This window comes from Clostridium sp. AF29-8BH (assembly GCF_003478145.1).
In the GTDB taxonomy this organism is placed as follows: domain Bacteria; phylum Bacillota; class Clostridia; order Lachnospirales; family Lachnospiraceae; genus Otoolea; species Otoolea fessa.
Genome location: NZ_QUEL01000004.1, coordinates 113,991 through 171,661, shown reverse-complemented (window position 1 = coordinate 171,661; position 57,671 = coordinate 113,991). Strand labels below are relative to the sequence as shown.

Annotated in this window: 41 protein-coding genes and 5 pseudogenes (1 of these 46 only partly in view); 2 read left to right on the top strand and 44 right to left on the bottom strand. The window is 47.5% G+C overall.

Annotated elements, in window-relative coordinates; all coding sequences use genetic code 11:
* The 20 genes and pseudogenes from DWZ16_RS04885 to DWZ16_RS04800 all read right to left on the bottom strand — a co-directional run.
* Positions 1-3,533, bottom strand: partial view of a hypothetical protein gene (locus DWZ16_RS04885; protein ID WP_118522381.1) — the 5' portion only. It extends 673 nt beyond the left edge of the window; only the first 3,533 of its 4,206 coding nucleotides appear in the window; the start codon lies at positions 3,531-3,533; its stop codon lies off the left edge, out of view.
* 16 nt (positions 3,534-3,549) lie between these two features.
* Entirely contained in the window at positions 3,550-5,970 is a 2,421-nt protein-coding gene (locus DWZ16_RS04880; protein ID WP_118522380.1) for a phosphoadenosine phosphosulfate reductase family protein, read from the bottom strand.
* A gap of 27 nt (positions 5,971-5,997) precedes the next feature.
* A complete protein-coding gene (locus tag DWZ16_RS04875; protein WP_118522379.1) occupies positions 5,998-7,716 on the bottom strand; it encodes a hypothetical protein in 1,719 nt (572 codons plus the stop codon).
* Positions 7,717-7,735: 19 nt separating this feature from the next.
* Entirely contained in the window at positions 7,736-11,140 is a 3,405-nt protein-coding gene (locus tag DWZ16_RS04870; protein ID WP_118522378.1) for a hypothetical protein, read from the bottom strand.
* A 65-nt stretch (positions 11,141-11,205) separates the two neighbouring features.
* Positions 11,206-11,475: a hypothetical protein gene (locus DWZ16_RS04865; protein ID WP_118522377.1), complete on the bottom strand. Its 270-nt coding sequence runs from the start codon at positions 11,473-11,475 to the stop codon at positions 11,206-11,208.
* A gap of 69 nt (positions 11,476-11,544) precedes the next feature.
* Positions 11,545-11,748: a helix-turn-helix domain-containing protein gene (locus DWZ16_RS04860; protein WP_118522376.1), complete on the bottom strand. Its 204-nt coding sequence runs from the start codon at positions 11,746-11,748 to the stop codon at positions 11,545-11,547.
* Between the two features lie 129 nt (positions 11,749-11,877).
* Positions 11,878-12,122 (bottom strand): annotated as a pseudogene (locus DWZ16_RS04855) (IS5/IS1182 family transposase); the annotation flags it as partial.
* 83 nt (positions 12,123-12,205) lie between these two features.
* Positions 12,206-12,730 (bottom strand): O-acetyl-ADP-ribose deacetylase, encoded by a 525-nt coding sequence (locus DWZ16_RS04850; RefSeq protein ID WP_118522375.1) that lies wholly within the window; start codon positions 12,728-12,730, stop codon positions 12,206-12,208.
* A gap of 3 nt (positions 12,731-12,733) precedes the next feature.
* Complete coding sequence (locus DWZ16_RS04845; protein ID WP_118522374.1) at positions 12,734-12,952, bottom strand: aspartate dehydrogenase; 219 nt, start codon at positions 12,950-12,952, stop codon at positions 12,734-12,736.
* Positions 12,939-13,412: a YaiI/YqxD family protein gene (locus DWZ16_RS04840; RefSeq protein WP_118522373.1), complete on the bottom strand. Its 474-nt coding sequence runs from the start codon at positions 13,410-13,412 to the stop codon at positions 12,939-12,941. Before DWZ16_RS04840 ends, DWZ16_RS04845 begins: the two co-directional genes overlap by 14 nt.
* Positions 13,413-13,433: 21 nt before the next feature.
* Positions 13,434-13,805 (bottom strand): VOC family protein, encoded by a 372-nt coding sequence (locus DWZ16_RS04835; RefSeq protein ID WP_118522372.1) that lies wholly within the window; start codon positions 13,803-13,805, stop codon positions 13,434-13,436.
* On the bottom strand, positions 13,802-14,182 hold the full coding sequence (locus tag DWZ16_RS04830) for a DUF4186 domain-containing protein (protein ID WP_118522371.1): 381 nt from the start codon (positions 14,180-14,182) through the stop codon (positions 13,802-13,804). Before DWZ16_RS04830 ends, DWZ16_RS04835 begins: the two co-directional genes overlap by 4 nt.
* Positions 14,182-14,573: pseudogene (locus tag DWZ16_RS04825) on the bottom strand (pyridoxamine 5'-phosphate oxidase family protein). The gene DWZ16_RS04830 and the pseudogene DWZ16_RS04825 overlap by 1 nt, the downstream one beginning before the upstream one ends.
* A 103-nt stretch (positions 14,574-14,676) precedes the next feature.
* Positions 14,677-15,621 (bottom strand): hypothetical protein, encoded by a 945-nt coding sequence (locus DWZ16_RS15970; protein WP_243021928.1) that lies wholly within the window; start codon positions 15,619-15,621, stop codon positions 14,677-14,679.
* A gap of 25 nt (positions 15,622-15,646) precedes the next feature.
* The gene (locus DWZ16_RS15965; RefSeq protein ID WP_243021927.1) at positions 15,647-15,943 is read right to left on the bottom strand and encodes an AAA family ATPase; all 297 of its coding nucleotides are present in this window, start codon (positions 15,941-15,943) and stop codon (positions 15,647-15,649) included.
* 89 nt (positions 15,944-16,032) lie between these two features.
* Positions 16,033-16,251 carry a hypothetical protein gene (locus DWZ16_RS15960; RefSeq protein ID WP_243021926.1) on the bottom strand — a complete coding sequence of 73 codons (219 nt, stop codon included), beginning with the start codon at positions 16,249-16,251 and terminating at the stop codon, positions 16,033-16,035.
* A 60-nt stretch (positions 16,252-16,311) separates the two neighbouring features.
* Positions 16,312-17,514 (bottom strand): hypothetical protein, encoded by a 1,203-nt coding sequence (locus DWZ16_RS04815; RefSeq protein WP_118522370.1) that lies wholly within the window; start codon positions 17,512-17,514, stop codon positions 16,312-16,314.
* Positions 17,515-17,585: 71 nt separating this feature from the next.
* A pseudogene (recG, locus tag DWZ16_RS04810) lies at positions 17,586-19,641 on the bottom strand (ATP-dependent DNA helicase RecG).
* A gap of 278 nt (positions 19,642-19,919) precedes the next feature.
* A complete protein-coding gene (locus DWZ16_RS04805) occupies positions 19,920-21,614 on the bottom strand; it encodes a DAK2 domain-containing protein (protein WP_118481765.1) in 1,695 nt (564 codons plus the stop codon).
* 15 nt (positions 21,615-21,629) lie between these two features.
* Positions 21,630-21,986 carry an Asp23/Gls24 family envelope stress response protein gene (locus tag DWZ16_RS04800; protein WP_106999821.1) on the bottom strand — a complete coding sequence of 119 codons (357 nt, stop codon included), beginning with the start codon at positions 21,984-21,986 and terminating at the stop codon, positions 21,630-21,632.
* 500 nt (positions 21,987-22,486) lie between these two features.
* On the opposite strand from DWZ16_RS04800, the gene rpmB reads away from it, so the two are divergent.
* The gene (rpmB, locus tag DWZ16_RS04795; protein ID WP_003504147.1) at positions 22,487-22,672 is read left to right on the top strand and encodes a 50S ribosomal protein L28; all 186 of its coding nucleotides are present in this window, start codon (positions 22,487-22,489) and stop codon (positions 22,670-22,672) included.
* 136 nt (positions 22,673-22,808) lie between these two features.
* On the opposite strand, the gene DWZ16_RS04790 is transcribed toward rpmB, so the two are convergent.
* The 14 genes and pseudogenes from DWZ16_RS04790 to pyrH form a co-directional block, all read right to left on the bottom strand.
* The gene (locus DWZ16_RS04790; protein ID WP_118481764.1) at positions 22,809-24,260 is read right to left on the bottom strand and encodes an AAA family ATPase; all 1,452 of its coding nucleotides are present in this window, start codon (positions 24,258-24,260) and stop codon (positions 22,809-22,811) included.
* A 33-nt stretch (positions 24,261-24,293) separates the two neighbouring features.
* Entirely contained in the window at positions 24,294-24,818 is a 525-nt protein-coding gene (locus DWZ16_RS15955; protein ID WP_243021925.1) for a response regulator, read from the bottom strand.
* Positions 24,819-24,826: 8 nt separating this feature from the next.
* Positions 24,827-27,472, bottom strand: coding sequence for a diguanylate cyclase domain-containing protein (locus DWZ16_RS04785; RefSeq protein WP_243021924.1), 2,646 nt, complete (start codon positions 27,470-27,472; stop codon positions 24,827-24,829).
* A gap of 188 nt (positions 27,473-27,660) precedes the next feature.
* Entirely contained in the window at positions 27,661-28,221 is a 561-nt protein-coding gene (locus DWZ16_RS04780) for a DNA-3-methyladenine glycosylase I (protein WP_118481762.1), read from the bottom strand.
* A gap of 106 nt (positions 28,222-28,327) precedes the next feature.
* The gene (gene cls / locus DWZ16_RS04775; protein WP_118491338.1) at positions 28,328-29,890 is read right to left on the bottom strand and encodes a cardiolipin synthase; all 1,563 of its coding nucleotides are present in this window, start codon (positions 29,888-29,890) and stop codon (positions 28,328-28,330) included.
* A 242-nt stretch (positions 29,891-30,132) separates the two neighbouring features.
* Entirely contained in the window at positions 30,133-31,407 is a 1,275-nt protein-coding gene (locus DWZ16_RS04770; protein ID WP_106999780.1) for an O-acetylhomoserine aminocarboxypropyltransferase/cysteine synthase family protein, read from the bottom strand.
* A 72-nt stretch (positions 31,408-31,479) separates the two neighbouring features.
* Positions 31,480-36,005, bottom strand: a pseudogene (locus tag DWZ16_RS04765) (PolC-type DNA polymerase III).
* A gap of 4 nt (positions 36,006-36,009) precedes the next feature.
* A pseudogene (gene ispG / locus DWZ16_RS04760) lies at positions 36,010-37,085 on the bottom strand (flavodoxin-dependent (E)-4-hydroxy-3-methylbut-2-enyl-diphosphate synthase).
* 90 nt (positions 37,086-37,175) lie between these two features.
* On the bottom strand, positions 37,176-38,303 hold the full coding sequence (gene rseP, locus DWZ16_RS04755) for an RIP metalloprotease RseP (RefSeq protein WP_118522369.1): 1,128 nt from the start codon (positions 38,301-38,303) through the stop codon (positions 37,176-37,178).
* Position 38,304: 1 nt separating this feature from the next.
* Positions 38,305-39,447, bottom strand: coding sequence for a 1-deoxy-D-xylulose-5-phosphate reductoisomerase (locus tag DWZ16_RS04750; RefSeq protein ID WP_118467607.1), 1,143 nt, complete (start codon positions 39,445-39,447; stop codon positions 38,305-38,307).
* Between the two features lie 42 nt (positions 39,448-39,489).
* The gene (locus DWZ16_RS04745; RefSeq protein ID WP_106999776.1) at positions 39,490-40,290 is read right to left on the bottom strand and encodes a phosphatidate cytidylyltransferase; all 801 of its coding nucleotides are present in this window, start codon (positions 40,288-40,290) and stop codon (positions 39,490-39,492) included.
* Between the two features lie 12 nt (positions 40,291-40,302).
* On the bottom strand, positions 40,303-41,028 hold the full coding sequence (locus DWZ16_RS04740; RefSeq protein WP_106999775.1) for an isoprenyl transferase: 726 nt from the start codon (positions 41,026-41,028) through the stop codon (positions 40,303-40,305).
* Positions 41,029-41,153: 125 nt separating this feature from the next.
* Positions 41,154-41,708 carry a ribosome recycling factor gene (frr, locus tag DWZ16_RS04735; protein ID WP_022360460.1) on the bottom strand — a complete coding sequence of 185 codons (555 nt, stop codon included), beginning with the start codon at positions 41,706-41,708 and terminating at the stop codon, positions 41,154-41,156.
* A 13-nt stretch (positions 41,709-41,721) separates the two neighbouring features.
* A complete protein-coding gene (gene pyrH / locus DWZ16_RS04730; RefSeq protein ID WP_106999774.1) occupies positions 41,722-42,423 on the bottom strand; it encodes a UMP kinase in 702 nt (233 codons plus the stop codon).
* 529 nt (positions 42,424-42,952) lie between these two features.
* Between pyrH and DWZ16_RS04720 the strand changes: the two genes are divergently transcribed.
* Entirely contained in the window at positions 42,953-43,246 is a 294-nt protein-coding gene (locus DWZ16_RS04720; protein WP_022360458.1) for a helix-turn-helix domain-containing protein, read from the top strand.
* Between the two features lie 128 nt (positions 43,247-43,374).
* Here DWZ16_RS04720 and DWZ16_RS04715 read toward each other — a convergent pair whose 3' ends face one another.
* From DWZ16_RS04715 to DWZ16_RS04670, 10 genes are all read right to left on the bottom strand, one after another.
* Positions 43,375-44,628: a chloride channel protein gene (locus DWZ16_RS04715; RefSeq protein ID WP_118522367.1), complete on the bottom strand. Its 1,254-nt coding sequence runs from the start codon at positions 44,626-44,628 to the stop codon at positions 43,375-43,377.
* A gap of 48 nt (positions 44,629-44,676) precedes the next feature.
* On the bottom strand, positions 44,677-45,954 hold the full coding sequence (gene ilvA, locus DWZ16_RS04710) for a threonine ammonia-lyase (protein WP_022360456.1): 1,278 nt from the start codon (positions 45,952-45,954) through the stop codon (positions 44,677-44,679).
* Positions 45,955-46,120: 166 nt separating this feature from the next.
* The gene (gene smc / locus DWZ16_RS04705) at positions 46,121-50,692 is read right to left on the bottom strand and encodes a chromosome segregation protein SMC (RefSeq protein ID WP_118522366.1); all 4,572 of its coding nucleotides are present in this window, start codon (positions 50,690-50,692) and stop codon (positions 46,121-46,123) included.
* A gap of 2 nt (positions 50,693-50,694) precedes the next feature.
* The gene (gene rnc, locus DWZ16_RS04700) at positions 50,695-51,387 is read right to left on the bottom strand and encodes a ribonuclease III (protein WP_107000387.1); all 693 of its coding nucleotides are present in this window, start codon (positions 51,385-51,387) and stop codon (positions 50,695-50,697) included.
* Between the two features lie 185 nt (positions 51,388-51,572).
* Entirely contained in the window at positions 51,573-51,803 is a 231-nt protein-coding gene (acpP, locus tag DWZ16_RS04695) for an acyl carrier protein (protein WP_106999769.1), read from the bottom strand.
* Between the two features lie 101 nt (positions 51,804-51,904).
* Positions 51,905-52,894, bottom strand: coding sequence for a phosphate acyltransferase PlsX (plsX, locus tag DWZ16_RS04690; RefSeq protein WP_106999768.1), 990 nt, complete (start codon positions 52,892-52,894; stop codon positions 51,905-51,907).
* Positions 52,895-53,070: 176 nt separating this feature from the next.
* On the bottom strand, positions 53,071-53,937 hold the full coding sequence (locus DWZ16_RS04685; RefSeq protein ID WP_106999767.1) for a patatin family protein: 867 nt from the start codon (positions 53,935-53,937) through the stop codon (positions 53,071-53,073).
* A 327-nt stretch (positions 53,938-54,264) separates the two neighbouring features.
* Entirely contained in the window at positions 54,265-54,879 is a 615-nt protein-coding gene (locus tag DWZ16_RS04680; protein WP_118522365.1) for an AAA family ATPase, read from the bottom strand.
* Between the two features lie 12 nt (positions 54,880-54,891).
* Positions 54,892-56,244: an SLC13 family permease gene (locus DWZ16_RS04675; protein WP_118522364.1), complete on the bottom strand. Its 1,353-nt coding sequence runs from the start codon at positions 56,242-56,244 to the stop codon at positions 54,892-54,894.
* Between the two features lie 409 nt (positions 56,245-56,653).
* Positions 56,654-57,655, bottom strand: a complete 1,002-nt coding sequence (locus tag DWZ16_RS04670; protein WP_118522363.1) for a hypothetical protein — start codon at positions 57,653-57,655, stop codon at positions 56,654-56,656.
* Positions 57,656-57,671: the final 16 nt, after the last annotated feature.

The window sequence follows — 57,671 nt, the reverse complement described above, 5'->3', positions numbered from 1 at the left end:
GCAACGGTTCTAAAATACGGAATCTGATCGCCGTAGAATCTATCAAAAGCTTCTCTCTGAGACACCAAGAGAGAATAGAACTCCTCTTTATTCTGGTCAGACAAAGTGTTCGTCTGCTTCATGCGATGCAATTCTTCAAGGAAAGGAGTTAAATCACCAGCTGCTTTTTTCAGAGCGTCAAATGTAATTTTGATATTATTGGTGCGGTTATTCCAACCACTAACAACATCTCTGATACTACAACAAGCAGGGATGCTTTTGGCACTTTCTGCAATAATACGATAATCAAGAATAACATCATTGATTTTGTCATCAGCAGTCTCGGTGTTCCAAACCCAGTTTGCGGCATCTGCATTAAACTTCTGTTTTACCTGATCGAGATATGCACCACCATCACCAATCTGAGCTGCAAGGGTCTTCAAAGCACCGCCCTGATATGCGTCAATGTATGCCAGCATACCATTTCTGCACATATCGTTTGTGAGAAGCCGGGTAAGATCTTCAGCCAAAGAAGTGTTCTGAATAACCAAACGACCGATTGCATCTGCCAGATCACTTTCAGAAGCCGTGGAACTGTTGGCAGTATTAGCAATGCCACAGTAATCATCAATTACATTCGCAACTGTAGCCACAGGAGTATGCATCTCAACAGTTTCCAGAATGGACTTAACAGACCAAATCGGGAATGAGAGCTTCTTCATGCTGATACGCACTTGATCTCTTGCACTTTCGATAGACCCACACTGAGTCATAGGAATACGAAACGCTTCAGAAGTGCATTTTAAGAATGCTCTCTGCTCTGCGCTCATAGCAACAATATATTCTGGTTTGTATTTCTTATCAGGAGAAACCGTCTGTTTCATAGCATTGGCAATCGCCATTTTCATCTTATCAACAGACATACTTTCGCTGGTGGAGCCATTGCTCCAGAAATAGTCCGAAGTTGCGTATTCTTTCAGAACAAAGCCCATCACAAAAGCTGCAAGGTTAGTCGCTCTGAATCCATAAGGAGCCTGTTCCAGCTCGCTATAAATATCAGCCACGCAAACACGACCAGAAGGAGAGTTGAATCCCTTTTGAATCAGTTCTTCAACTTTCATTTTAATCTGAACGATGGACAAGCTACGCTTAGTAGGATCTTCCCAATAGTTTTCGATACCCCATGCACCTGCAAGCGCTGTTTCCAGTTTAGGCTCCTTAAATGTCTGTTTCAGAGTCTGAGTGGCACCACATTCCGCACCTTGGGCAAGCGCACTACCAACGAAAAGGTCACGCTTTACATCATAGCCCTCAAGCCCATAGAAGTATTTCTGATGGTTAATCAGGTTAAATTCTTCCTGCAAGGCCGTAATATTAGCCAATCGTTTTCCGCTCGGATGTTCTGCGCTATACAGCATGAAAGCACCACCGACAATCTTCTCTTTCCAATCGGTCAGGCACTTTGCAGCCTGCTTTTGGAACTCACCTGCACGATGCTTATCGTTCTGTGCGTAGTAACGGCTGTAAGCCATGCTCTCGATATACTGTTCAAACAGGTCTTTACCCATAGGAGAAAGACTTGCATCGACATAAATGAAATCGTGCTTTCCAGCCTTAATGCTGCTAACAACCTGATTCTTTACCTGAGCTGCTTCGTCGTCGTTCAAAGCGAAGGTCACCAATACGGAGAAACGATTCGAATGGGATGATGCAGCAAGTTTCGCCACAGCGGGGGTAAAGTTACCATAGGCAGCGCCATTGAGAATATATCTGCCATTGATAGCAGGAGGAAGTATAATCGCTCCAATCAAATCAGCGTTTGTAATCAGATCCTGAGTCTTAGTTTCTCTGATTACAGTATCTTTCAGCTTTTTAATTGTTGCAGCATCACCTGTGCTGTTTGCAATGGTGTACTCGGACTTACCACCACCAACAGTACGCTTAAAGAGCATACCATCACGAACAAGTTTCTCTGCGATAGAACGGGCTTTGCCCTTAGACCAACCAGTGCCGGAGAAAGCAAGGTCAACATTCTGCTCGTTAGGTTTCAGCAGATCAACATCGCTGATACGCAAGGAAATCGCCTGCAAAAGGAGAACAGTTTTCAGCACTTGCTGCTCATCAGGTGTCATCTTGTCAGAACGAAGCAAGCTATAAGAGTCCAGGATGACACGAACATCATCGTTCAGACCATTCTGACCCTTTCCGTAAAAGAAATCCCACAGCATATCAATGGTCAACAAATTTGGCCTATCCAAAGGACCATAATTGTTGATGAACCACTTAAACGCCTTGGCATCGGTCATGTCATTACTGATAATGAAGTCGAACATACTTCTCTGGTTGGAACTGAAAGCAACAGAGAGATGCTTCAGCAACAGTGCTGCATAAGGATGAATAGGCACAATAGCCTGTAATTCCTGTTCAGACAAAACTGTTTTTTGTCCCAAAGTAGATGTGCTTTTCATGCTGGAGGTGATGTAGCTGCATACGCCAGCCAAATCGTCCGTCAGCTCACCCTTATATTCTTCCCATTCGCTCTTAAGCATGGTATCCTGAGTGGTTTTCATTGCCTGCGCCATCAGACGGAATGCCATATTTTCGGGCAATTCAATTTTTACAGGCGGAACAAAACGGTCAAGGATCTTCTTCGCCGTTTCCGCATTAAGGAACAAACTTCTACTCTCGTGAGACACGATCATAAAGTAGAAAGGATGGGAAAGGCTGATTTCCGCCAAAGTCTGAAAACCAGTCAGGGAGTTAGGGTTGTTCTGGAAGAACTCAGTAAACTCATCCCAGACAAACAGAATGGCTTTAATCTGATTTTCAGAGATAATATTCTTAATCCAGTCTGCCATGCCCTGAATATCCAGACGCAAAGCAGTAATACCGTTATCCTCTGCAACGGTAATGATGTCTCTCATTGTTTTGGCAATCTGCGCCGGAGTTCCATTTTGCAAACGGTCGATAACAGCATCAACATCGTTTCCGCCAAACGTCCACGCATACTGCTCCTCGGCAATAAGAGTGTTGAAATAGTCACGGTTTGCTTTCTTCTCCAACCATTTCAAAGCGGCATCACGCAGGGACACTTCACCACGATTAGTGATTCCATGCTTTTCAAGTGCAGACATGATACTGTCCTGAACAGCAAGAATCAGATCCTGATCAGAACGAATGGAGCCAGAACCAATTCTGTGAATGGTAATGAGCAAACCATCATTTTTGTCAGCAATAATCTTCTGACAGAGATCCTTACTCAAACCATAGTCATCAAAGTAACCTTTTACTTCCTCGTCGGTAGCATCCAGCAATGACTTTACTGTAAGTGCTGCATGGGACTTACCTGTGCCATACGCACCTTCAACCCACAGAGAGCGAGGATCTTTACCCGACAATACAGTATGTGTTTTTTCGAGCAGCTTCACAAATGTCTCGTGTGGATAAAAGCTTTTCCAGCTTACCATACCGCTTTCAATTAAATCTGCGGTTACTGCTGCATAATATTTAGGATCTATATTAAAGTAATCCTTATAAAGTTTCTTGCCAGCCATGGTCATATCCTCCTTATTAGAACAGCTTCAATACATCTTCAGAAGTCAGCTCAGAGCCAGTGGGACGGAGCGTGATAGTATCCAAATCAAGCGTAAACGATGCCGAAATAAACTCAGGATAGTTTACAGCCAAACCATTCAGAACACGAACCATAGTTTCTCTATCCAGTCCGAAAATACGGGTAGGGCTTACACCATCACGCTCGATGGAATCATCAAGCAGGATCTCCAGAGTAAACTGATAATAATCACCGCAGGCTTCAGCAAACTTGTACAGGCTGTACAGGATAACCTTCGCATCAGGAGCATTCCATTCACATCGCACCAAGGAGTTGAGGGTGATGGTTTCCTTGCCGGATGCACTGACTTTTTCGTCAGCATCACACTCAGCAAAAATACGAGAAGTGCCCAAAGGAGTTTTCGTCATAACAATCTTAAAAGCGTCAACGACGTTTCTCTTGCCCAAACCCTTTAAGTCGTTTTCCATGACATCAGAGAGCATCATCTTAATAGAGTCAGGCGTATAGGAAACACCCTGCTTCAAATTATTAACAAACCAGTTGTAGGCAGGAGTATAAACAAGATTACACAGGATCAATGCCCATGCAGTTTCTTCACTTGCGCCGATTCTGCATACTGCTTCTGCTACTGCGGTAGGAATGCACTTGGTATACTTGTCACCTTCAGCTTTTTTGTCGAACACAACAAGTCCTGCATCCTGAACAAAGTTCTTGAATGCGTCTTTCTTCTTGTTTGCTACCAAACCATCACCATCGGACATCCAGAACTCTGCACCACAGTCATATCTACAGAAAATATCCATCCATTCAGCACGAGCGCCGAAACTAAAGTACCTGTCCAATCCAGTCATTTTTCTCCCCTCCGAAATCTTATTTCTAATTGAATTGTATCTTAAACAATGTTCATGTATATCATGGCATTTATGACAGTGCGTACAGTTGTCACCGACTTTTATGCCGTTCGTCATATCAATGCAATGGCTTTTGCATTCCGCTTGACATACACCGCAGCCAATGCAATAGAGCGTTTTAACGATAACGCTTCTGAAAAGGGAGAAGAACCTAACATCATCTTTGCTCTTAGTGCAATTTAAGAGTAAGAACGAAATACTTGTATCGGTTCTTTCAAGTTTGATTTGATACAGCTTATCAAGATACTTGATAATGTACAAATCCGGTTCTGCCTGGTAAAACTCGCCAACCGTTTTCGCCCACATCTCCCAATGGAGCTGTGTTTTATATACCGTGATAATAGGCGGAGTTGAATCAGACTTAACCTCAAAACAGTCATGGCCAAAATTAAGCTCTCTGCCGGATTTTCTGGTTCTCCAATATCCGGAGTCAATGAACATCTTCATTTCTTCTGGACTGTAGTTGGTCTTTCCGCTTGTAGAAGCGATCATTTCCAAGTAGTTGTCAATTTCTGTCGGATAACACGTTCGCTTAATATATTCGTGTCGTCCAGACGAGTTCGGGCATACCAGACAACCCGCACGAGAATTACCTTTTTTATATGCTTCGTTTACGACAAGTCCTCTTGCAAAGATGTAGAGGAACAGTTCTGCGGAGTTCCATTCCAGAATACCGTGGCAGCTTAACTGACCACTGTGTTTCTTGCCATCGTTTACGGAATCATACTCACTTCGAGTAAGACTTTCCTCTGCTCTAATTCCAGTAAATGCCATGCCGGTAAAGTCGTGCTTGCCTGTAATCTGTCTCAAAAGGTTAATCTGCGGAGAGGTCTTGTGAACGCTACAGCACCATCTTGTTGTAGTTGATGGAGGTCCGAAGATCTTCCAAGTCTGAGAAGGAATCAGTTTTGATTGCGCTCTGAAAAACTCAATTCCTTGTTCCTTGCAATACTGTTCGATTTGTTCCACAACCTTATAGGTGTCAGGAAACTCCATCCTTGTGTCACCAAACAGAACAAGGAAATCATCATGCGGCAACGATCTTTGAACTAAATCAAGTGCAACAACGCTATCTTTTCCACCGCTGAATGCTACATAGAATACATCGACATGATTCTTGTATTCACGATACACATTGTAGATTTTCTGAATGGTTTCCTGAGTTAGTGTTTCCAATAAATCTTGGTTCTTCTGAACCATGCCTTCAATGTCAACAAACTCCAACATTCCGTTGTCCGGTTCTGGATCATCCAAAATAACCAGTTCAGGTTGTGTATAAACCGATCCGCCCTTGGTTCTTGCCACGGTGCGACCTTTGTATATGTAGTTGTTTGCTTCAGCCCACATTAACGGTGCACTGTCATCCTTAGGATAATTCCAGAAACGGTTAAATCCCAGAATGTCCAGTTCTTTATAATAGACGGGACGGGGTTCCTTACTAAACTTTGATATTTCAGTTGTAAGTAGCAGTCCACCGGTCTCCGCATCCCAAATATATTGGTACATGATGGTGTCCTCTTTTCTCTTTCTTTGTTACACTTTTCTGTTTGCCTTTATCATGTTCCCATCAAGAGCAATCACATCACCAAATAGGTAAAGCAGGCTGTTTCGTAAACCACGCCAAGAGAGGAATGCAACCTCACTCAATAGGTTTGGACATTCTTGCAAAACAGTATTCAGCAGCTCTATTTCTGTTAGAGAGTCTTGAATGGCCAACACCGTTTTCAGATTCTCTCGAATCCTCGCTTTGTCAAACCTGCCAACGGGCAAATTAGGGGCGTAATAATAATATTCTTGCTGAACATTCACAATCGAATCCGTTGAAATCAGAACCTGATTGACTTTTTCCTTTGGAATGTACCAGAAGTTTGCAGCTACATCAGCTGCGGCTATCGGCGTACTGCTCTTTTGGAGAACAGTAATGATTTCGCCATCTGCATCTGGTTTTCTTCGCCCAAAACAAAGATAATTGCGTTTTACCGTATATGCCTTTGTCGCAGTAGAAATAATCAATTCTGCCAAAGCATCGGTGGTATATATCTTCAAATGCTCGTGTATTTGTATCTGATGTCTATCTAAAATGGACTGAAGATAAATACAGGTGGCGCCAGAAGAAAAGGTGTCGTCAATGTCTTGCAGGATAACCTCTATTAAATCATCCTGTTCTTCTGAACGGTCTGCATAAATTCGCCCATCCATAGGCTTATTGATTGAATGAAGAATGGCTATAATTTTTTCATCCGTAGGGAGTTCTTCTTTGTAAGCTTTTTGATAAGACTCTCTCAGCCTGTTCATATCAATGGAGCTTTTCAAACGAAAGCCATTTTCAAACTGTTTCCTCAAGATTGACTTGCATCTACGAGCCACTTTTCTATCAACATTTGCTCTACTGTAACTCTGAACGTTTTGTCCTGGACGCTGCTCCAGATATTCAGACTCACGCTGCTTATCATCAAAGTCAAATTTAATTACAATTTTACTCGGGTCAACCTTACATAAGGTGAGGAAGTGGTACATTCGATCTATGAGAATTGCCGGTGTACCAAAGGTCTCTAACACAAGACCACTTCCAATGTTTTGTGGTCTACGCATATTATGCTTCTTGGTGGCATCACAAATATCGAAAGAGCGACGACCACCTACAGAAATACCATGCTTAATTCTCTTAGGATATTCCGACATCAGATCGGTAATAAGCTGAACATAAATATCGTACCACGAACTAATTTGTTTCGTGTTTTTAGTCTTATATCTATAAGATACTGGGGACGATCCCGTGTATGTCGCTTGAACACTCCAGTCCAGAAGATATACTTTCGGCTTATTAGCCGCATCCATTCGCATTTGCTGATACTGAGCTTTACGCTCCTCATCTATCAGATATGTAATAGAGAGGTGGGTGTATGGCAAATTACATTCATCAAGAACACTTCTTATGCGACGAAGGAGTGTTTCGGTGTTTAAGTCTGTTTCAACGTAAACACCTCTGCGAATAGAAACTGGCTTCTTCATCTTTTTAGATTGCTTTAAGTCACCAATCTCATCTTGCGGAAGAATCGAAACACTATCTGTTAGAGAAAACTTTTCAGCAAAGGAACGAGCCAAATCGGAGAGAACTGCCGCATACAAATCTCGCCAATTTTCAACCTGCTTTTCTTGCTTTCGATAAAAGCGATACGCAAGAGGTGAGGTAAATGCCATGGACTGATTTTTCTCAAAATCAATCTGATATGTTTTGATTTCTTTATCCATGACATTCCCTCCGTTACTCTTATTTTTTAGGTATTTGCAGTTTTGCCTTTGCTTCTTGCATTACTTTTTCTATATCGCTGTAGCTTCTTCTTTGCTGATAGCCCAAATCAACCAACAGCTGAAGGGCATCTTTTTTATTTTTCCATCCAGTATTTTTCGCAAGAACATCCACAATCAGTGTTCTATAGTCGGAAATACCTGAGTCCTGTCTAACCATAGCTCCGCAACAGTCGGTAGCTGTAAAGCTCGCATGAAGCAGTCTAAACTTCTTACTGTAGTGTGCCACATAGCTTTCCAATACAAAATTATTCCAAGGAACATCAATCGCAGGAAAATGCAGGAATAGGTTGATTGTTTTAATTGGTATGTAAGCACTTTGGATAAGGTTTTCCAAAACAGAGTCTGTATGTTCCACATCAAAATGAATATGATCTTTGCGAACGAACTCGTTTTGATTGATACGAACCATCTCGCTATACACAGAATCCCAATAGATTACGGTGTTCAACTCACTTGCAAATTGTTTGAGTTCATCGACTGTAATGTGTTCGGAACGCTGGCAGAAATCCGTGAAAACCTCAGCCATGCTAATTTCTTCATCTTTGCCGCTGATGATTGCACCTCTAAATGAGAACTTATCACGCAGAAGATATGCAAGTGCGTTCCGGAGTCCCCACATAGGGTAATCTGGAGTGTTCATCAGTACAGACGGACAATGCTCCTCGATTAGTTGCATCAGTTCCACATCAGAAATGTAGTTTCGCTGCAACAAAGCGTGACTAATCAATTCCGCAATCTGCTGAATCTCATTTTCACTAACCGGAAGGTTCGGCGCATACAAATATGCTTCCGATGCAACATTCACAATGCCCGGTGTTGTGACTAAGGTGTGTTTGATTTTGTCCAGCGGAATGTACCAAAGACCATTTTCGATTTCTGAATAAGTTACTGGTAAATTGGATTTCTTCATATACTCAATAACATCCCTGTTAGGGGCGGGTTCTTTGTTATATCCGAGCAAATAGTTATATCTCTTGAAGTAATTGCGCTTTCCAGAGCTAAACAATACGCTTTCCAGCGAATCCTCATTGTAGATGTGCAACATTTCTGCAAGCTGTTCCTGGAATCGTGTGAACAAGCAATCTAAGTAAATACAAGATGCGCCATCCTTAAAGGTTTCTGTGATGGTGTCATTGATTTCTTCAAGAAGATCTTTTTGTTCTGTTTCATCTTTTACAAAGATACGCTCATCACGGAAAGTACCGATCTTCATCAAAGTGCGAACAAAGCTCTCATCATCTTCGGTCAATTCTTCTCCAAATATATCACCGTAATACATTCTAAAACGATTTCTGTCGATTGCTTTTGCCGGTCTGAATCCGTCCACAAAGTTTTCTGCCAAAATAGCCGTGTACCTTTCCTTAACCTGCGGATTAACAGAAGCTGTGGTGACGGAAACATTTGGCCTTTGAACTGGCTTCTCAATAGATGTAACAGGAACAGAAACGATAGGCTTTTGTTCTCCACCCGTTGCAGTAGCTCTGCGGAAAGCTATCAGTTTATTCATCGCAGAAACAGGGCGTTTCTGTCTTTCATTGTTGAGTTCTACAAATCTACGGTCTTTCCGCATTTCCAAGAAAACTCGTTCGAGGGTATTTGCATCCTGAATCAAAAGGATGTGTTTCTCTTTTATGTAATTATTCTCTTGTGCAAACTCGCTACATTTTTTTATATCCGACAGGTATACCAAGATTGCTGCATTTTGTATTTGCTGTGCTTGCGCCCATGCAATGAAATCAATGCGATTCTTCTTTATCTCATTCTCCTGTTCAGGTGCATTTCTAATTGGTACAGTTACGCCACCAAAAAGAGCCTTGCAATAATCCCAATACTTCGACAAAGCCGCACGATAGCGATTGTGCTGTCCATCGTTGAGCTGTGTGAATTCTGGATTTGCAAGTAACTTCATGCTAATCTGATAAACCTGCTCCGCATCCAGAATGTAGAACAGCTCATTTTCAGAAAAACCCCATTTTACGGAATACTGACCCGCAACATTGATTGCAGAGGAATAGCTCTTTGCAGAGCGTACCGCAAGACCGACACCAGTTATGAGCCAGTTTTCAAATGCTACTTTTCCTTCAGCTGCGGAAGTGATATTAAGCACATTCTCATACGGCTTTTCATTTTCCTTAATCGGCTGCTCTACAACATCATTGGCTTCAGACTCATTGTCAAAAACCATTACATCTTTTGTCCACCATGCAGGTTCGCCCTTAGTTGCACGACCACCATCTTCTTTATAATGGAAAACTACGCTATATTCATAGAAATCTTCAAAAACAGGACTTATTCTGCGGTCACCAATAATCCAAAGGCAACCATTGTTGTTTCTGTGATCTACATAAGGAATATTTAGTTTCTCAAGCACCTGAACAATGTAGTCCTGAACTCCTTCAGCTAAAGGCTCTTCTTCAGAAACAACAGTTTCAACTGTCTGGTAATTATCGGTTATAACAACATCACTCTCGGGTTCCTCGTAATATAGTTCAATGTTATCGTAGTCCATGTTACACTTATCCATCAGGACACGAACAATAGATACCATCTCATTAGGAGAGCAATCCGTTTCGAGGAAAAGACCATTATTCAATTCAATAGGTTTACCAAATTTGCTAATTCCGGCGATACCAGTCAATACAACTTTTCCGATACCAACAAGATGATAACCAACCATTCCACGAATAATGGACGGATAATCTTCCTGCATAGCACGGATAATCTTCACAAAGGCATCTGCCCAATCTTGAACATTTTCCTCCTCACCAAAATAGGTGATAGCTGTAGGGCTGGCATTGGAAAAATCTACATTGTCATTAGCAAAGTTCCAAACAAGAGTTTCGCTGTTGATATTCTCGGAAAGGACAACTTCATCTATTGCGACACCTTCTATAGAATCCTCATTACTTTCTGCGAGAGTTTTTTCTTCTTCATTAACTGAAACCGTTGCTTCAGTTTGTTCAGCCATCACAGGTTCCAGATCTGATGTGGCTGTGTTTTTCACTTCTATATAGTCCTTAGAATGAGCTACTATTTCGTTATTAGAGAGAGGAACATTTTCTGGCTCCTTGCTCTGATATAAAGGATTTTCTCGAAGGAAGGTCATATAGTAATCCATCACTTTACGCATTTTTCCAAAGTGACGAAAATACTTAAGCTGGAACAATCTATTTGATTTTATGGTGTCGATTACGCCTTGAATTATAACTGTGTTCGTTGTCTCAAATAATGGTTCGGTAAGGATATGTTTACTCACACAAAAGTATTCAATGTCCTTGCATACAATATAAAACTCCGAAAGCTGTGCCGAAGAAACCCTTGCCGCCAACCAAACAAAAAACTTCTCTTGTACATTTACTTGCATGAGACATTCTCCTTTTGCTTGAATTAGTATCTCGTGAAATACGTCTGGCTCGCTTTTATATAATCTCACCATTTCGTTGAACATTTTTGTGGCACTATGCAAACCTGAGGACGATTATCTAGCAGCCCGCCTATGATTTTCATTTGCATTGTAATTCCGTTTGTATTACGGAACACATCGTCTATTTCCATGCCAGATAGAATTGCTCGACGCCTGAGGAGTGTAGAAACTTCTTTTACTGCTTCCTGCTGAGACAGTTCTTTATTTTTCAAACGCAAGTACGCATCAATGAGCAATGCAGTTTCTTGCTTGTCCCACGGAATTCGCAACGCCATACTATCACCTCCAGCTATAATTGCTCATGGTAATTTCAAACAACAGTATGTTCTAAAAACGGGTTGCTATTATTTTGTTTCAGTTTCAGCAGACTCAGGAATACTCTCACATATAAAAGTATATTTGGGGCGCTGTGTTCCTTCCGGGATCAGCCAGTTTGTGCCGATTTTTAGAACACCTGTTATACGACCATTCTTACAATGATTTTGAACCTGTCTTACTGTGATGTTCCATTTCTCGGCAGCTTCTTTTGTTGTCATATAGCCGTTCATTAACTCTACCTCCTAAAACTGAATACAAAAAACATTTTAATAGCATCGCTATCATTATACTACAGTTCAAACGAAGCGTCAATTCGTCCAAACGAAATCCGCCTGTTTAACGAGAAAAAACATGAAAGCATAACCAGCATCAGCAACAATCTCTGTGTACTTGAATCTCAGGTTCTGTTCCATATCTTTCAAAAATGGGATTAGTGTTTTGGTATCTGTTGGATTTGGGTTTACTGTGAGCCAAGTAATATATTCCGAATCAACTTCATGCTGTAAATTATAAGCTGGTTTGAGCTGACCATTTAGCATGTGATCTTCCTTCATTCCCATAAAGTTGCATCTGGATCCGTTTTGGAATAACTGTTTCTCTCTCCACAGGCGTACAGCTTATTGCTCGACATTTCAATATCATCATAATCTGTTTTTTCAGCGTACATAAAAGCTCCCTTTCGTCATTTTATTTGTCGTATAACTTATCAACCTCAGCTTCGTACACTGATTCAGTGTGAGTATCAAATAGCACCCACTCCACCAGATCAAAGCAATCCGGATTTTCCTGCAAGAATCTGTCTGCTGTATGTACCGCAATCTTTGCCGCTAACTCAACCGGGAAACTATATACTCCTGTTGATATAGAAGGAAATGCAATAGACCTGATTCCATTATCCATTGCCAGCTTCATAGAATTAAAATAACAGTTAGCAAGAAGTTCCTCTTCTCTATCCCTACCACCATTCCATATCGGTCCTACAGTATGAATAACATAATCGCATGGCAAATTATATGCTTTTGTTATCTTTGCTTCTCCGGTCTCACATCCATGAAGTGTCCTGCATTCCGCCAGAAGTTCCGGTCCTGCCGCTCTATGAATCGCACCATCTACACCGCCTCCGCCAAGCAGTGAGTTGTTTGCTGCATTTACGATTGCCTGCACGTCTGTTACTTTTGTTATGTCACCCTTTATCGTCTTAATCAAATACATTGTTTAATATTCCTTCTCTATCTCGCCGTCTATTCCATACATTTTCTTGAATACATCAAGATCTGCTTGATTTTTAATCAGCATAACCTCTTCTATCTTACCTGTATGAATGTCCTTAAAGCCTGCAACCTGCTCTCCATTACAAATGCTCGCCTTGATTACTGGTTTCTTATTTCCCTTATCATATGTCTTTGTAACTGTCTTTTTCTTAAATAGTCCCACTCTGAGCACCTTCTTTTGACTTTGCCATCAATATAAGCTTTTCAAATGACTGTGCAAAGCATACATCATCTTCTTCTGTACGCTTTCTCGGTCCTTTCATATGATTCTTATGCGCGCTACGTCTTGCCTTTTTGTTAAGATGCCGCTCCATAAGCATCTGGTCAATATTCTCATTAGTATACCACTTACCGGATTGGTGAATAGCATATGCACCTTTCCCAAGTGCCATAGCAGCGACACCATAATCCTGCGATACTACTACATCCCCTTTATGACAAATGCTAATCAACTTATAATCTACAGCATCTGCTCCTGCACCTACTACAATCACCCTGCTATAATCAGAATACAAAATATGATTCGTATCACACAGCAATGTGGTGGAAATATTGTATTTCTCTGCTATTGCCTCAACAATGTCCACTACCGGACACGCATCCGCGTCTACAAATATCTGCATTTTTCCTCAAATCCGCTTTCTTCAGTTGTAATTAACAGGAGTTCGTACTTCTATAAGATTTCCTGATGGATCATAAAATCTTACAAGTTTCTGTCCACCATCAAGTTCCGTTAATTCCGTAGCATAACTTACAATATACTTGCCAGACTCCAGTTTTTTAATAATACCTTCTATATCATTATCTTCAAAATAAAGTTCCGTCATATTGTTATGTGGAGTTGTAGGTATTTTTGTGCTGTCATACCATACATCTACATCCTGCAGCGCAAGCCCCTCAGACATTATTACATTGCCTTCCAGCCTTGTAATAACACGCAATCCAAACAGTTCTTCATAAAAATCAATTGATTCGTCAATATTATCAACAACAATCAATACATTTTTTAAGCTCATATTTTATGCTCCTGCCTCTCCATTTCTTTTTGAATCCATGTCATAATTACATCTACAAGATAATCCTGCTGCACCTGACTTAGTTCCTTTCCAGGTTGCATTTTATGCCACTTTCGGATGCACTCCCTGCAACATGTTGCCGTTGCATGCTGGGCAATAAATACCGGATGACCACGCATTGGTGTCTGCTTGCCATCATTCGCCATATATGCCGGAGCTTCTCTCTTTGCAATAAAATCCTTTGCATGTTGCCGGATTGTGTCCAACCCTTTTCCGTTTATATAATCAATATCTTTCTGCTTCAGATGGAAACTGCTTCGGAACTTGGAATTATCCAGTCGCTCAAATAACTGCTTGTACCATTCATCCTTAGTCATTAAAACTTCACTACTTCCGGCTCATGTGTAAATGATGAAAATGTAGCAATGGCATTCTTAAAATAAAATACCTCTGTGTTGCCATCATCTACAGAATACATCTTCTGTAAAGATGGATAAGCATCAAGCATAGACTGTCTTGCTTCTCTCCTGTCATCTTCTACAAGTTCTCCGGCTACACGAAGCCACTTGCCATTTTTAAATGCACAGATTTCTACCTCGGGTTTGCGTGAATCTGCTTTGAAACATCCTTTACCTTTCCAGTCTGAATATACAGCTTCCCTTCAAAAATGTGTGCTGTTCCAAAAGGTCTAACTCTTGGCTGGTCGCCTTCCACTGTTGCCAAATAATATGTCTCTGCTTCTTTTAAAAATTTTACTACTCGTTCCATGATGTAATCCTCCTGTCGTCTTTTGTAACGTATTATTATCCATATCTAACCAGATACCCTCTTCGCATCCATCTCTTCTTTAAATATTAATATTCTTCAAATACTACTCAACATTCCAATACTGCACCCCATCCATCTCCCGATTCTCCCCACGATAAAGAACCGTTCTTCCCGTAATAGGTCCATATCTATGTTCCGTCTGAGCGCATTTCTCCCCATCTATCAGATGTCGGTATTGACCTCGAACCGCCTCCTCACTGTGCTTGATTTCAAAAATCTGGCACGAAGCTGCTACCGGATCAAATACTACCATGTCAAACTCGCCCACCGGAAATTGAAGCACAAATACTTGTTTTTTCAGATTTGCCATCTTCGTCTCGAGCAGAACGATATCTTCCAACATTCTCCCTTTGATCTCATTCAAAATCCACTTCTGGACAGCCATTCGCTCTGGCAGGGATAGTTCTCCAAATGTTTCATCCAATAGCAAACTGCCAATCAACGCATCCACCTGGGTATAGCGTAGCCCCGGCTGTGCAATCACTGTACGGCTTGACTTTTCTCCAACATTCGGTAGATGCATCACATCAATTTCCTGCGTCAAATCGAGCAAATCCAGATATTCCTTAATTTCCGCCACATGAATATCATCCAGTTTCACCTTACGTTCTTCTTTATTCCTGATTTCCAGCAAGTTCCGCAAACAAGCCGTTACCGCTGAGAGGTCAATTCGATCCAAAATATCGGTTGGATTTTTTCGGTCACGTCGAAGATTATTTGCAGAAATCCCCAAATCATGAGACTTAAAGTCCTGTGTCAAAACTTCCAATGTAAATCGATGATTAATATTTTCCACCACCCGGTTGATCGCGCTAGTCAATTCATTTTTCTCATACAAATCCCGCAGATGGCGAAAATGTCCCTCATATTGGTAGCCGCGCAATGAATGCTGAATATTTCTTGCAATCGCCACATCTACATATTCATCCGCACTTTCAGCATTCGCAAACGTAGAAGTTTCATTATAGTGAGCTCCACCAAGACTCATTGTTCCGCCATACCGGATGTACTCATCAATTAAGGAAATCCGTACCAGCCAGCACAATTTTCATTCCGCTGGCTGCAAACACATCCGAAAACAGCGCTGCTCCTTCAATGAAATCCTCCATCAATGTCACTTCATCTAAAAAAACATACCGAAATCCTTGTGCTTCCAATAATTTTAAATCCTGATTCACATTCGCCAGCGTATCCTTTGCTGTCACTTGAATAAACACGGCTTTTCCCAGGTTTTCACCACTCATCTCAGCAAAAATCTGACGGATCAGTGTCGTTTTCCCGGTTCGACGCAGTCCGTAGAGGATAAACACCCGGTTCTGTTCTTCCCCATAAATAAAATCATGAAGTAGTTGAAAGCATTCTCTCTTGCGCAGTTTTTTAGCTGGATCTGCGAATGCTCTTAACTGTTCCCCAATACCTTTCTCTGCTCTACCTGTGAACGAATCGCTTCTACTTGATTCATGGGGATATATTTTTCTCTTCTTTTTTTATTTTCCGTCCAGCGATGATAAAAATATTCTCTGCCATTAACTGTCTTCTTGGCAACAGAACCGGGCAATAGCGCCGCAACCTGCTGTTCCAGAGCTTTTATACGAAGTTCAATTTCTGATTGAGTCATAGGTTCACCTCCCATGGTGAAAATAGATTGTTATGTATAATTATAACAAATAATCCTATTCTACGTATTTTCTCTTTTCTCCCTCTCAATCTTCTCAAACAATCGCTCTATCCGACTCTTCTTCTCCATCCTCTTTACCGTTCCCTTATCATGGTACTTAATATACTGAACTACATCATAGAAATGATCGGATAGCAGTTTTTGTTGATGGTATCCTTCCGTAAGCTTTTTCTTCTGCATTTTAAAAAAAGCTGATGCACTTTGCCTATAATTTTCATGATAAAGTTTATGAACCTTTCCATCCCGCAGGTATACAATCCAGCTGGAAAATTCCGTTTTTATAAACACGACATCATTACTGATATTATATGTAACTCCAAATTGTTTACATATTTTTTCCATCTTTTCTTCCGTCAATGGAAGTTGACGCAAATACGCTATTTCTTTTTCTTTCTTTGAGAGTATTACCTTTTCATCCCATTTCAACTGATTCCATGTCAGTTTCGATGCACATGCCTGACACATTTTAAACCCTATAAATATTGCGCTCTGCGGTCTGATTGTCGCATGATCGATTTTCATCTTCCGGGCATAATGGCACTCACTTGCATGCATTCTTTTGGTCTTAACGTTGGTAATTCGATAATCATCCGATGTCATGGAAGAATATTGTTGATAGGTTTCTTTAAAAAGCTGATACAGATAATTGGCATCATGTTTTGAATAATTTAAATAATTTGGCTCATATTCTATATCTGCATACTCCAATGCCTGGCTAAAACCAATCCTTCTTTTTCCATCGCTGGCAACAATGCTTAATATATCCTGCAAAATAATCACTGTATGGCGCCTCATAGAAAAGCCGCACTGTTTCATCGTATATTTAAACAAACTGTATATTTCTCTGTTCCATGTAACAATATACTTATATGTAGGAAATGTGCGTACAACTCGCCCAAATATATCTTCTTTCGTATTTGCATTCATTATATTTTCCAACGTTGTACGATATAGCTTAAGCATGCCCTTATTTATATGAGTCGGATCGCTTAATCGAATTGCCTTGGAAAAAATCTTTTCTTTTTGTAAATCCTCATCTGCTGCCACAATGCCTATCTGGATCGGCTCTCTATATTTTATATCTTCCGTTTCAGAGATTTGATTCCATTTTAAATTTACAAATAGATACTCTGTTTCCACTATAAACATTCCCCCATAGATCATCCTTAGTGCACAATCCCATATTTCTTCGCCATCTATCATAATAGCTCATGCAAACTGTTCTCTTGTTTTATATAATACCATAGATGCCTGATTTCCGCGACCCCCAGCCATCACAAATTCACCTTCTCCCATCCTCTCTCTAAATATCCATTCATCTTCCGTTTCAGCTCCTGATTCTCCTCCGCCTCCAACAGCGGATCTTTATCCATTAATTTCTTCACTTCATCCGAAACTGCCTTCAATATATCTGCATCTGCAAATATATCCGCTAAATGGAATTCGAGATCGCCGCTCTGGCGGACGCCGAAGAGGTCGCCGGGGCCGCGCAGTTTTAAGTCTTCGGAGGCGATATAGAAGCCGTCGTTTGACTTGTTGAGAATACCCAACCGCTTTCCGGCGTCTTCTTCGCCGGAGGCGTTGACCATGATGCAGTAGGACTGGTCTTTTCCTCGACCGACGCGCCCGCGGAGCTGATGGAGCTGCGCCAGACCGAAACGCTCGGCATTTTCGATCATCATAACGGTGGCATTCGGGACATTGATTCCGACCTCGATGACCGTGGTGGATACCAGCACATGAATCTCATTTGCCGCAAATGCTTCCATGATCGCATTTTTTTCTTTTCCCTTCATCTTTCCGTGCAGATATTCCACCCGGATCGACGGGGACAGGGCGCGGCGCAGCTCTTCGGTATAATCGATGACGTTCTCTGCCTCCAGCATCTCGCTCGGCTCGACCATCGGGCAGATGACGTATGCCTGACGGCCGGCACGGACTTCATTTTCGATGAAACGGTAGGCATTCGGGCGAAATTCACGGTTCACGACACAGTTCTTGATCGGCTGCCGGTTTGCCGGAAGTTCATCAATGATGGAAATATCAAGATCCCCATATAAAATAATCGCCAGCGTCCGCGGGATCGGCGTCGCACTCATGACAAGCACATGCGGCTCGCCGCCTTTTTTGCTCAGCATTTCCCGCTGCGCCACTCCAAAACGGTGCTGTTCATCCGTGATTACCAATGCCAGATTGTCGTACACCACTTTTTCCTGAATCAGCGCGTGGGTTCCAATCACGATATCTGCCTCATGATTTTCAATCGACTCTCTGGCAAGCCGTTTTTCCTTTGCTGTCATCGAACCGGTCAGAAGCACCGGACGATATGTGATTCCCAGCGACGCAAACAATTCGGTCATCGACTCGTAATGCTGGCGCGCCAGTACCTCCGTCGGCACCATCAGCGCCCCCTGATATCCATTTGCCGCCGCCTGCAGCAACGCCAGAATCGCCACAATCGTCTTACCCGAACCAACGTCGCCCTGAATCAATCGGGTCATGATATGCCCGCCGGACAAATCGGCGTACACCTCCCGGATTACCTTTTTCTGTGCCCCGGTCAGAGCATATGGGAGGCGCTCTTCCACCGACGCCATTTCCCCAGAAATCGTAAATGGATATGCGCTCTTTTTATCTTCTTTTTTGTCTTTGAGCAGGCGCACTGACATCAGGAACATGAAAAATTCATCAAACACAAGACGTTTCCGGGAAAACATCAGTTCTTCCCGGTTTGCCGGAAAATGGATGTGCTCCAACGCATAGTTGATTTCCGCCAATCCGTACTTTTCCCGCAGACCAGCCGACAGATATTCCCGTTCCATCTGGTGCATCGTGAGGGCTTCCGTGACTGCCTTTGCGATCGTCTTATTGCCAAGTCCCTTCGTCTGTCCGTAAACCGGCTGCATAGACGACACGACTTTCGCATACTGTTCCGGGCGGTAGATCTCCGGCTGCTCCATCGTAAGTCTTCCCCTTTTTTTTACCACACGGCCACGGAAAATAAAGCGTTCCCCCGCCTTGAGCGTCCCGCGCAGATAGCATATTGTACCATGCCAGCGCCAGTGTGCCTCCGCTGTCCCGCAATCCAGCCGTCGTAACCTGCAGGCGCGCTCCATACCGCACCACATCCGCCGTTTTTGCCAGGATTCCGCCGACTGCCGCGATCGTATCTTCCTTCAGTTCCGCGATCGGCTGCGGTTCCTTAAACTCATCATAAGCACGCGGATAATAATGGAGCAGTTCTTCCACCGTTTCCACGCCTATTTTTTGAAATAGCTTTGCCGTCTTTTCACCGATGCCCTTGACAGCGGTTATATTCTGCTGTTCCATTTATCTCCTCCTGCTTTTCAGAATATTCTCCGGAAAATCAGCCACGCGGACAGTTACCGGACAAAAAATCCGGGAATACATTGGAATGAAAGAGAGGCAGGACGCAGGGATCTCTCCCCTGACCTGCCTCATTTCATACTTATGAATTATTTTGTTTTATACGTCAAATGTTTTATCTGCGCCATCACATAGAAAATTCATTTTCTCGTTATCTGCGTTTTCTCAGCCAATAGTGCAGATTCATTTAACGCATTTCAATCACTTTAAACGACCTAAATCTACTCTACCGAAATCATATAATAATAAATCGGCTGCCCGCCATTCTGGCATTCAAATTCGCAGGATATAAATTCTTTGCGGGCTTTCTCACAGAATGCCTCTGCGTCCTCTTCCGTGACATCCTCACCATAATAGATCGTCACAAGCTCAGACTCATCATCTACCATCTTACGAAGAGACTCCATCGCGGTCTCCTCGATATTCTTGCCAACTGACAGCATGCCGCTGTCGCCGATCCCCATGATATCGCCCTCTGCGATCTCCATACCATCGATCGATGTATTGCGGACTGCGTAGGTAATCTGAGCGGTCTTAACGTGGCTCATCTCCTCGGACATCTGTTCCATATTTTCTTCCGCCGTCAGATCCGGAGCAAAATTAATCAGCGCCGTGATACCCTGCGGAACCGTCTTGGACGGAACTACATATACCTTGGTATCTTCTGACAGGCTCTTTGCCTGCTCTGCCGCCAGAATAATATTTTTATTGTTCGGCAGAATGTAAACTGTCTCGGCATGGACTTTTTCGATTGCTTCCAGCATATCCTCCGTACTCGGATTCATCGTTTGTCCGCCCTCGATGATATAGTCAGCGCCGATACCCTTGAAAATCTCAGAAAGACCTTCTCCGACCGATACGGCGATAAATCCATATTTCTTGCGTGGTTCTTCCTTCTTCTCTTTGGCTTCCTCTTCTGCCTTCTGCTGTGCCGCCAGACGTTCGAAATCTTTGATCAGTTTCTCCTGATGTTCCTCACGCATATTGTCAATCTTGATGCGGGACAGGGAACCGTAGGTCAGTGCTTTCTGAATCGCCAGACCTGGATCGTTTGTATGAACGTGAATCTTGACAATATCATCATCTGCCACAACTACCAAGGAGTCGCCGATCGTGCTCAGATAATCTTTCAGTTCCTGCTCTGTCGTCTCATCCGCCGGTTTTTCTGCATTGATAATAAATTCCGTACAATAACCAAAACGGATATCCGCTGCCTGCGTGCTTCCGGCGCCTGTTGCTGTTTTTGCCGCTCCATTTCCCGATACAGACGGAGTAACTGCCGCGTCGATATCCACGACTTTTCCTTTTAAGCCCTCAATACAGCCCTTGATAACCTGAATCAGACCCTGTCCGCCAGAATCCACTACACCTGCCTCTTTCAGAACCGGAAGCATCTCCGGTGTCTGGCTTAAAACATATTCGCCGTACTCCAATACTTTCTCTGAAAATTCAAGTACGTCCTCGGTCTGCGGTGCCAGTTCTGCCGCTTTATCCGCCATTCCCTTGGCAACCGTCAGAATCGTACCTTCCTTCGGCTTCATAACTGCCTTATAAGCTGTCTCCGTCGCACGGTTAAATGCGTCTGAGAGAACACTCGTCGTAATGACATCTACCGTCTTAATCTCTTTCGTAAATCCGCGGAAGAGCTGTGAAAGGATAACGCCGGAATTGCCTCGTGCGCCACGCAGGGAACCGGAGGAAATCGCTCTCGCCAGCGCCTCCATCGTCGGATTTTCAACGGCTGCCACTTCTCTGGCGGCTGACAGAATCGTCATCGTCATGTTCGTACCGGTATCTCCATCTGGAACAGGAAATACGTTCAGCTCATTGATCCATTCCTTGTTGGCCTCCAGGCCCTTTGCTCCAGCCAGAAATGCATTCTTTAACATCCCGGCATCTATATAATTCATGCCCACAGGGTTTGTTCCTCCTTAATCTATCACTCTTACGCCTTCAACATAAATGCTGATTTTCTCAACCTTCATGCCAGTAAACTCTTCTACTTTATATTTTACACTCTCGATCAGGTTGTCCGCAACGGTAGAGATGCTGACTCCGTATGCCACGATTACGTGGAAATCGATGCTGAGTGCATTGTCCTTGATGGCTACGTTGATACCGTGTGTCAGGCTTTCTTTTTTAAGCAGTCTTACCAGACCATCTTTCATACTGACAGCCGCCATGCCAACGATACCGAAGCATTCTACTGCTGTCGTTCCGGCGTACATTGCAATTACTTCCGGATCGATCTGGATCGAACCCATTTTATTGTCGATGCGTCCTTTCATATTGACAGCCTCCGTTTCTTTACTTGTTTTTGTTTGATTCGAATTTTATGCCATGATTTTTCACGGGCTGGACATGCGGAGCCGGGGCGGCTCCTGTGTCGGCGCGTGGGATGAGTACTTCACGGGCTGGACATGCGGACCTGAACGGCTCCTGTGTCGGCGCGTGGGATGAAATATATGCGTCTCTCTACCCCGTCATGCAGCTCGATTCCGCTTCGCTCCATCTCGCTCACGGGCTTCGCCCTATGGATAAAAATGTCTGAAATACGGCTTATGTGCAAGCACAACACCGTTTTTCAGCCTTTTTTATCCGCATGACTCATGGCTTACGCGTATATTATACACCACCCACGTTAAAAAGGAAATAGAAAATAGACATCTGTCGAAAACTTTTTTTATTTTTTTTGGTTTTTCACTTGCATATTTTCCTATTTTCTGCTATTATACCTTTGTTATGGATTTTAATAGGAAGTCCAATGATCGGTTAAGGAGGTGCTACGATGGCTAAGTGTGCAATCTGCGAGAAAGCTGCTCATTTTGGTAATGCAGTGAGTCATTCACATAGAAGATCTAACAAAATGTGGAAAGCTAACGTTAAGTCTGTTAAGGTTAAAACTAATGGCGGAGCTCAGAAGATGTATGTATGTACTTCTTGCTTAAGATCCGGTTTAGTTGAAAGAGCCTAAATCGAGTTTAACTGGCCTCAGGTGTCTGCCTGAGGCTTTTTTCTTGTCCTTAGCATAATGAACGACAAAAAATGTTGGAAATATGCTTTTTGAACACATTCCAACATTTTATATAAAATTTTTCCTTCAAAACACCTTAAAACAAGTTCAGCAGCGTTCCATACAGCTTCTCATTTCCCATCACCACCAGCGCCAGTTCTTCTTTTGCCTCGCTGAGCTGATAAAAAAGATGTCTCACATCACGCTCCGTCGAGCGCAGATATCCCATTTCATCATAATAATAGCGCCCATCCAGCCGATGCACCATGCGATCGACTTCTCGCGTATGGCGAGATTGTATTTCTACGGCAGAATCGGATTGCTTTTCCAGTTTTTCCTGCCAATCGGATTCCTGGCACTCATATCCCTGACGGATGTAATCATTCAGCAAATTAGCTGCTTCTGACTCATCGTTGGCATAAACCACCGCGACATGGGGATAGTGCCGCATTCCGCGTCCGTGCGGCAGGTGCATCATATTTTGTATAAAATAGGAAAGTTCTTCATTCGCACGGATCCGATTCGTCAGGTGGAATGTCTGGATTCCCGGCTGCTCCCCCAAGAGCTTTATTGCACCCAGATCCAATTCTTCCGGCGAAATCATATCCTCACAGTTACTGGAAAAAATAACCGGACGCGTTTTGCCGATCTCCAGCAAAATTTCCAATGTATTGGGTGACAGAAGGTGTGCCTCATCTACTAAGATCGCGCTGTATGCTTCAAACCTGATTTCCGCTCCCGTTTGAACACTATCCTCCGCCAGGTACTCCACCCGCCGCAGCCGCTCATGCAGCACCTTCCACTCTTTTCCCGCTTCACCGCAGTGGATCATGCACACCCGCTGCCGCCCGGAGAGTTTCATCGCAATATCATATAAAAGCAGCGTTTTTCCCGTCCCCGGAAGCCCGGTAAACCAGAAATATCCCGTCCGGTCTGCCCGGATTTTCTTTAAAATCTGGCGTTCAATATCCCTCTGCTGGTATGTCAGGAAATATTCTTTCTTTAAGAACCGTCCCGGCTCTGTAAGCGGAGAAATCAAGTACAGCTCCGCCTGAAACAAGTCTTCGATATCGCCTGGATAATCAGCACTCTCCTGCTGCAAATCCCGGCAGAGCTGTTCCCAGTCCGCCTCCACAATACGGTCATGATTCGTCAGACGCACCAGGCGGTTCTGGCTGCTAATATAAGTGTACGAACGAATCGGCTTTCCCAGCGCCGCCAGATAATACCGGTTCTGTATGAGCTGCTTGCGGATCGCCTCATCCGACACCTGTCCGCTCTTTAATTCAAGGTTTAAAATCTGTTCTTCCTTGATCTGAAGCAGATCAAACTCTTTTCCCAGTCTCGGAATCTGAAAGGAATAGAAAAAACGCAGTGCGTACACCGCCTGTATATGTCTCTCCAACTCCGAAACCAGCGCTTTCATGCTGTCCAGCTCCCATTCCCGTATTTTCAGAAACACATCCCGCCCCGAAAGCTGTCGTTCCAGCTTTTGAAGGTATTCCGTATTCTGATTTCGGGTAATCGTGTAAATAGAGATTGCTTTCATACCACCTGCGTTCCTTTTCGCCCTTTCCAAACTTTATAGATCCCTCTTTTTGCCGCAGCACTCCATGAGCGCCGCTACCACCTTATCCATCTGCAGTGGTTTTGCCAGATGCACATTCATCCCAGCCGCCAGGCACTGCCTGGCATCCTCTTCAAAGGCATTTGCCGTCATGGCAAGAATCGGAATCTGCCTTGCATCCGCCCGCGGAATCGCCCGGATCGCGCGTGTCGCAGCCAGACCATCCATCACCGGCATCATCACATCCATGAGAATCGCATCGAACGTCCCCGGAGGTGCCGCCTCAAAGCAGTCTAATGCCTTCTTCCCGTTCTCCACAATCGTGACATGGGCACCCGCATCGGTCAGAAGTGTCTCCGCGATGTCTGCATTCAACTCATTGTCCTCCGCCAAAAGCAGCTTCAAACCGTGAATATCTCCTGACGGCGCTGCTTCCTTAACCGGAAGCTCCTCCGGCGGCGGTGCAATCTCAAATGGAATTTCCACCACAAACGTCGTTCCAATGCCGACCTCACTCGTCACTTCGATGGTTCCGTGCATCTGTTCAATCAGCCTTTGACGATCGTCATACCAAGCCCAGTTCCCTGATAAACACTGCGTGCATCATTTTTCTCCTGTACAAACGGATCAAAGATGTGGTCCAGAAATTCCTGGCTCATGCCAACTCCCGTGTCCGAGATCGTCCACCTATAGACGCACCAGCCGTCCCGTACATCCTGCGCCTCCACCCTGGTACTGATTTTTCCGCCCGGATGATTGTATTTGATGCAGTTTCCATAAATATTCAGGAAAATCTGGCGCAGATGGAGCTGGCTGCCATAAATATACGGATACGGAATCTCCGCTTTTCTTTTATCATACTCCCATTGAATGCCCGCATCTACCGCGCGCTCGATGATGATGCTCACGATATCGTGCGTCATCTCTGCCAATGAAATATAATCATGTGCCAGAATGATCTTTCCTTCTTCCAGCTTGCTCATCTGCAGCACATCATTGATGAGGGACAGCAGATGCCCCGCCGCCACCTGCATTTTCCGGTGATTTTCCATCAGCATCTCCTTATCATCAAAATGTGCCTCATCTATTTTCAAAAGCCCGATAATGCCATTGAGCGGTGTCCGGATATCGTGGCTCATGCGGCTTAAGAAATCTGTTTTCGCCCGGTTTGCCGTCCTCATTTCATCAAATGCCGCCTGCAGGCGCGCGTGCTCCTGTTCATCCCGCGCGTGCATCTGCGACGTATCCTGCAGAAGAATGATCGCATGAACCACCGGCATCTCACAAGAAAGCTCCGTATCAAACACGATCGTCTGCGTCATCAGAACTGTTTTCTGTACCCAGCAGATCGTGCCATCTTCCTCCTGGATACAGTATTCCACAGAAATATGTTTCTCCCCTGCCTCAAACCGCTTCAACAGCTTAGCCGGATCATCTGCCAGACGATAGCTTCCCAAGGTCTCCTGGGTGACCATCTTCATATATTCACTGCAATAATCACGGTAAGAACACGGCAGCGGATAGTCCATAAATAGCTCCCGGCATTCCTCGTCTTTTCCATTCAGGACAACACTCTTCTCCAGAATATCCTTTGTCAAATTAACTGTATATATCATATCCGACAGATCCAGGAGTGCATCCACATAGCTGTCATTTTCCAGAATCGACTGTTTGAGCTGTTCATAATAAAGCGTCAGCTGTTCCTTCGCATCTGCCCGCCCTTCTGAACTTTTCCGGATCGTCTCAAATGCCAGCAGGAAATGATGCAGCTTTCCTTCCTCATCCCAATCTACCGGGATCAGCGTCAGGCGGCTGTAGAGTCCCTGACCGTTCGTGTCATACTGCAATTCGAGTAGATCTCCCTCCGCCTGCAGCTTCCCGGAAAGCTCTGAAACCTGCAGGCTCTGGCGGATGTGGGCGCGGTCAGCACGAGCCACCCGTTCCGCTGCTATCTGCTCCGCCGCACCGGAATAGCTTCCGTCTGACGCCAGAAAGAAATCAGCACTGGCACGGAGTGCCCGGTAAGTATCCATGTGCGCGTCGCAGTAGAGACAATCCGAAAAGTTTCTCCCGTACCGGTTTAAAAGCTTGAGCAGGTGGAAATCCAGCCGTTTTTCCGCTGCCGCTTCCTCGCGCTTTACATGGTTTTTGTTGATATACATATTTTTATCGGCAAAACTGAAAAGCTCCCGCATCGTGCTGCCCGGAAAATCACTGGCAAGTGCATACCCGGCCGCATAGCTGAGCGGCATATCCGGATATCCCTTTGACTCCTCTGTCATCGCCTCCCGCACATGGGTGAGGCATTCCCGCATGGCCTCCTCATCCAGACCATGCGTAACGGCAATAAATTCATCGCCGCCGTCCCGCCCTACGAACTGTTCCGCAGGCATGGACGCGCGCAGACAGACGGCGAACCGCCTGATGTAGGCATCCCCCGCCTCATGCCCCATGCTGTTGTTGATTCGGCGGAGATTATTCAGGTCAAAACTGCATACTCCCACATTCTCTGCCGCCGGTTCCGGATCATCCAGCAATTCTTCGCATTTATTCTTATTGGGGAGTCCGGTCGCCTTGTCCAAATACACCTTTTTCTGCAGCGCACGGTTCATCGCCGCAAAGCGCACCGCCTTGATAAATTCATATCCAATCAGAAGCATCAGAACAATAATATCAATCGTGATATATTTTTCAATTACCGTCAGCGAGGATGCCTTCCTCTGGGAATACGCCTCCGCCAGTCCCGTCGCCTCATCACAGATTTCAAAGAACCGCTCGCTCTTATCAATGATCTCTGTATTCTCATAGCCGACTTCTCGGACACGCAGGATTTCATAGTGAAGCGCGGCAAAGTACTCCTCCAACTCCTGCATCTTACTCTGAAACGCCCCGTCATCAAGGCGCACCAGCCCCAGTTCGCCATTGCCATTCCGCAGACCGTCGACGAAGGCCTCAATATCCTGAATCATACCATCCTCCGGCTGATCGGAAATTTCCAATTTAATGATACGCTGTGTCTTTCCGCGCACCAGTCCCGCATAATTGACCACACGCGCCGTTCCCTGAATACTGGAGACAATTCCCATCATCACGATAATCAGTGCCGCCAGCACAACCGCCAGCACGCCGATGCAGATCTGTATTATGTTTGAAGTCTTTTTCTTCTTACTCTTATTCGCATTCTCGGAATCCATCGCTCCGTCCTCCCGTGAAAAAGAATGTGCCTTGGCACATTCTCGCGCCAAGCGCGGTCGCTTGCAACATGTTTCTGCTTCGCGCGAGTGCGCATCCTCGCGGAGCGTTTTTTGTTTCATAGGACATAATTTCCCATGAAACAAAAACCCTGGCACGCTCTTTTCCCTGCACCTGCCATCTTGTTATTTTACATCTTATATTCCAGAAAGCATCCATCCTCATGCGACTCAATCCGCCCGACCGCCTGCAGATACGAATAAATAATCACCGTCCCGGCAAACTTCATCCCACGCTTTTTGAGATCTGCCGACACTGCATCTGAGAGCGGCGAGCTGACCTTGCCTGTCTCATGAATCACCGCATCTCCTGTCCAGTGAGTCAGATACGCGTCAAAACTCCCATATTCATTCTGAATTTCCCGGAATATCCGTGCATTCGTGACAGCGGCATGAATTTTCAGCCGGTTATGTACAATTCCCGGGGCGGTCCGGAGTGCTTCCTCCTTCGCCTCGTCGTAACCGCACACCTTGTCCAGGTCAAATTCATCGAACGCGGCGCGGAATGCCTCCCGCTTATTGAGAATGCACTCCCACGAAAGCCCTGCCTGAAAGCATTCAAGGATCAGCATCTCAAAGAGCTTCGCATCATCCCGAACCAGCTTTCCCCACTCCTCGTCGTGATAACGGATATACAATTCATTCTTTGGATTCGCCCAGCAGCAGCGGTGTCTTCCATCGTGCCATTCCATACGTTTATCTCTCCCTGTTCGTCATTTGCTCTCACATTTTTTGCTTATTTATCCTTGTTTTTCATTCAAGAAAACATAAATATGCCATATCTCTCGTTTTGAAGTTCTACATAAGCGGCGCCAGAATCCGCAGCGCCTTCCCCGCAAACCGCCGGATAAACGGATACTTCCGGCAGTTTTCCAGAGTGATCCGCTCGCTCTTTGCAAGTGTTTTCTGGAAATCTTCTTCCACATCCATCACAACCGCATTGCGGAAGAAATAGGACGCACACTCAAAATGCAGATACAGGCTTCTGAAATCAAGGTTGATCGTTCCGACCACCGCCTTCTCATCGTCGCTCGTAAACATCTTCGCATGGATAAAGCCCGGCGTGTATTCATAGATCTGGACACCAGCCCGCAGAAGCTCTGCATAATAGCTGCGAGCCAGCAGGTACGCATATAACTTATCCGGTATATGCGGCATGATAATAATGACCTCCACGCCGCGCTTTGCTGCAAACTTGAGCGCCGCCAGCGTCGTATCATCGAGAATCAGATACGGGGTCGTGATGTGCACATACCGGCGTGAACGCCCTAAAATATCGAGGTACACCGACTCGCCGACATTTTCCCCGTCGAGCGGGCTGTCCGCATACGGCATCACAAAGCCGCCGTATGCCATCCCCGCCGGCATATGAAATTCCGGCGGACATAAAAATCGGCGGTACTCCTCGCCATCCCGCTCCGTCACATCCCAGAGCTGCAGAAACATCATCGTAAAACTATCCACGGCTTTTCCTTTGATCAGGACTGCCGTGTCCTTCCAGTGTCCAAAGCGCACCCGCTGGTTGATATACTCATCCGCCAGGTTCACGCCTCCGGTAAACGCAGTATGACCATCAATCACGCAGATCTTCCGGTGATCGCGGTTATTCTGATAACTCGAGAGAGCCGGACGCACCGGCGCAAAAATCTTGCACTGAATCCCCTTCTCCTGCATCGCCTTCTCATAGCCGTGCGGCAGCGTGAAGAGATTTCCCATGCCGTCATACATAAATCGGACTTCCACGCCCTCGGCGGCCTTCGTCTCTAACACCTGTAAAATCGCATCCCACATCACTCCGTGTTCTACGATAAAATATTCCATAAATATAAAATGTTCCGCTTTTTTGAGTTCTTCCAATAATACTGGAAACATATCATCTCCCAGCGGGAAATAACGTGCCCCCGTATTTTCATACGCCGGGAAACGTCCGTACTGGTTCATATAGCGGACGAGATTGCCGCCGCTGGCGCTGATGCTCTCATAGTGTGCCAGCACCTCCGGATCCTGTAAAAGGTACGGACGCAGTTTTGTCCCAACTTCCTCGATCCGCCGGTTAATACGGTGCGTGCCAGGCTGCAGCGTCAAAAACAGATAAAACAGCGTTCCAAACACTGGAAATACCAGAATCGGCACAACCCAGGACAGCTTGATCGTGCTGTTTCCTTCATCGCTGATAATATAGATCAATATCAGGGCACTGAGTATCGCAGATCCGCCATACATATAAATCAGGTACTCTCTAAACCAGTCAAACCCGGCAAAGAGCACAAGAATCTGTATCAGCAGAAACAGCGTTCCCAGCGTGGTACGCCCGAAAATCAGACGCAGCAGTTTTTTCAATTTTTTAAGTATTTTTTCCATTTTCTACCAGTCCATTTCTCTATCTCGTTCATCGGGCATCTGTCATATCATTTAAAACTACAGTGCCATTTCTCATAGTATGACAGATTTTTGCAAATAAAACAAGAGGTCAGCCAGAGACTGACACAGATTTATGTGTCATCCCGACTGACCTGTCATTGCAAGCGCTCATTTTAACAACCGCATTGAAACATCTCACTGATATTCCGCATAAGGCTTATATAGCGCCATTTCCTGGAATTTTAGTCCTCCAGTGCCTGACGGATATCCTCGATGATATCATCCGCATTCTCAATTCCGACACTCAAACGGATCAGGCTCGGATCAACGCCCGCCTCCTTGAGTTGCTCGTCGGAGAGCTGACGGTGAGTATGACTTGCCGGATGCAGCACGCAGGTTCTCGCATCGGCAACATGGGTTACGATGGCTGCCAGTTTCAGCTTATCCATGAACTCGCCAGCTGCCTGACGACCGCCCTTTAAGCCGAAAGAAATAACGCCGCATGTACCGTTCGGCATATATTTCTGCGCCAGTGCATGGTATTTATCATTTTCAAGTCCCGGATAATTCACCCAGGCCACATCTTCACGGCTCTGTAAATACTCGGCGACCTTCTGTGCATTCTCACAGTGGCGCGGCACACGCAGATGCAGTGTCTCCAGACCGATATTCAATAAGAAGGAATTCTGCGGGGACGGGATGGAACCGAGATCACGCATTACCTGTGCGGTTGCCTTGGTGATATAAGCCGCCTTACCGAATTTCTTCGTGTAAATAATGCCGTGGTAAGACTCATCTGGCGTCGTCAGACCCGGGAATTTGTCTGCATGCGCCTCCCAGTCAAAGTTGCCACTGTCCACGATGCAGCCACCAACGGTCATCGCATGTCCATCCATATATTTTGTAGTAGAATGCGTTACAATATCTGCGCCCCACTCGAACGGACGGCAGTTGATCGGAGTTGCAAACGTATTATCTACAATAAATGGAATACCATTTCTGTGTGCAATCCGGGCAAATTTTTCCAGATCCAACACTACCAGAGCCGGGTTTGCGATCGACTCACCGAAGATACACTTTGTGTTCGGGCGGATCGCCTTCTCGATCTCCTCTTCTGGCGCATCCGGGTCAACTAACGTAACATCGACGCCCATTTTTTTCATCGTAACGACAAACAGGTTTGATGTGCCGCCGTATACGGTTGCCGAGCAGACCAGATGATCGCCCGCGCCGCAGATATTAAATACCGCATAAAAGTTTGCCGCCTGTCCGGAGGATGTCAGCATTGCTGCCGCGCCGCCCTCCAGCTCACGGATCTTATCTGCGACTGCATCATTGGTCGGGTTTGCCAGACGGGTATAAAAATATCCGTTTTCCTCCAGATCGAAGAGTCTTCCCATCTGCTCACTGGTTGAATACTTAAAGGTCGTGCTCTGGTAGATCGGCAGAATTCTCGGCTCGCCATTTTTCGGCTGCCATCCGCCCTGGATGCACGTTGTTTCCATTGAACGTTTCATTTTTCTTCTCCTTCATATGTTTATTTTTAAATAATTATATAGTAATTGAGCCCATTTTTTAGTACGGCTCTTTTACATCACCATATCAAACAGCGAAAGCTGATTGCTCTCCGGCAGCCCCGTCAGAATTCCCAGCTCTGCCATCAGATCGCACACCGTCTTCGTAACCTTGGTACGGTTGATAAAGTCCTCTTTCGACAAGAACTTTCCGTCCTCCGCCGCAAAAACAATCGCGTCTGCCGCTTTCTCGCCGAGTCCGTCGATACTGCTTAACGATGGCATCAGCTTTCCGTCTATGATCTGGAAATTGCGGGCTTTTGCCCGGTAAATATCGATGGGCATGAACTCAAATCCGCGCGCGTACATTTCCTGTACGATACGCATATCGCGCAGCGTGTCCTGCTCTTTCTTGGAAAGAGAATCCGACCGGCTCTTGTACTCCGCCAGATGGTACTCCAGCTTATCGCGCCCCTGGCACATCAGCTTGTAGGTAAATCCACTCGCACGGATGCTGAAATATGCCGCATAGTACGCCAGCGGGTAAAATACCTTACAGTACGCCACACGCCACGCCATCATAACGTAAGCCGCCGCGTGCGCTTTCGGGAACATATACTTGATTTTCAGGCAGGAATCGATATACCACTGCGGCACATCGTGAGCTTTCATCTCCTCGATCCACTCCGGTTTCAGTCCTTTTCCTTTTCGGACAGACTCCATGATAGTGAAGGAGAGTCCCTCTTCGAGTCCTTTCTGAATCAGATAAATCATAATATCGTCTCGACAACAGATCGCCGTCTGAATCGTCGCCTGTCCGCTCAGGATAAGGTCTTTCGCGTTTCCTAACCATACATCCGTACCGTGGGACAGACCGGAAATCCGCACCAAATCCGAAAAATATTTCGGTTTGGCATCGATCAACATCTGCATCGCGAAGTCTGTACCAAACTCCGGAATGCCAAGCGCCCCGAGCTTACAGCCGCCGAGATCCTCCGGCGTGACACCGAGCGCCTCCGTGTTCTGGAAGAGACTCATGACCTCCTTCGAATCCAGTGGAATATCCTTAACCGGGTCGAGTCCCGTCAAATCCTGCAGCATACGAATCATGGTCGGATCATCGTGTCCGAGAATATCGAGTTTCAACAAGTTGTGGTCGATGGAGTGGTAATCGAAATGCGTCGTGACGGTGCGTGTCGTCATATCGTCCGCCGGGTGCTGCACCGGTGTAAACGTGTCAATCTCCTCTCCGAGGGGCAGTACGATGATACCGCCCGGATGCTGTCCGGTGGTACGCCGCACGCCGACGCAGCCGGACACGATGCGCTCAATCTCGCACCGGCGCTTACGGATTCCTTTATCCTCATAATAATGCGCCACAAAACCATACGCTGTCTTATCCGCCAACGTACCGATCGTCCCCGCACGGAAGGTCTGTCCTTTTCCGAAGATGACCTCCGTATAGCTGTGCGCCCGGCTCTGGTACTCGCCGGAGAAGTTTAAGTCTATATCCGGCTCCTTATCGCCCTTGAATCCCAGGAACGTCTCAAACGGGATGTCGAACCCGTCTTTTTTCAACGGTTTTCCGCACTTTGGACATATCTTATCCGGCATATCGCAGCCCGCCATACCCGAAAACTTCTTTACGTCTTCGGAATCAAAATCGTAATAATGGCAGTTCGGGCAGTAATAATGCGGGCTCAGCGGATTTACCTCCGTGATACCAGACATCGTCGCCGCCAGCGAGGAACCAACGGATCCTCGCGAACCAACCAGATATCCATCCTCATTCGACTTCCAAACCAGCTTCTGCGCGATGATATACATAACGGCGAATCCATTGGAAATGATCGAGTGAAGTTCACGCTCCAACCGATCGACTACCACCTTCGGCAGCTTATCGCCGTACATATCATGCGCGTGGTTGTAGCAGATGGTACGCAGCGTATCATCCGAATTCGGAATAACTGGCGGACACTTGTCCGGGCGTACCGGGGAAATGCGCTCACACATCGCCGCGATCTTGCGCGTGTTTGTGATAACGATCTCCTCCGCCTTATCGCTGCCTAAATATTCAAATTCCCCCAGCATTTCCTCGGTGGTCCGCAGATACAGTGGTGCCTGATCGTCTGCATCCTTAAAGCCCTTGCTCGCCATGATGATACGGCGGTAGACCTCATCCTCCGGATCGAGAAAATGTACGTCGCAGGTCGCGCAGACCAGCTTGTTCCACTGTTCGCCAAGTTCAATCACTTTGCGGTTCAGATCCTGCAGATCCTCCCAGGTGTTGACCGAACTTTTCTCATCCCGCAGCATAAATGCGTTGTTTCCAAGCGGCTGCACTTCCAGATAATCGTAGAAATTCGCTATTTTTCCCAGTTCCTCCTCCGGAACCCCGCGCAGAATCGCCTGAAACAGCTCGCCCGCCTCGCACGCCGATCCAAGAATCAGCCCCTCGCGGTGGCTCGCCAGCAGACTCTTTGGAATCCGCGGACGTTTTGCAAAATACGTCAGGTTTGACTGGGAAATCAGCCGGTACAGGTTGATTCGCCCGACATCATTCTTCGCCAAAATAATAATATGGTAGGTCGGCATCTTCCGGATCATTTCCGGTGTCATTTTGCTGAGTTCGTTGAGCTGCGTCAGGTTTTCGATATCACGAGCCTTTAACATCTCGATGAACTTGACAAAAATCTCTGCCGTCGCCCCCGCATCATCGACCGCCCGGTGATGGTTTTCGAGGGAAATTTTAAGCTCTTTCGCTACCGTGTCGAGCTTGAAGCGGTTCAGGTTCGGCAGCAGGACACGCGCCAGCGAAACCGTATCGAGAACGGTCGGCTGGAATGTGAGTCCCTGCCGTCTCGCATTTTCTTTGATGAAACTGATATCAAACGACGCGTTGTGCGCGACCATGACCGCACCCTCGCAGAATGCCAGAAACTCCGGCAGAACCTCTTCGATCGTCGGCGCGCTGATTACCATGCCGTCGTTGATGCTTGTCAGCTGTTCAATGTCATAGGGGATTGGCACTTCCGGGTTGACAAATGTGCTGAATTTGTCCACAATCTTTCCATCCGTCACACGCACCGCGCCGATCTCGATGATGCGGTTCTTGATCGGGCTGAAACCGGTCGTCTCGATATCGAATACAACGCAGGTGTGGTCTAACGTCTGTCCTTTCTCATTCTCCGCCAGTTCCTTCATATCATCGACGAGATAGCCCTCAACACCATAGAGGATCTTGAAGTTTTCGCCCTTATCAACCGCATGGTTCGCATCCGGAAACGCCTGCACACAGCCGTGGTCGGTGACAGCGATCGCGTCCATGCCCCACTGTTTGGCACGTTTGATGATATCCTTGACCTCGGAAACACCGTCCATATCGCTCATCTTTGTGTGACAGTGAAGCTCCACGCGCTTGACCGAACTGTTGTCCATCCGCTTGCTGGTGAAATCTTCGCATTTCTTGATGCCGGAAACCGAACCGATCGTCAGCTCGCCATCAAATTTATCAATGTTGGCAACACCCTTGATGCGGACAAACTGTCCCGCCTTGGTCGCCGTCTTCAAATCATCCAGCGTATCCTCCCGTGCAAAGATCTTGACGCCGATTGTATCTGTAAAATCCGTTACCGAAAACATAAACAGTGTGTTGCCGCTGCGAAGCTCCCTTAGCTCGCAAGTCAGGATCTTTCCGCGGATGACAACCTGCCCAACCTCGCCTTCCAACTCCTCGATCGGGCTCGCCTCCTCATCGAAATCGCGCCCAAACAGCACATCCGGATTGTCGGATTTCTTCATATAGCCCGAACGGCGGTACTCGCCGCCCTTGCCAGATCCAGCATTTGCGCTGCCTGCCTGGTTTCTGCCTCCTGCCGGATTCCCCCCGGCTTTCAGCTTACCAACCGGTTTTAAAACAGTCTTTCCCTCGTCAAATGGCAGATCGACACCGCCAGAGGCAGGTTCTGCCCCCGATGGTTCCATATACGCCTCATTGGCACCTGCTGCTCCGGCAGCCGCGCCGCTTCCGCCTGCCGTGCCACTCTCGCCTGCCGCCTGCGGCTTCATGTAGATGATCTCCGGCTCAGTATTCTTCTTCTCAACCGGACGGTAGGAAGTCTTCACAACCACCGGCACATTGCAGCGCTCGGTGAAGATTTTCTCCAGAATCCGCACCAGCTCCGGTGCCTTATCGCGCACGATCATCGTGTCCTCCAGCGACAGCTCAGGTATCCTTCTTCTTCAAAATTCATCTCCGCCTTACGGAACATATTATAAAGAAGGATACTGTAATTTTTCAGCTCCATCAAAATGCTGTCCCGGTATACATTCATGAGTTTTTCCGGCGTGTACTGGCTGGACAGATGGTATTTCTCCAAAATCTTGATCGTCACCCGTTTGCCCGGAAACAACTGCTCCTTGATGCCTTTTTCCAGATCGTAGATACTCTGCTTGTGCATCAGGCGCGGGCTGTCGATGTATACGCGGATCACGCTCCGGTCACGGTTCGTCGAGATCTTCTCGATCCCGACCATTTCAAGCAGTCCCCGCACATTTTCCGCAATATGTAAATCTGGAAATACCTCCAGAAATGTTTTCATTCTATCATTCCTTTGCTTTTTTCTCTTCCACCATCCGGTCAAGCTCCGCTTTGAGCGCCGGTAAAAGTTCACTCTCCGGCAGTTTTTTCACAATCTCGCCCTTGCGTATCAGAAGTCCTTCGCCGATACCGCCGGCTACACCGAGATCGGCTTCCTTCGCCTCGCCCGGTCCGTTGACCACGCAGCCCATGACGGCAACCTTGATATCCAGCGGATATCCCTGTACCAGCGTCTCCACCTGGTTTGCCAGACCGATGAGGTCGATCTGCGTGCGTCCGCAGGTCGGACATGAAACAACTTCCACGCCTCCCCGACGAAGGCCCAGCGTCTTCAAAATCAGCTTTGCCGACTTGATCTCCTCCAGCGGGCTGCCTGTCAGGGACACGCGGATCGTATCACCGATTCCCTGACTCAAAATCAGTCCCAGACCGACCGCTGACTTGATATTGCCCGCAATCACAGTTCCCGCCTCTGTGATACCGACATGCAGCGGATAATGAGTCTTTTTTGCAATTAGTTCATGTGCTTTTACACACATCATAACATCCGAAGATTTGATGCTGATGACCAGATTATCATAACCCATCTGCTCAATCAGGCAACCTTATCCAGCGCACTCTCAACGAGTCCTTCCGCTGTCACGCCGCCATATTTCTCTACCAATGACTTTTCCAAAGAACCGCTGTTGACGCCGACACGAATCGGCACGCCATACTCTTTTGCCTTGTCAACCACCGCCTGGATCCGCTCTCTGGAACCGATATTTCCCGGATTGATACGGATTTTGTCCGCGCCGCACTCGATCGCCGCGATCGCGAGACGATAGTCAAAATGAATATCCGCCACCAATGGAATATGTATCTGGCGTTTAATCTCCGTCAGGGCAGCAGCCGCCTCCATTGTCGGCACTGCCACACGGATAATATCGCAGCCCGCGTGCTCCAGCGCCAGAATCTGCTCGACGGTCGCCTCCACATCCTCTGTTTTCGTATTACACATCGACTGGATCAGAATCGGATTGCCGCCGCCGATCTGTCGTTTTCCAATCTGCACCACTTTCGTCTCGTCCCGGTATCCCATATCGTTCCTCCCAAACCGTTCTTCTCCGACACAAAATTTCCGGCCTCTTTCGAGCAAATCTTTCATGCCTTTGAATCAAATGAATTATCATTACAATAAATTTCTAATATCATTAAACAATACAAATAACATCAGCGTCATCAACGCCGCCATGCCCACCATATGGACCATGCCCTCTTTTTCCGGATCAACCGGCTTGCCGCGCAGCATCTCCAGAATGATAAATACAAGCCGTCCGCCGTCCAGCGCCGGAATCGGAAGCAGATTCATGACACCCAGATTGGCGCTGAGTAGAATACACATATTGGCCAGATTGACAAGCACAATCATAAGTCCGTAGCTCTGGCTCTCCTTGACCGTCGTGCCGATCATCGACACAATCCGCACCGGACCCGCGATATCGTTCGAGCTGACCTGCCGCTTCAGAATCATGCCAAGGCTGCTGAACGTCACACGGATCCAATAGCGCACTTCATAGAAGCTATACTGCGCCGTCTGAATCACGGACGCCGGTTTCCGGTAAACGCCGCCGCTGATTCCAATAAGATAGCGTCCCGCCTCCTCGGAATAGCGCGGAACCATCTGCGTCGTGTAGGATTTCCCATCCCGCACATACTCCACCGTGACACTCTTTCCCGGATGAAACTGCAGATACGTCTGCACATCGCGGTACAGATAGGTGCGCGTACCATTTAAGCGCTCGATCGTATCGCCCGCCTGCAGCCCCGCCTCCTGTGCCGGATAGCCGTCCTCAACACTGACAACCGACGCCGGATCAAATCCCACACAGCTGATCACGAAAAAGGCGCAAAACCACGCCAGAATGAAGTTGAATACAGGTCCTGCCACCACGACTTTAAAACGTGTCCAGGCAGAAACCGCATTAAAATAAGTCCCCGTTGCGCCCGAAGGCAGCAGGAGCCGATCCGTTTTTCCATCTGTCAGACTCTGGTTCTGATCGCAGGAACTCCCTTTTTCCGTCTCACCCGGCGCATCATACCCTTCATCTTCCCCCAGCATCATACAAGAACCGCCAAACGGAAGCAGCTTCAGCGAGTACCGCGTCCCGCCTTTCACAAAACTGAAAAGTCTAGGACCCATGCCGAGCGAAAACTCAACGACGCAGATTCCGCCCCGTTTTGCCAATAAAAAATGTCCAAATTCGTGAAACAGCACGATCAGGCTGAATACAATCAGTGCCGCCAGCAAACTTACCAATCTACCACCTGCTCTCTATAAAATCATAGGTTTCCTGTTCTGCTGCCAGAATCTCTTCGACCGTCGGATTCTCTTTCACGGTGTGGTGTTCCATCGCCGCCTCAATCATATCAGTGATGGTCAGATATCCGATCTCGCGATCGAGGAATTTCTGGACTGCCCGCTCATTTGCCGCGTTGAACACGGTCGGAAGCGTGCCGCCGCGCCGTCCGGCTTTGTATGCCAGGGAAAGTCCGTGGAAATTCTCAAAATCCGGCGCTTCAAAGGTAATCTGTGCCAGCTTTGCAAAATCCAGCCGGTCGCCCGCTAGGAAGCGGCGTTCTGGATAATACAGCGCATACTGGATCGGAAGTTTCATATCCGGCGTGCCGAGCTGCGCTATTACCGCGCCGTCCTCGTACTCTACCATTGAATGAATCACACTCTGCGGCTGCACAACCACCTGCACCTGATCCATCTCCACGCCAAAGAGCCATCTCGCCTCCATAACTTCCAGACCTTTGTTTACCATCGTGGAACTGTCGATCGTGATCTTGCGCCCCATCGTCCAGTTCGGATGTTTCAGCGCATCTTCGACCTGCACACTCTTCATCTGCTCTCTCGTCCATCCGCGGAACGGTCCGCCGGACGCTGTCAGGAGAATCTTGTGGATCTTATTTCCCGTCTCACCGTTCAAACTCTGGAAAATCGCGCTGTGCTCGCTGTCCACCGGCAGAATACGGACATGCTTCTCCTTTGCCAGCGACATAATGATATGCCCGGCCGTTACCAGGGTCTCTTTGTTTGCAAGTGCAATATCTTTTCCAGCATTCATCGCTGCGATCGTCGGGCGGATACCGATCATTCCGACTACCGCTGTCACCACAATCTCCGCACCCAGCTCCGTTGCCACTGCGAGAAGTCCATCCATGCCGCTCTCGACACGGATATCCAGATCGCGCACACGGTCTTTCAGTTCTTTTGCTTTTTCCTCGTTCCAGACCGCCGCGATCTTCGGAGAAAACTCCCGGATCTGTTTCTCCAGAAGATCAATATTGCTTCCAGCCGCCAGAGCCGTTACTTCTATATCTTTATTCGCCCGGACCACTTCCAATGTCTGTGTTCCGATCGATCCGGTTGATCCAAGTATCGCAATTTTTTTCATTTCTTATTCTCCTGTTTCTGTATTTTCATACATGCTTTCGTTTTATCGTAAAAACGTCAGTGCAAAATAAATCGCCGGTGCCGTAAAAATCATGCTGTCGAACCGATCCAGCACGCCGCCGTGTCCCGGAATCAGGTTTCCGTAATCCTTGACATTGTGGTTCCGCTTGATCGCCGACGCCGCCAGATCCCCGATCTGGGAAATGACCGCCGCAATCGCACACGCCACCGCGCATGCCACCATCGGATTGCTGACCTCGTCCATCTTCGCACCGAAGAAATACGCATAAATGCAGCCTAACAGAGCCGATCCGACCACACCGCCGACGGCGCCCTCGATCGATTTTTTCGGGCTTAAAACCGGTGCCAGACGGTGTTTTCCAAGGAGCATTCCCGCGCAGTATGCGCAGGTGTCACAGCCCCAGGAGCTTAAAAAGATCAGCCAGACAAGGTATTTTCCGTCCGCCATTGCCCGCACCTGATACAGGTAGGAAAGCATAATTCCCAGATAAAAAATGCCGAAAAATGCTACTGTAATCTGCTCGGTCCCATATTTCGGAAACGTGAACACGTAAATGCTCATCAGCACCATCAGGGCTGCAATCGCAAGCAGCGTCACATAATGCTGCCCTTCAAACCACACCAGCCCATAATATCCCAGACACGCCAGATACCCGGCGATGCCCGGCGCTTTTTTCTCAATCCCCATAACCCGGTAAAGCTCAAACATACCGATCAGGGAGATCGCGGCGGTCACACAGTACAGAAGGACACCGCCCTTTGTAACCAGTAAAATCGCGAGTGCTACAAGCACAATCCCGCTTATCAGCCTCGTTCTGAACATGGCAACTCCTCCTTATGCCTTGACTCCGCCAAAGCGTCTGTCTCTTTGATTGAACTGCTCAATTGCCTTTATAAGCTCGTCGCGGTTGAAATCCGGCCACAGGCAGTCCGTGATATAAATCTCACTGTAGGCAAGCTGCCACAGCAGATAATTGGACAGGCGGATCTCGCCGCTGGTGCGGATCAGAAGATCCGGATCCGGGATACCCGCCGTATCTAAATAGGACGCAACGGTCTGCTCTGTCACGTCCTCCGGCACCAGCTTTCCGTCCTGACAGTCCATCATCATATGGCGCACCGCGCGCGTGATCTCATCTCTGCCGCCGTAGTTGACTGCGATCACAAAGGTCATGCCCGTGTTTGCCGCCGTCTCGTCTTCCAGGCGGTTGATGCCCTCGATGATATCGCTGTCAAAGCGCGTGCGGTCGCCGATCATTTTGACTCTTACATTATTTTTCTTGGCAATCTTTAAAAGCCGTTTCAGATAAAAACGGAAGAGCTGCATCAGCGCCCCTACTTCTTCAGCAGAACGCTTCCAGTTTTCCGTTGAAAAACCATATACCGTCAGATAACGAATTCCCAGTCTCGCTGCATCCTCAACCGTCTGTTCAACCGTCACACACCCCTGTTTATGACCTACGGTTCTCGGAAGACCTCTCTTCTTCGCCCATCTGCCGTTGCCATCCAGAATGAGGGCGACATGCTGCGGAATTACCATGTTTTCGATGTCCCTTTCCATCCAGTTTTCCTCCATAATATTCCCTTAATAGCCAGAAAACAGGACCAGCCGGCCATCCGCATCTGCAATGCCGGCCAGCCCTGCTTGAGGCAGCCTGATTTTTACATTTAAACTCTATTGTATTTTTATACAGTCATGATCTCAGCTGTTTTTTCTTCTACTGCTTTATCAACCTTTGCGATCATCTTGTCAGTCAGCTTCTGGATCTGATCCTCGCCATCTGCCAGCTCGTCCTCGGTGATCTCGCCGCCTTTTTCCAGCTTCTTTAACAGGTCGTTTGCATCACGGCGGATATTGCGGACTGCAACCTTCGCGCCCTCGCCCTTTTTCTTAACATCCTTTGCCAGATCTTTACGGCGTTCCTCAGTAAGCTCCGGGAAAATCAGGCGGACTGCACTTCCATCGTTGTTCGGGTTGATACCCAGATCGGAAGTCAGGATCGCTTTCTCGATGTCCTTAATGAGCTTCTTCTCCCACGGCTGGATCAGAATCATACGCGGCTCCGGCACAGAGATATTTGCCACCTGCTGTAACGGGGTCGGTGCGCCGTAGTAATCTACTTTGATTTTGTCCAGTACGTGCGGGTTCGCACGTCCAGCACGAATGGATGTATACTCATTCAGCAGTGCGTCATAGGACTTATTCATCTTCTCTTCGTAAACTTTTAATCTCTCCTGCATAAAATCCTCCTAGTTATGCGGTAACCACTGTACCGTTAATTTTTCCGCGCATTGCATTTACAATTCCGTCTTTTTCATTCAGGCTGAATACTGCCATCGGAACGTGATTTTCCATACACATGATGGAAGCTGTGAGGTCTACGACCGCCAGCTGCTTGTCGATCACCTCCTGAATCGTGATCGTATCATACTTCTTTGCATCCGGGTTGATCTTCGGATCGCTGTCATAGACGCCGTCGATCGCCTTAGCCAGAAGAATGCAGTCTGCATCCATCTCAATCGCACGCAGCGCTACACCGGTATCAGTTGAGAAATACGGATGACCTGTACCGCCTGCAAAAAATACAACCATACCCTTTGAGAAATATTTATTGGCTCTGTCCTTTGAAAACAGCTTCGTCATGGAGCCGCACTCAAATGGTGTCAGAATCTGTGTCATCATGCCTTCGCTCCGGAAGATCTCCGACACGTAAATACAGTTCATGACCGTTGCCAGCATTCCGATCTGATCCGCCTTGGTCCGATCGATTGCATTGCTCTGGCGGCCTCTCCAGAAGTTTCCGCCGCCGATCACGATACCTACTTCGATTCCGTCATCGACCGCCGTCTTAACCTGTCTGGCTACTTCCTTGACCGTCGCTTCATCAAACCCGGTTTTCTTGTCGCCTGCCAGCGCTTCTCCGCTCAGCTTCAGTAATACCCGCTTTAATTCCATAATTCGGTTCTCCCTGTCTATATGTACGTTCTGATGTACATTTTATCTGTGATGACCGTAAAAAGCCGCGTCACCTTATCAAAGATATTCTACCACAAAAAATCCGAATGTGCGATAGAATTTTCGTAAATCCTGTGCATCCTTTCATTCTTTTCCCAAAACGCCTTTCTGTATACGGATTCTTCGCCCTGTTTTTCATTTTTTTCTCAAATTTTAGTGCCCGTTTTACTTCTTTTTCTATTTCACCTTTTCCCGCCGCTCTCATTCTGCCCCCAGCTTCTCATTATTTATCTGCACTTATCCTCTGCAATCTTTTTCTGTGCATTATTTAACAGCCTTCCTGGGTGCAATCCATGTATGTGCATTATTTTATTGGATATGCATTTTATAACATTGCAAATTTGAATCATTATATTGTTTGATAAAAATCAATTTCCAGCTACAATAGTTATATCAGTTGTAATTATTTATTATCTCTGAAATAACAATAACGCATGATTCTTTCGGATCGGGGAGGCACTTGAAAAATATGACAGCAATCGATCAAAAACAAATTAACAAGCAGCAGACAAACCGTTATGAAAAATATTACCGTCAGATAGGTCTCAACATCGCTTATTACCGCAAACTCCGCGGCATGAGCCAGATGGCTTTAGCAGAGGCGACCGATTTAAGCCGGACTCATATATCCAACATCGAGGCACCGAACATGAAAACGAGTCTTTCCTTAGAGAGTCTCTTTGATATTGCAGGTGTTCTGCAGGTTGCACCGCGCGCCCTGCTCGATTTCCGTGATGAGAAACCGCAGGATTTTCATGAATAAATCATGATAGAGCACGTAGATTCATGAATTTCTTTAAAGCATGACATTTTAGGGTTCCAAAGATAAATTGGAACCCTTTTTGTGGTATTCAAAAGTAAAAAATCAAAATTATGGTGAGCATTTTCCACCTATTTATTCGTCTTCCGGTTAATAAACTCCGTCCTCGTCTTCGAGTAGATAAATTTCTGACTCGCATACAGGCTGTAATAACCAGAGAAACTAAAGCTGACTGCAATCACCAGCACGAAAAACGGCATCGCCTCATAGCCAAAAAGCTCAAAGCCCAGCAGAAGCGTTGAGATCGGGCAGTTTGTGACTCCCACGAAGAGTCCCAGCATACCGCAGGCGGTCATAAGACCGACCGGCTGTCCAAAGAGAAATGCAAAGAAACTGCCAAACGCCGCGCCGATCGTCAGGGTCGGCACAATCTCGCCTCCCTTGAAGCCTGCCTCCAGCGTAACCGTCGTAAAGAGAATTTTCATCAGGAAATCCCATGGAAGTCCCTCGCCCTCGAAACATTTTTCAATCAGGGAGACGCCGCTTCCGTTGTAGCGGGTCGAACCGGTCAGAAGCGTCAAAACAATCACAATCGCCGCGCCGGATAGAATCCGCCAGACCGGCGATGGAAGATATTTTTTGTAGAGATGTTCCGTTGTGTGAAGCGTGATGCAGAAAAGCTCCGACACCAGCGCGCAGCCAGCCGCCAGACCGACAGCCACGATCGCTGTTTCAATACTCCACGCCGGAACCGCACCAATCGCAAACCGCTCCGGCATCAGTCCCCAGAACCTCGCCAGCGCCGCCGCCGTAAATGCAGAAAAGACACACGGAACCAGCGCTGCATAGTACATAACGCCGATGCTGATAACCTCCATTGAAAAGATCGCCGCCGCCATCGGTGTGCCAAACAAGGCGGCAAATACACCGCTCATGCCGCACATGACCGCAATCTTCTTATCTTTCTCATCAAATTTCAGCCATTTTCCGATCTGGGTTCCGATGCTTCCTCCCATCTGCAGCGCCGCGCCCTCGCGTCCGGCAGAACCGCCGCCCAAATGCGTCAGAAGCGTTCCTGCAAAGACTGCCGGGGCAGTCGCAAAACTGATCTCTGTGTTCGAATAGATCGATTCAATCACCATATTTGTGCCCCGGTTATTATCCTCTCCCAGCACATGGTAAACGCCCAGAACCAAAAGACCGCTGAGCGGCAGCAGAAAGACCATCCACGGGTGGCTCTGAAAGAATGCCGACACCCATAGGACGCATTTTCCAAATGCCGTGCCGATGCAGCCGCTCACAATTCCAATCACAATCGCGCCTTCCGCCCATTTTATAAAATAGGAAATATTTTTTAACACCGGCTCATATTTCTCCCGCTTCATTTCAATTCTCCCCTGTCTGCTCTATCTACACTGCTTTTCATTTCCACCTTAGACATCATAGATATTTTTGGATTTTACCAGCTTCGGACGGTAGCCTGCTTCCTTGAGCGCTTCCACTATCTTATTCTTGTGATCCGTACCAAACGCCTCAACGGTGATCCGCAGCTCCACTGCTGCGTTGCGGTTGATGCTGACAAACTGGTTATGCTCCAATTTGATGACATTGCCCTGTTCTTCTGCCATCAGGGTTGCGACTTTTGCAAGTTCGCCTGGCTTATCCGGCAGCAGTACAGATACGGTAAATACGCGGTCTCTCTGGATCAGACCATGCTGTACGATGGATGCCATTGTGATCACGTCCATGTTGCCGCCACTCAGGATGGATACGACTTTTTTCTTCTTCACATTCAGGTGTTTCAGAGCAGCCACAGTCAGAAGACCGGAGTTCTCAACGATCATCTTGTGGTTTTCTACCATATCAAGGAATGCCACGATCAGCTCGGAATCCTCGATGGTGATAATATCATCCACATTGATCTGGATGTACGGGAACAGCAGATCGCCCGGGCGTTTAACGGCAGTACCATCCGCGATTGTGTTGACGCTCGGGAGAGTCACTACTTTTCCTTCTTTCAGGGATTCCTGCATACAGTTTGCGCCTGCCGGTTCTACACCGATCACTTTGATCTTCGGATTCAGCAGTTTTGCCAGCGTTGCAACACCGGTACAGAGTCCGCCGCCGCCAATCGGAACCAGAATATAATCAACGGTCGGAAGCTCTTTGATGATCTCCATCGCGATGGTTCCCTGACCGGTGGCTACGTCCAGATCGTTGAACGGATGGATAAAGGTATATCCGTGCTCCGCTGCCAGCTCATTTGCATATGCCAGTGCCTCATCGAATACATCGCCGTGAAGAACCACCTCTGCGCCATAGCTTCTGGTACGGTTTACCTTCATGAGCGGCGTGGTCGTCGGCATAACAACCGTTGCCTTGCAGCCAGCCAGTTTTGCCGCGTATGCAACGCCCTGTGCATGGTTTCCAGCCGATGCGGTGATCAGACCGCGCTGTTTCTCCTCATCGCTCAGGGTGCTGATCTTATAAAATGCACCTCTTACCTTGTAAGCACCTGTATACTGCATATTTTCCGGTTTTAAATATACTTTATTGCCGGTCAAATTCGAAAAATATTCACTGTAAACCAGTTTTGTCTCGGAAATAACCTTGCTGACAACCTCGGTTGCTTCTTCGAATTTCTCCAGCGTCAGTCCCTGCGGCTCAGCCTGTACTGCCTCTGCTGTCTCTTCCTTTATTGTCTCACTCATTGTCTTTCCTCCATTTATCCGTATTTCTCAGAATGCGCCCTGCTTTTGCCGGTTCTCTGACCAGACAATCTGCCGGGTGTGTCCTGTTTATCTGAATCTGCGGCTTAAGCAGATTTGTTCTCCGCCAAACCAGTTTCAGCCGTGGCATGCTCAGCTATTTTTAGCTTTATTCATTCTCTGTCAATGCTTCATTTCTCTTAAACAGTGCATTGACGAAATCATTCGCATCGAATTTCTGTAAATCGTCGATTTTTTCGCCGATTCCGACGTATTTAACCGGAATACCAAGCTCGGACTGGATCGCAACCGCGATACCGCCCTTTGCCGTGCCATCCAGCTTCGTCAGGATGATGCCGGTGATATCCGCCACCTCCATAAACTGTTTTGCCTGTGCAAGCGCGTTCTGACCGGTCGTTCCGTCAAGGACAACCAATGTCTCACGGTAGGCGTCCGGATATTCTTTGTCGATGATCCGGTTGATCTTCTTTAACTCTTCCATCAGGTTTTTCTTGTTGTGCAGACGACCTGCCGTGTCGCAGATCAGCACATCGGCATTTCTTGATTTTGCCGCCGCGATCGCATCGTAGATAACAGCTGCCGGATCAGAACCTTCCTGCTGGGCGATCAGCTCAACGCCCGCGCGTCCTGCCCACTCCGTCAGCTGCTCAATCGCTGCCGCACGGAATGTATCCGCCGCTGCCAGAATGACCTTCTTGCCCTGATCCTTTAACTGACCCGCCAGCTTGCCGACCGAGGTCGTCTTCCCGACGCCGTTGACGCCGATCACCAGCACAACCGACTTGCGGTTTTCAAATTCGTAGGCATTTTCGCCCAGATCCATCTGTTCCTTGATGCTGGCAATCAGAAGATCCTTGCACTCTGCCGGATCCTTGATGTGGTTTTCTTTTACCTTTTTCCGGAGATCCTCGACGATCGCCATCGTCGTCTGGATACCTAGATCGCCCATGATAAGCGTCTCTTCGATCTCCTCATAAAAATCATCATCGATCGCGGAAAAACCGCTGAATACGGAATCAATTCCGCCTACAATGGAATCTCTCGTCTTCGTCAGCCCTTCTACCAGACGGCTGAAAAAACCCTTTTTCTTATCTCCCATGGCTGCGCCTCCTTTTCTATTTCTGAACTCTTTTTTGCAATTATAATTCTGCTTTTCCTCTTCCCGCTCCATCTGCGCCTCGATCAGGCTGACCGATACCAGCGTGGACACACCTTTTTCCTGCATCGTGATACCGTACAGGCGGTCTGCCGACACCATCGTACCTCTTCGGTGGGTGATGACGATAAACTGCGTGTAGCGCGTCAGCTTATGCAGGTACCCGGCAAACCGGTCTACGTTGGAATCGTCGAGCGCCGCCTCAATCTCATCAAGCAGGCAGAATGGCGACGGTTTTAAGTTCTGAATTGCAAAAAGCAGTGCGATCGCCGTCAATGCTTTCTCCCCACCGGAGAGCTGCATCATATTCTGCAGTTTTTTGCCCGGCGGCTGTGAAATAATCTGGATGCCTGCCTCCAGAATATCTTCTTCCTGCGACAGCTCCAGCGTACCCGTTCCGCCTCCAAATAATTCCTTAAATACTTTATCAAACTCGCGGCGGATCTCACCAAATTTTTCCCGGAACTGACGCCGCATTCCTTCATCGAGCTCCTCGATAATTTTTTCCAGCGCCGCCTGTGCCGCTACCAGATCTTCATGCTGGTTTTTCATAAATTCGTATCGGCCGGATATCTCCTTGTAGTCCTCGATCGCGTTGACATTGACATTCCCAAGGGCGCGGATCTCCATCTTTTTCTCATTGATCGACCGCTTCATTTCTGGAATCGAGGTCAACTCTTCCTTCCGCAGCTCTTCCGCGCGCGAATACGTAAGCTCATACTCACTCCACATATAATCGACCTGCGACTCCAGGCGCTCATTCAGGCGTTCTCTCTGATTCTGGAGACGGAAGTTCTCGCGGTCTAAAAGCTGGAGACGTTCGTTCAGCTCTTCCTTTTTATCAAAGAAAGTTTTCTGCCGCCCCGCCTTTTCTTCCTTCTCACGCTGCTTGTTCTGGATTACCAGTTCCATCTGCGTCCGCTTGTCCCCGGACGCCTGTATCTCGGCTTCCAGCGCTGCAATCTCGCGCTCTCTGGCAGCGATCGTCTCGCTGCTGTCCGCGTGACCGCCGGAAAGTTTCTCTTTCTCGGCCCGGAGACGTTCCTGCTCCTGCAATACACGGCGCAGATTTTCCTCGATAAACGCGCCCTTCTGCTCCGCCTGGGAATGCCCAAGCTGTATCTCCGAAAGGGCTGCCGCCGCTTCCCCACGCTGCTTTTTCGCCGTCTCAAGACCTGTCTGCTGCTCTTCCACGTACTGGTTCTTCTCATTGCTTAGCGTTTCAAGCTTCATCTCTTCGGTCTGCAGCTCCCGCAGCGCCCCGCGCAGATCGCCTACCTGCAGTTCGAGTTCCTGATTTTCTGAAGACAGATCCTGCGAGGAATCTGCAATCTCCTGCCGTCTCGCCTCTAGCTGGCAGATCGTCAGTTCCAACGTATTCTGCTGGATCTGCATCTGCTGGCGCCTCTCCTGGACGGATGCCAGTGTTCTCTTCGCTTCCGTCAGCCTGCGCCCCGTCTCTGCCAGCTCCTTCTGTACCGCTTCCACCTGTTCCAATGCCTTTTTGCAGGCAGCTTCCAGTTCTTCGATCTCACGGCGTCGTCCCAGCAGATTGCTGCTGTTCTTGAATGCACCACCGGTCATCGAACCGCCAGGGCTTAAAAGCTCGCCGTCCAGCGTCACGATCCGGAGAGAATAGCGGTATTTCTTTGCCAGCGCAATCGCATGATCGATCTGATCCACCACGACCACGCGTCCCAGCAGATAGGACACCAGCCCGCTGTATTTCTCATCCGCAGAGACCAGTTCGCTTGCCAGTCCAAGAACCCCCATTTCTTTCAGCGCCCCCGGCTGTCCAAAACTCTGGCGGCGTTCCATGCTGGTCAGCGGCAGAAACGTTGCACGGCCATACCGGTTCTTTTTCAGATGTTCAATCAGGCGTTTCGCCGTCTCCTCGGAATCCGTCACAATGTTCTGGATGCTGCCGCCAAGTGCCGTCTCGATCGCCGTCTCATATTTCTTCGTCGTGCTGATCAAATCCGCCACAACGCCATGAATGCCCGGAACACGGTCCCTGACTTCCATCACGCGGCGGATACTACCGCCGTAGCCCTCGTAGCGCTCCGCCAGATTCCGCATCGATTCCAGCCTCGTCCGGTTCGTGTGGTAATCCTGCTGAAGGCTCGAAAGTTTCTGGTTCAGGCGGCGTTCCTGTTCTTCCTCCGTGCGCGTCTGCTCCTGCAGCTCTTTTTCCTGCGCCGAAAACGCTTCCAGACATTCCTGCACCTTCCCTAATTTGGCTTCTTCTTCTTTTTTCTGCTCTTCCTGAACCGACTCATCGCTCTTGAATTTCAAAAGCTTCTGCGTCACTTCCGCCCGGCGCACATCCGCCTGCTCCAGCATCGTCTCATAGCGCTGACGGCGGGCGGCAAGTTCCGCTTTCTGGTTCAGAGCGTCCATGATCTCGGCTTTTGCCGTCTCGATCAAGGTTTCCGTCCGGCTGACCGCCTCGTCCATCGAACGGACTGCTGCCTCCGCTTCCTGCTGTTTTGCTTCGATCGTCTGCACCGATGCATTTAGTGCCTGTTTTTCAGACTCATATTCCGCCTGTTCTTCCTCTTTCTGATGGATTTCGCCGTCGATCGACGCCATCCGGCTGCGGATATGTTCTTCGTTCATCTGCTCCGTCCGGATCTGCTCTCTGAGAACTCCGATCCGTCCGGTCTTCTCCTGGCGTTCCAGGTCTTCCCGGCTGCACGCCTCACGATCCGCGGCAATCGCCGCATCCAGCGCATCCAGCTCGGTTCCGAGCAATTCGTACTCCGATTTCAGTGTCTCCGATTCCGCCCGCACACTCTCCTGATCGCCGGTCAGAATCATCTCCTTCTGCTCCACTTCCCGGATCTGGCGCTTCAATTCCTCCGATTCTGCCAAAAACAGGTTGGCGTCCAGGCAGCGCAGCTCTTCCCGCAGACGCAGATACTCCTTCGCCTCCTCCGACTGCCGTTCCAACGGTCCTACCTGTTTTTCCAGCTCGGACAAAATATCCGTCACGCGGATCAGGTTCTGTTTTTCATCTTCCAGCTTCTTCTGTGCGATCGCCTTGCGCCGCTTGAATTTCACGATTCCAGCCGCCTCGTCAAACAGCTCGCGCCGTTCCTCCGGCCGCCCGCTTAAAATCTGATCAATCTGCCCCTGTCCGATGATGGAATATCCCTCTTTACCGATACCCGTATCGTAAAAGAGCTCGTTGATATCTTTTAGACGGCAGCTCGTTCCATTAATCTTATATTCACTCTCACCAGAACGGTAAAGACGTCTTGAAACCGTGACTTCGTCGTACTCAATCGGAAGTTTGTGATCGGCATTATCCAGTGTGATCGCCACGTAGGCAAATCCCTGCGGTTTTCGAAGCTCCGTACCAGCAAAAATAACGTCCTGCATCGTGCCGCCGCGCAGCTGCCTGCTTCTCTGCTCACCGAGCACCCAGCGCACTGCATCGGCGACATTGCTCTTGCCGCTGCCGTTTGGCCCGACGATGCCCGTGATTCCGTTGTGGAACTCAAACAGAATTTTATTGGCAAATGACTTAAAACCCTGTATTTCAATACTCTTTAAATACATACCTACTCCTGCGGTTTTCTGATAGTGAGGATCCCACGGTACGCCGCACGCTGTTCCGCTGATTTTTTCGTCCGTCCGATGCCGCGGCCGATCTCCTGACCGTCCAGCATCGCGGACACTTCGAAGCTCTTGTTGTGATCCGGTCCTTCTTCTTTCAGAAGAACGTATGTAAGTGTCTCGTCTGTGTGTCCCTGCACAATCTCCTGCAAGATAGTCTTGCTATCATAAAAGAGCTTTTTGTGTTCCATATCGTTGAGAATAAATCGATGAATAAACTCTTTTGCATTAGCAAAACCACCGTCCAGATAAATCGCACCGATCAGTGCCTCCATCGCATCCGACACCACCGAATCGCGCCCCCGTCCGCCGGTCGCATCCTCGCCTTTTCCAAGCAGCAAAAATCCACCCAGATCGATCTCCTGTGCGCAGAATGCAAGCGTCGGCTCGCAGACCAGACTCGCACGTGTCTTTGTCATATCGCCCTCCGGCATCTCCGGAAACGTGCGGAACAGGAAATCACTCGATACCACTTCCAGCACCGCGTCGCCTAAAAATTCAAGACGCTCGTTGCATCCCAGTTTTCCAAGATGGTGCTCATTGGCATACGAACTGTGTATCATCGCGTGTTCCAGAAGCTTCTTGTCCTGAAACGAATAGCCAATCCGTTTTTCCAATTTATTTAATGTATACTCCATATATTTCTCTCTTTCCAGCCTGTCCTGCTGCTGACTGATTCCGGCAATCATTGCTATTTGTGTCTGTGAGCCAGAGTCAAACATCCGTTCTTTTTGGAAAGGAGCTGTCGCGATCCTGCCCTTCGGCAGCCCGCCCAGCCCCTTTGCCTGACAGACTTCTCTATAACTTTTTAACAAACATTGAATTAGTTCAGTGCGTTCTTGATCTGCTCTACTGCGTCGCCCACAGATACAATCTTTTCTGCCTCCTCAGTCGGAATTTCGATATCAAACGCCTCCTCGATTCCCATGATAATCTGAAAAATATCCAGCGAATCTGCGCCCAGATCATCCACAAACGTCGTATTTAACGTAATTTCATCTGCTTCAACATTCAGTACCTCCGCGATAATGTTCTGTAATTTTTCAAATTCCATAATTTTCTTCCTTTCTATGAACTTATTTTAAAATATTTAGAATTCTAGATTGATTAAAAACATATCGTTTTTTCGCTACATTTTATAATTTCACGAAAGTTTCACAGACTTTCCTTGATCTTTTCATTAATCGCCTGCTCTTTAAAGGTCACACACTGAAGAATCGAATTGCACACCTCGATGCGCTTGGAATTTCCGTGCGTCTTGACAACCAGCCCCTTCAATCCCAGAAGCGGTGCGCCGCCGTACTGGCTCGCATCGAATGCTTTGAGCGTCGTCTTCAACGCCGGTTTTACAAGCAATGCGCCGATCTTTGAGCGCAGGCTCGTCATCATGCCCTGTTTTACCATGGAAATCAGGGTTGCACCGACACCTTCATAGAGTTTCAGGATGACATTTCCGACAAATGCCTCGGAAACGATGACATCCGCGCCGCCGTGCGGAATCTCGCGTGCCTCGATGCTGCCGATGAAATTGATGTCCTTACATTCTTTTAAGAGCGGGAATGTCTCTTTCACCAGCGCATTGCCCTTCTCTTCCTCCGCACCGATGTTGACGATCGCCACACGCGGATTCTTGATGCCAACCACGTGTTCCATGTAGATGGAGCCCATCTTTGCAAACTGTACCAGATGGGACGGTCTTGCATCGACATTGGCGCCGCAGTCGATCAGCAGGGACACGCCCTTTTCTGTCGGAATCAATGGAGCCAGTGGCGGACGTTCAACGCCCTTGATTCTGCCGACGATCACCTGTCCGCCGACCAGAATCGCGCCGGAGCTGCCCGCGGAACAGAATGCATCCGCCTCACCCCTGCGGACCATATTCATGCCGACCACGATAGACGAATCTTTCTTCGTGCGGATCGCATTGACCGGCGGTTCCTCCGTCTCGATGACCTCAGTCGCATTGACAACCTCGATCTGTTCTTTCTTATATGTATGCTTTTTTAATTCTTCTGATACGACTTCTTCCTTGCCGATCAGGAAAATCTGAATATCTTCCCTCGACTGGGCTGCCATCACGGCACCTGCCACGATCTCACCCGGTGCGTTGTCGCCCCCCATGGCATCTACAGCTATCTTAACCATTGCGTGTTCTCCTTCTATCATTTATAGCGATACACATACCAAACCTGTCTTCCGCCACTGCGGCATATGTGGTCCGAACGAATCGCTCTTTCATCGTCACGCTGCAGCTGTCCCGCTTTTTATTGTCCACAGCCACATTACATCAATCTTTACTATACTAGAGATCAATCTATAAATCAATAAGATTTGAACCAATTTTCCATTGCATGCATCTGATTGGCAGCATCCTTCCTGCCGATATCATACGTCTCCTGCAATTTTTCAACACTATGTTCGGTTCTGCCGATTGGAAGCGCCACGCTCGGACGGATAACAAAAATTTTTCCCTCTTGTTCGAGGCGATCGATCCATTCCACCGTCTTATTATAGAAATAATAGCGGCTGCGAAGCGCCCTCACGAACGCCGGATATTTGTGATATGCCGCCTCCGGCAGCCAGAAATTGCCCGGTTTCTTGCGGTAGCCCGCCGGACGGGTCAGCACAACGACGCATTTTTTATACCCCATCTTAGCGAAGGCACGCAACGGAATGCTGTCCGTGCAGCCGCCGTCCAGAAGCTTCATTCCACCAACCTCGACCATATGGGACACATACGGAAGGGATGCCGTCGCACGGAAATATTCGACATCTTTGAACATATCTTTGATCTCCAGATACTCTGCTTTCCCTGTCTCCACATTGCTGCATGCAACATAAAACCGTGTATTTCCCCGGTCAAATGCCTCGTAATCATACGGATCCAGCCGTTCCGGTATATCATGGAAGCAGAACTGCTCGTCCACCAGATTTCCCGTCCGCAGCCAGTTTTTAAAGCTCATAAAACGCTTGTCATTGCAGTATTTTTTATAATAGCGGATGCTCCGCTCCTTCTGCCCCGACACAAACGAAGCCCCATGCACTGCCCCCGCCGAGACGCCGATCACGCCGTCAAATGAAATATCATGATCCAAAAACACATCCAGGACGCCCGCTGTGTAAATACCGCGCATCCCGCCGCCCTCCAGAACGAGACCGGTCTTTTTTTCTTTTTTTAACTCTGTCATATATCATCAAACTCCTATTAAATATCTTATATACTATAAAACAAGATCGAACAGATAGCAAATACGATTTTTCTATCTAATTCCATATTTTTTTAGTATAACGTTACTGTTCACGCATACGTGCCCAGTAACGGAATTTGCCGTGGCTTCGCATTTAAATACGGCAAATTCCTGCTGCCACCACGTTTTCTTACGGCACTTTCGGTTCCAAAAGTGCCCACCCGGGAACAGTAACAGTATAACACCTCGGCAGAAAAAGGGAAAGGGGGACGTGCGCCGCCTATGCACACGTTCCCCTTTCTCTTTTTCTTCGATATCTCTATTATTTTATTTCTGCATCGCGTCCATCCGCGCCTGCACATACTCCTCCAGCATCTTCGTCGTTCCCTCAATTCCCAGCCGGCTGCTGTTGATCGAAAGGTCATAATTTCTGGAATCTCCCCAGCGTCCGCGGCTGTAACAGTTGTGGTAGGATTTCCGCCGCCAGTCCTTCGTCTTTACCAGACGTTTCGCCTCGTCCTCTGAAAGTCCGTGCAGATGCTCAATTCTCTTCACCCGTGTTTCCTCATCGCCCAGCACAAAGATCGTGATCAGTCCGTCATATTCCTTTAAAACCGTCTCCGCACACCGTCCAACTACCACAAACGATTCCCCTGAATCGGCCTTGTCTTTCAGGTAACTGAACTGCATCTGCGCCAGATTGTTCTCCAGAGAGCTTGAAAATCCGCTGACATTGCGCGCCAGAAAACGGTTTAGCGGCTTCTCGTCGTATTTTTCCAGCACACGCGGATCCACACCCTTTTCCTTGGCAATACTGTCCAGCATCCTATGATCATAAATCGGAAGTTCAAAATGCTCTGCCAGCGCTTCCGCTATCTTGTGTCCGCCGCTGCCAAACTGTCTGCTGACCGAGATGATCACTCTGTTTTTCCTCTCCTCCATATAAAAGCCCCCTTAAAAGTATCTCACATATATACAAACCATGGAAATCAGGATTACCAGCACCGTCGCCGGAGCTGCATACCGGCAATATTTCCCCCAGCCGATAAAATGTCCGTTTTTCGCTGCCACTGAGATACCAACTACGTTTGCCGAGGCTCCGATCGGAGTTCCGCAGCCGCCAATATCCGTACCCATCGAAAGCGCCCACGCCAGAACCGAGAGATCCATGCCGCCTGCCTGCGCCAGACTCCGGATAACCGGGATCATCGTCGCCGCAAATGGGATATTGTCCACAAATGCACTCGCAAGCGCCGACAGCCACAGCACAATCGCTACTACCCATTTTACATTATTTCCACTGACTGCGTCAATGATCCCTGCTAAAGAATTTAGGACGCCCGTCTGCTCCATGCCGCCGACCACGACAAAAAGACCAATGAAGAATAGCAGCGTCTTATAGTCAAGCTTCTTAATCATGCTGAGCGCCTCACCGCCGGATGCCAGCAGCGAAAAAGCACCGATAAATACGCCAATCGTCGCAACTGTCAGTCCCGTCTGTGCATGCGTCACCAGCATCACGATCGCCGCCGCAAAGATCACCACGCTGACCGCAAACCGTTTCCGATCCGCGATCGCCTCCTGTGGGGATGGATATGTAACCGCTTCGTCATGCTTTTCACTCGCCTTTAATTCTTTCCTAAAGGAAAAATAGAAAAACAGCACGACAAAAATCAGCGAAACACCCGCCATCATACCTGTATTTAAAATAAAATCTTTAAATGAATATCCGAGCGAGGTTCCGATGATAATATTCGGCGGATCGCCGCACATCGTCGCAGAGCCGCCTAGATTCGAACAGAAGATCTCTGAAATGATCATCGGAATCGGATCAAAATGCAGAAGATGCGCCAGCTCTACCGTGACCGCTGCCAAAAAAAGAATAACGGTAATACTGTCGATAAACATCGCCAGAAGCGCCGACATCAGCATAAATGAAATAAAAATCGGGATCGTCTTATAATGTACCGCCTTGGCGATTGTCAGGCACAGCCACCGGAAAAATCCCGCGCGCTCCATGCCCTCCACCATCAGCATCATACCGGCAATAAAAAGAATCGTCGCCCAGTTGATGCCGCTCGAGGACTCTGCCGCCGCCTCGGTCTGAAACCAGAAGTTCGGAATCATGAAGCTGTGCAGGCTCAGTGTCTCCGCCGCTGCCGCCTCACTGTGCATACAGACGCCAAACACCAGCACCAGCGTCAGAAGCCCGCATCCGAGCGATACGATATGCCTCTCAATGTGATCCCAGATGATAAGTCCAAACATTACAATAAAAATAATCACAGCCAAAATTTGTGCTGCCATCTTTGTGCCCCTCCTTTGTCAGTCCTTTTTCTGCCATCCTCCATACTGGCTTAGAACCCCTTGCAGTCTCTTCTCAGACCGCCTCTTCCCCTAGATTGTTAAAAAATAGGCAGTCATGAGATACCACCTCTATCTTACTACTTATTTCACAATATGCAAGTATACTTTTTGTTATTTTTTTCATTCCATCAGAAATAACTGTCACCTTATCTTTCAGCACTCTTTTCATGTATGTGTTTTCATTCTGCCCATCGTTCTGTTTGCAAATATTCTCTTAATTTTTCTCTGTTTTTAAATGTAAAAGAGACAGACCGCATATTCCGTGCAATCTGCCTCTTCTCACATCTATTTTACAATTCTGTCTTCATCTTCCCTGACGGATTTTCATCAAAATTGTTTCTTAAAAATTTTACAGAAGCGCCCCATCTTCCCCGACCTGCTTGCCGTCCGGCGTCGTCGTATTAACTAACATCGCGCCGTTTACATCCAGATAATACCATTTTCCATTCCAGAACACCCAGGTATTCGTCTTGCAATATGCATTTTCATCGAAGAAATACCACACACCGCCGATCTGCTGCCAGTTATTGGTCACATAGCTTCCATCGGAATTGCGGTACTTATAGCCAAGCGTATCCTGTTCCCACGCACCGGCTGCCGGACCGCTGCCTGCTTCCTTGAAGACAAGCGTCTTCTGAATTTCCTGCGCCTGCTCCGCCGTGATTGTGAAGGAATCCGATGTCTGCCATTCGCCGTGCCGTGAATCGCTGTAAACCGCGCGCACATCAAACGTGTAGGTTCCCGCCTGCGTAAGATAACGTCCAAGATTGTATTTCGTTTCTTTTCCCGGTTTTACCGTACTTAAAAATTTCTCATCCCGGTAAACGCGCAGCTCATAGTATTTCGCATCCTCACTGCCGTTCCACTCTGCAACGCCATCCATCTGATCCCACTCTGCCTCATCTACATCCAGGCTGTAATCACTGGAGGTTCCTTTTAAAGCTTTCAGGGTGATCACGACCCGGAGTTCCTCATCGCCCTTGCGCTTGATAGAAGTAACCGTCGCACTGTCACCGCTCAGGGTTACATTCTTTTTCGCATAACCGGATTTAAAATAATAATCATCGTCCGCCTCCAGAGTAACCTCCAGCTTTGGCTTATCCTTGTCCACCCATTTGCCGGACGGCTCATTGATCACATCAACATTGGAAATATCGCAGTCACCGAAATCGAGCGAAACATCCACATCTGAACTCTCATCACCGACATGGATCGAGGACGAAACATTTAAGCCGATCGAGCCAACCGGGCTGCGGTTCTCCGTATCCCTCGACGCAAATGCCTGAAATGGGATCGCCGCCAGAAGCGCGGCAGCTGTGACGGTCAAAAGTAAATATTTTCTCTTTTTCATATGTAAAACCTCCTAA

What these genes read in the sequence shown, in the direction of transcription:
- DWZ16_RS04880 (WP_118522380.1), bottom strand. Translation starts at nt 5,970, where the DNA reads ATGTACCAATATATTTGGGATGCGGAGACCGGTGGACTGCTACTTACA.
- DWZ16_RS04875 (WP_118522379.1), bottom strand. Translation starts at nt 7,716, where the DNA reads ATGGATAAAGAAATCAAAACATATCAGATTGATTTTGAGAAAAATCAG.
- DWZ16_RS04870 (WP_118522378.1), bottom strand. Translation starts at nt 11,140, where the DNA reads ATGCAAGTAAATGTACAAGAGAAGTTTTTTGTTTGGTTGGCGGCAAGG.
- DWZ16_RS04865 (WP_118522377.1), bottom strand. Translation starts at nt 11,475, where the DNA reads ATGGCGTTGCGAATTCCGTGGGACAAGCAAGAAACTGCATTGCTCATT.
- DWZ16_RS04860 (WP_118522376.1), bottom strand. Translation starts at nt 11,748, where the DNA reads ATGAACGGCTATATGACAACAAAAGAAGCTGCCGAGAAATGGAACATC.
- DWZ16_RS04850 (WP_118522375.1), bottom strand. Translation starts at nt 12,730, where the DNA reads ATGTATTTGATTAAGACGATAAAGGGTGACATAACAAAAGTAACAGAC.
- DWZ16_RS04840 (WP_118522373.1), bottom strand. Translation starts at nt 13,412, where the DNA reads ATGCAGATATTTGTAGACGCGGATGCGTGTCCGGTAGTGGACATTGTT.
- DWZ16_RS04835 (WP_118522372.1), bottom strand. Translation starts at nt 13,805, where the DNA reads ATGAGCTTAAAAAATGTATTGATTGTTGTTGATAATATTGACGAATCA.
- DWZ16_RS04830 (WP_118522371.1), bottom strand. Translation starts at nt 14,182, where the DNA reads ATGACTAAGGATGAATGGTACAAGCAGTTATTTGAGCGACTGGATAAT.
- DWZ16_RS15970 (WP_243021928.1), bottom strand. Translation starts at nt 15,621, where the DNA reads ATGAGTCTTGGTGGAGCTCACTATAATGAAACTTCTACGTTTGCGAAT.
- DWZ16_RS15960 (WP_243021926.1), bottom strand. Translation starts at nt 16,251, where the DNA reads ATGACTCAATCAGAAATTGAACTTCGTATAAAAGCTCTGGAACAGCAG.
- DWZ16_RS04815 (WP_118522370.1), bottom strand. Translation starts at nt 17,514, where the DNA reads ATGATAGATGGCGAAGAAATATGGGATTGTGCACTAAGGATGATCTAT.
- DWZ16_RS04800 (WP_106999821.1), bottom strand. Translation starts at nt 21,986, where the DNA reads ATGAAAGGACGCATCGACAATAAAATGGGTTCGATCCAGATCGATCCG.
- rpmB (WP_003504147.1), top strand. Translation starts at nt 22,487, where the DNA reads ATGGCTAAGTGTGCAATCTGCGAGAAAGCTGCTCATTTTGGTAATGCA.
- DWZ16_RS04790 (WP_118481764.1), bottom strand. Translation starts at nt 24,260, where the DNA reads ATGAAAGCAATCTCTATTTACACGATTACCCGAAATCAGAATACGGAA.
- DWZ16_RS15955 (WP_243021925.1), bottom strand. Translation starts at nt 24,818, where the DNA reads ATGCACGGAACCATCGAAGTGACGAGTGAGGTCGGCATTGGAACGACG.
- DWZ16_RS04785 (WP_243021924.1), bottom strand. Translation starts at nt 27,472, where the DNA reads ATGGATTCCGAGAATGCGAATAAGAGTAAGAAGAAAAAGACTTCAAAC.
- DWZ16_RS04780 (WP_118481762.1), bottom strand. Translation starts at nt 28,221, where the DNA reads ATGGAATGGCACGATGGAAGACACCGCTGCTGCTGGGCGAATCCAAAG.
- cls (WP_118491338.1), bottom strand. Translation starts at nt 29,890, where the DNA reads ATGGAAAAAATACTTAAAAAATTGAAAAAACTGCTGCGTCTGATTTTC.
- DWZ16_RS04770 (WP_106999780.1), bottom strand. Translation starts at nt 31,407, where the DNA reads ATGAAACGTTCAATGGAAACAACGTGCATCCAGGGCGGATGGCAGCCG.
- DWZ16_RS04750 (WP_118467607.1), bottom strand. Translation starts at nt 39,447, where the DNA reads ATGAAAAAAATTGCGATACTTGGATCAACCGGATCGATCGGAACACAG.
- DWZ16_RS04745 (WP_106999776.1), bottom strand. Translation starts at nt 40,290, where the DNA reads ATGTTCAGAACGAGGCTGATAAGCGGGATTGTGCTTGTAGCACTCGCG.
- DWZ16_RS04740 (WP_106999775.1), bottom strand. Translation starts at nt 41,028, where the DNA reads ATGGAAAGGGACATCGAAAACATGGTAATTCCGCAGCATGTCGCCCTC.
- frr (WP_022360460.1), bottom strand. Translation starts at nt 41,708, where the DNA reads ATGCAGGAGAGATTAAAAGTTTACGAAGAGAAGATGAATAAGTCCTAT.
- pyrH (WP_106999774.1), bottom strand. Translation starts at nt 42,423, where the DNA reads ATGGAATTAAAGCGGGTATTACTGAAGCTGAGCGGAGAAGCGCTGGCA.
- DWZ16_RS04720 (WP_022360458.1), top strand. Translation starts at nt 42,953, where the DNA reads ATGACAGCAATCGATCAAAAACAAATTAACAAGCAGCAGACAAACCGT.
- DWZ16_RS04715 (WP_118522367.1), bottom strand. Translation starts at nt 44,628, where the DNA reads ATGAAGCGGGAGAAATATGAGCCGGTGTTAAAAAATATTTCCTATTTT.
- ilvA (WP_022360456.1), bottom strand. Translation starts at nt 45,954, where the DNA reads ATGAGTGAGACAATAAAGGAAGAGACAGCAGAGGCAGTACAGGCTGAG.
- smc (WP_118522366.1), bottom strand. Translation starts at nt 50,692, where the DNA reads ATGTATTTAAAGAGTATTGAAATACAGGGTTTTAAGTCATTTGCCAAT.
- rnc (WP_107000387.1), bottom strand. Translation starts at nt 51,387, where the DNA reads ATGGAGTATACATTAAATAAATTGGAAAAACGGATTGGCTATTCGTTT.
- acpP (WP_106999769.1), bottom strand. Translation starts at nt 51,803, where the DNA reads ATGGAATTTGAAAAATTACAGAACATTATCGCGGAGGTACTGAATGTT.
- plsX (WP_106999768.1), bottom strand. Translation starts at nt 52,894, where the DNA reads ATGGTTAAGATAGCTGTAGATGCCATGGGGGGCGACAACGCACCGGGT.
- DWZ16_RS04685 (WP_106999767.1), bottom strand. Translation starts at nt 53,937, where the DNA reads ATGACAGAGTTAAAAAAAGAAAAAAAGACCGGTCTCGTTCTGGAGGGC.
- DWZ16_RS04680 (WP_118522365.1), bottom strand. Translation starts at nt 54,879, where the DNA reads ATGGAGGAGAGGAAAAACAGAGTGATCATCTCGGTCAGCAGACAGTTT.
- DWZ16_RS04675 (WP_118522364.1), bottom strand. Translation starts at nt 56,244, where the DNA reads ATGGCAGCACAAATTTTGGCTGTGATTATTTTTATTGTAATGTTTGGA.
- DWZ16_RS04670 (WP_118522363.1), bottom strand. Translation starts at nt 57,655, where the DNA reads ATGAAAAAGAGAAAATATTTACTTTTGACCGTCACAGCTGCCGCGCTT.